We start from the raw sequence: 56509 nt of genomic DNA, 5'->3' as shown, positions 1-56509 counted from the left end.
ATAGCTGCGACTTCATTTTATGGGTGGGCAGAAAACGTCTTATCAAGCGTAGGGAGTGCCTGGATTATCTAAGCAAGGCATACTCAATATAACGAGAACACTGGAACCCCCTGGCATTGTATGCTATAATTAGTGTACCGTGCTAGGGGCTTTTCAGTAGAGAGGAGGATTTATGGCTGAAAAGCGTAAGGATAGCAAAGGGCGCATTTTAAGAGCTGGAGAGGGGCAACGTCCCAATTTGACTTACTATTATCGTTTCCGCCGCAACAGTAAAGAAAAATGGAGCTACATATATGCGCCTACGTTAAACGAGCTGAGAGAAAAGGAAGTTGAAGTACAACGTGACCTGCTAGATGGGATTGACTATATAGCTGGTGAGACAACGGTTTTAGCTTTGGTGGAGCGATACATTAATCTCCGGCGTGGATTAACGCAAAATTCCCAAAGAGCTTACGGTGCTGCCGTCAACCGCATTCGGCAAGATTCATTCGGACAGCTTAGAATTAAAGATGTGAAACGCTCAGAGGCAAAAACGTGGTTTGTCTCGCTCCATGACCAGGGCATGAAGCAAAATACCATCGGTGTAATACATAGTGTGCTGCGTCCTGCTTTTGAAATGGCTGTTGAGGATGATATGATTCGCAAAAATCCTTTTAAGTTCAAGTTGTCTGACGTGGTTCCCAAAGACGCAAATGTGAGAAACGCCTTGACAAAAGCACAACAGGAACGCTACCTAGAATTTGTTCGTGATGATGGTGGAAACTATTACAATGACATTGTGATTCTGCTGGGAACAGGGTTGCGTGTAAGTGAGCTCTACGGTCTCACCCTATCTGATGTTGATTTTGAGCGTCGGTGTATCCGTGTAACCAAACAACTATGCCGAACTGCTGAGAAACCTTATTTTGTAACGTCACCGAAAACCAAAAGCGGTATCCGAGTAATCCCTATGACAGATTCCGTGTATATGGCTTTCCGTAATGTGGTAGAGCATAGAGGGAAACCAAAGATAGAGATGATTGTTGACGGTTACAGTGGTTTCCTTTTTTTGGACAAGGACAAGCGGCCTAAGGTAGCAATGCACCTGGAAAACTATATGAGAGGGCTTCAAAAACGCTACTTGAAATCTCACGGCAACACGTTACCTACGATTACGCCCCATGTATTACGGCATACTTTTTGCACCAATGCTCAGCAGGCTATGCTGGATGTTAAAAGCCTCCAGTATATCATGGGACACTCTACCGCCAGCGTCACCCTGGACGTTTACACACACAGCAACTATGAATCCGCTGAACGGGCATTTCGACAAATTGCGGCCTCGCTTTAACATCAGCGAGCTTACACACTATTTACACACTTTTCCCTCTCGGCAATGTGGATTTGCGTAGATTTGCGTGAATTTAGAGAAATACGCAAAATTAGAAAACGACGGAAAAGTTATGAAATCGAATATAATCCATCATTTTTCGATCATTTTACGCTATATTGTGATGATGGTGAAATAAATTTTCTCAAGGGCGGTATGTACTAATCCAACGCCAAACGTTTGGGCCCCCGGAACATTGTTCCGGGGGCCCTTTTATGTTTGGGATCGGTCCGGCTGGAGCGGTCCGCCGCTGGTGATGGCCGCCCAGGTTCTGCCGCCGTCGCCGGTGAAAAAGACACAGGACAGCGTGTCCTCCTGACCGCCATCATAATACATACTGACTGTAAGTAGAGTCCCTACGTCCAGAGCAGCACCACTGGGTATGGCAGCCTGTTGTGCAAGGTCTGCCGCAGCAGGTGGGAGAGTGGTCTGTGCCTGGGACAGCTGGGGTACTTGGGCTGATCCCTGCCCAAGTACGGTTGCCATCCCTTGCTCCGCCGAGGCAGGAACGAAGTTTTGCAGGGAAAAGGCGCTCTCCACGCTGCCTGGAATCAGCAGCCGGGCGGCAGGCAGCAGCCACAGGGCGTAGAGGATCACAGGGGAGATGCGCCTGCGAAAGAGTGTGCGCAGGAGCAGCAGCACGGCGATGAGTAAAGTCCCCTGTACGGTCATTTGCAGCAGCTGTGTCATGAGCCTTCCCTGCCTTTCCGCAAAAGCGTGATCAGCTCTTCTACCTCTGCGCTGTCCAGCGCCTCCGAGCTCACCAGGGACTGGGCCAGCAGGGCCACGTCCCCACCGTATACCCGGTCCAAAATCTGCCGGGTCTCCTCCTGTACCGCTGCTTCCTTCTGAATCAGTGGCCGATAGAGCTTTACCGGCTTGGCCTCTTCGCAGAAGATGGCCCCTTTTTTCTCCATACGCTTCAGGAAGGCGGCCACCGCCGGCTTGCTCCAGTTCTGGGCCGCAACACCGTCACAGATCTCCCGAAAGGTAGCGGTCCCTCGTTTCCAGATTTCCTGCATGATGAGCCACTCGCTGTGGGAAAGAGATACACTGTGTTCCATACCACACCTCCATTAACTATTTGTCTAATAAGACTATAGCGCATCTCGAACGGGAAGTCAAGAAGATATTAACTAAATAGTTAATAAGGCCGGCGGCTGGGGAAAGCAGGAGGAGGTGCCCTTTCCTTCACGAGCTGAAAATTCTTTCAGGTGCCCCCTTGCATTTTAGACCAGAATATGATAGGTTGATAGTAATAGAAAATACTTTTATAAAAGAAGGGGTGGCGTATGCAAAAAGCGTTGACGTCTGCGGCCCTGAAACAAACCAATCGGCGAAGAATCTATCAATATATTTATCAAAACGGGGAGCCGGTGACCAAGCAGGAGATTGCCGGGGCCCTGGGGCTAAGTTTGCCTACGGTATCCGGTAATCTGAACGATTTTCTGGAGGAGGGCCTGTTGTCCTATTCCGGTACCCAGGCCTCCACAGGCGGGCGGAAGCCCAGGACCATCTCCCTGGTGGCGGACGCGCGGTTTTCTGTGGGCATCTCCATTATGGATGACGCGGTGCGGCTGGTGGCCATCAACATCCGGGCTCAGGAACTGGGATACCAAAAAGTGTGTAAGAAGTTCAGCCACAGCCCCCATTATTATCAGGAAGTGGCCCAGCTGCTGGAGCACTTCCTGGACGCGCTGGGGCTGGATCGAAAAAGGCTGCTGGGCGTGGGGATCACCGTTCCAGGCATTGTGGATGCGGAGCGGGAGCGGCTGGTGTTTGCCCCCACGCTGGAACTGCGGGATATCCCTCTGGCTGAAATCACAGGGGCCTTTTCCTACGCAGTTCGCGTAGAAAACGACGCCAATGCCAGCGGATATGCGGAGAGCTGGGCAAGAAGCGAGAGCAGAAATTTGATTTATCTCTCTCTGGAGCGCGGCGTGGGCGGCGCCATCCTGATGGGGAACAAGCCCTATGTCGGGGACAACGGCCGCAGCGGCGAATTCGGCCATATCTGCATTGTGCCTGACGGCAGACCCTGCCGGTGCGGCAAGCGGGGCTGCCTGGAAGCCTACTGCTCCACATCCCGGCTCAGCGATGATCTGGGCATTACCCTGGAGGAGTTTTTCTCCATGCTGAAGTGCGGCAACTACCAGATTGCCCTGACCTGGGAGCAATATCGCCATCACCTGACTGACGGTCTGGCCATCATTCGGATGGGCATGGACTGTGATATTGTGTTGGGCGGAATGCTGGCGGCCTATCTGGAGGACCAGCTGGATCTGATCCGGCAGGAGGTATGCCAAAAGACCCTCTTTGACGAGGATGGCGCATTTCTGACTTTGGACCGGTTCAAATCTCACAGCGCCTGTGTGGGCACGGCCCTGCACGATGTGAACCGCTTCTTGGATTCCTTTTAATGAAATAAGAAAAAGGGGACGCCCGGCAGCAGTGCTGCCGGGCGTCCCTTTTTGGCAAATGGCACATAGCACTTTATACAATCTTTTCGGCAATTGGGAGAAATGTCAAAAAGGGGATTGACTTTTCATATTTGAGAGTGTAATCTAATGGCAAGAACTTTAGTAAATCTATTTTATAAAATGGATTTATGATAGCGCAACGGTGATAAGGAAAAGGAGGAACCAGCTATGGGCAAGCGACCTGTTACTCTGTGTACCTGTCAGTGGGCGGACCTGCCTCTGGACGAATTGTGTGCGCTGGCGGAGAAGATGGGCTATGATGGCCTGGAGATCGCCTGCTGGGGCAGCAATCTGGATCTGGACCGGGCCCTGGAAGACGAGAGCTACATCCCCTGGGTGCAGGAGACCCTGAAGAAGCACAACCTGATCTGCAAGGCCCTGGCTACCCACATCATCGGCCAGTGCGTGGGCGATGCGCCCGATCCCCGGCTGAATAACTTTGCGCCCGCCGCTCTGGCCGATCAGCCCGACGCCATCCGCCAGTGGGGCATCGATACCATGAAGAAGGCCGCCGTGGTGGCCAACAAGATGGGCGTCAAGATCATCACCGGCTTTACCGGCTCCCCCATCTGGCGCTACCTCTACTCCTTCCCCCAGACCACCGAGGAGATGATCGAGGACGGCTACAACAAGATCGTGGAGCTGTGGACCCCCATCCTCAACGAGTTCAAGAAGAACGATGTGAAGTTTGCGCTGGAGGTCCATCCCGGCGAGATCGCTTTTGACTACTACTCCACCAAGCGCCTGCTGGAGAAGTTCTCCGACCGGCTGGAGTTCGGCATCAACTTCGATCCCAGCCACCTGATCTGGCAGGGCATCAAGCCCCACCTGTTCCTGTCCGACTTCCGGGACCGCATCTACCACGTCCACATGAAGGACGCCGCCGTCACTCTGGACGGCCGCAGCGGTCTGCTGGGCTCCCATATCGACTTCGGTGATCTGCGCCGGGGCTGGAACTTCCGCTCCCTGGGCCACGGCGACGTGAACTTCGAGGAGATTATCCGGGTGCTCAACGACATGGGCTACGACGGTCCCCTGTCGGTGGAGTGGGAGGACAGCGGTATGGACCGCATCGACGGCGCCACCGAGGCCGCCGCCTTTGTCCGCAAGGTGGACTTCAAGAAGTCTGATATCAAGTTTGACGACGCCATCTCCAATGGCTGAGGAAAGGCAGGTCTGAAAGCATGGCAAAAGAACTGAGATACGGTATGGTGGGCGGCAGCGTGTACGCCTTCATCGGCGAGGTGCATCGCAAGGCCATCGCCTTTGATCCCCGGGCGGAGCTGGTGTGCGGCTGCTTCTCCAACATCCCGTCGGAGAACGAGGATACTGCCAAGGCCTACGGCATCGATCCCGACCGGATGTATGCCGACTACAAGGAGATGGCCAAGGCGGAGGCCGCCCGGGAGGACGGCATCGACTTCGTCTCCATCTGCACCCCCAACTTCCTCCACTATGAGATCGCCAAGGAGTTCCTGCTGGCGGGCATCAACGTGGTGTGTGAGAAGCCCCTGTGCTTCGAGGTGGCTCAGGCGGAGGAGCTGGAGGCCCTGGCCAAGGAGAAGGATCTGCTCTTTGCCGTGACCTATACCTATCCCGGCTACACCATGAGCCGGGTTATGAAGGACATGATCGCCGCCGGCAAGATCGGCAAGATCGCCGCCGTCAACGCCGAGTATGTGCAGGACTGGCTCATCAACGAGCTGGAGCCCCAGGAGGGAGCCAAGGAGAACCTGTCCGTCTGGCGGAAGGACCCCAAATTCTCCGGCATTTCCAACTGCGTGGGGGACATCGGCACCCACATCGAGGCCTATGTGAACTACGTCACCGGTCTGAAGATCAAGCGCCTGGCCGCCACCACCAATAAGTACGGCCACGCTTTGGACCTGAACGCCAACATCCTGGTGGAGTACGACAACGGCGTCAACGGCGCCTACTGGTGCTCCCAGATCGCCGCCGGCCATTACAACGGCCTGGTGGTCCGGGTGTTCGGCGACCGGGGCGCTCTGGAGTGGCGTCAGGAGCAGCCCGACTATCTGTATTACACTCCCAAGGGTCAGGCCATGCAGGTACTTACCCGGGGCGGCAACGGCATTGACCAGCCCGCTGGCGGCTACAGCCGTCTGCCCGTGGGTCATCCTGAAGGCCTGTATGTGGCCTTCGCCAACATCTATCGGGACTATGTCACCGCGCTCATTGAGAAGAAGGCGGGTCGGCCCTACAACACCGACTCCATCACCATGGTGGACGCCGGTGTGGACGGCGTGAAGTTTGTCCACGCGGTGGTGGAGAGCGCCGAGAAGGACTCCGCCTGGGTGGAGCTGTAACCAACACATGGCATTTTTTGCAGTAGAAGCTGCGGAAAATAAATTGACAAGGAGGACAATGAACATGAAAAAGTATCTTGCGCTCATTCTTGCCATCGTCATGTCCCTGAGCCTGGTCGCCTGCGGCGGCGGAGGCGGCGGCACCGAGAGCCCCAGCGGCGGCGGTGAGACCCAGAGCGGCGGCCAGACCGCTTCCGGCGGCGACATCTACGTCCTGGTTCCCAACGCCGACCACGGCTGGACCGGCGCTGTGCTGACCTACGCGCAGCAGAAGGCTGAGGAAGTCAACGCCGAGGGCAACTACAATGTGATCGTACAGGCCGCTACCGACGCCAAGAACCAGCAGGAGCAGATCGACGACCTTCTGGCCGCTGCAACTCCTCCCGCCGGCATCGTGATCCTGCCCTATGACAACACCATGGAATCCTCCATGAACAACATCGCCGCCACCGACATCCCCTTCATCATGGTGGACCGCATCATTGACGACCCCGTGGTGCAGGAGAAGGTTACCGCCAACGTGAAGGGCGATAACGAGGGTATTGGTAAGGCTACTGCCGAGCGCTTCATCGCTGACGGCCTGCAGCCCGGCGACAAGCTGTACGTCATGATCGGCGACACCTCCTCCGTGCCCGAGATGCGCAACAAGGGCTTCACCGAGACCCTGGCCGCCAACGGCTGGACCGAGGAGCAGCTGGCCACCATCGAGTACTCCGCCGCCACCGGCTGGAGCCGTTCCACCGGCAAGCAGCTGTTTATCGACTGGATCAACAGCAAGACCGTTGAGGAGCTGGGCGAGTATCACTACATCTTCACCCACGACGACGAGATCGGCATGGGCATCCTGGAAGCTCTGAGCGGCACCGAGATCGAGCAGGCCAAGAAGGACGCTTTCCTGGAGTCCATCAACTCCATCGGCTCCTCCTCCGGCCTGGGCGAGATGTATGAGGTTCTGTCCGGCACCCACGCCAACACCGCCTATCCCGACATCGTGTCCAACTTCGACCTGTTCTCCGTCACCTATCCTCCCAAGATGATCCAGAACGCCGTGGATGACATGATCAGCCATCTCAACGGCGAGACCGTGGAAAAGGATCATACCATCACCGTCGACGTAGTCGATTCCACCAACGTGGCCGATTACGAGGGCTTCTAAACCAGACCGAGCGGCGGTCCCCGCGGGCGCTGTGCCGCCTGTGGGGACCGCCGTTCCTTAAAGAGGGTGCCTGACCATGAAACTATTACAGATGACCGATATTACCAAACGCTTCTTCGGCGTCACCGTGCTGGACAAGGTCAGCTTCGACGTGGAGGAGGGGGAGGTACACGCACTGCTGGGCGAAAACGGCGCCGGCAAGTCCACCCTGATGAACATCCTGGGCGGCGTCCACCAGCGGGACGGAGGCACCGTGGAGTTCTGCGGGAAGCAGATGGATTCCATCACAGTCAAATCGGCGGACGAGGCCGGGATCGCCTTCGTCCACCAGGAACTGAACGTCATCAACGACCTGACCGTCTACGAGAATCTGTTTTTGAACAAGGAGATCCTAGGCAAGTTCCGTCACCTGAATAAAAGAGAGATGATCCGCCAGTCCCAGGAACTGTTCAACCGGCTGGGCGTGGACATCAACCCCACCGATATGGTGGGCAGCCTGGACACCAGCCGCAAGCAGCTGCTGGAGATCGCCAAGGCCCTCCACGCCGAGGCCAAGCTGTTTATCCTGGATGAGCCTACCACGGCTCTGAACACCGAGGAGATCGAACATCTCTTCGTCATCGTGCGCCGGCTGAAAGGGGAGGGGAAGTCCTTTATCTTTATCTCCCACAAGATGCCGGAAATTTTTGAGATCGCCGACCGCTATACCATCCTGCGCAACGGCTCTTTCATTTCCTCCGGCCGCATCGCCGACATCACGCCGGAGGAAGTGACCCGGCAGATGGTGGGCGAGGGCTATGTGAACCAGGAGGTTTATGAGGCCCGCAAGCTGGGTGAACCCATCCTGGAGCTGGAAGGACTGACCGGCAAGGGCTTCCACGACGTGACCCTGTCCGTCCACAAAGGCGAAGTGCTGGGCTTTACCGGCCTGAAAGGCGCCGGCAGCAGCGAATTGATGCAGGCTGTCTTTGGAGCCATTCCCTTTACTGCCGGCAAGCTGAAGGTATGGGGCAAGCCGGTAGCCTCCGGTACCATCCATAAGGCCATGAAGGACAAGGTGGCTATGCTGGCCGCCAATCGGAAGGAAAACTCCGTCATTCCTGATATGACGCTTCTAGAGAATACATATTGCGCTGAGCACACCCTCAGCGGCCGTCATCCCCATATCCATGTGAAGCGGGAGGTGGCCAAGTACAACAAGCTCAAGCAGATGCTCAACATCAAGGCGGAGAGCCACGAGGACCTGATCGTCAGCCTCTCCGGCGGCAATCAGCAGAAGGTGATCCTGGCCCGGTGGCTCAACACCGAGGCGGAGATCCTGCTGCTGGACAATCCCACCCAGGGCATCGATGTGGGCGCCAAGACCGAGATCTACAAGCTGATCCAGGAACTGGCCAAGGCGGGCAAAACCGTCATCGTCAATACCCTGGAGATCCCGGAGATCCAAAAGGTGGCCGACCGCTGCGTGGTGTTCTACCACGGCGGCGTGCAAGCCGTGCTGGAGCGCAGCGAGATCACTGAGGAGCGGGTCATGCTCCTGGCTACCAACGCATCCGCCATCCGTGCGGAGCAGGGACAAGAGGTGTGAGACCATGAAAGAGAAGAATAAAGCGGCCACTCTGGTCAAAAGTATCTGGCACAAATATAACTTCATCCTGATCTTCCTGGCCATCCTGGTGGTATTCCTCATCATCAACCACGGCGCCACCACCATGACTACCCTGATGAATATTCCCCGTCACTCCACGGTGATTGGCATCATTGCCCTGGGTATGGGCCTGATCATCCTGACCGGCGACATCGATCTGTCGGTGGGCTCCCAGCTGGCGCTGGTGGGCGGTCTCACCGTCATGGTGTTCAATAACACCAACAACATCGCCCTTTCCTTCCTGTTTGCCGTCTTTATGGGCGTGATTCTGGGCCTCATCAACGGTGTGCTCATCGGCCTGGTGAAAATGCCCGCCTTTATCGTCACGCTGGCCACCATGCTGATGTACCGCTCCATTGCTCAGACGGTGATGAACAGCAACAACTGGACCATCTATCAGCTGGACGCCGGCCTGTCCCAGTGGCAGCCTCTGTGGGTCATCGGCAACCAGTCGGTGTTCCAGATCCCCATTCTGGTGCTCATTCTGGTGGTGGTGGTGGCCGTCATGACCTACCTGTCCACCAGCACCAAGTTCGGCAAGCGGGTATACGCTCTGGGCAGTAACGAGCGGGCCGCGCAGCTCTCCGGTATCAATGTAAGCATGACCCGGGTGTTGGTCTTTGTCATCGCCGGCGTGCTGATGGGCATCGCATCCTTCCTCTATGTGGCTAACGTGGGCTCCGTGGACCCGGCCACCAGCGGCAAGAACTATGAGCTGTACTCCATTGCCGGCGTGGTCATCGGTGGCATCAGTATGTCGGGCGGTAAGGGCCGCATCCTGGGTGTGGTGTTCGGTTCTATGTCCTTTACCATTATCGACAAGATCATCACCGCTCTGGGTCTCAACCCGCTGATCAACGACACCATTAAAGGCGCCATCCTGCTGCTGGCCATCGCCGTGCAGATGCTGCCTGCCATCACTCAGAAACTGCGCAAGGCGCGTACAGCATAATTCTGAAATGCAAAAGGGAGGGTATCGCTATGAAAACCTATGAGGAAATTGACAAAATTGTCTATGAGGGGCCGAACAGCAACGAGCCCTTCGCCTTCAAATACTACAACCCCGATGAGGTGTTGGCGGGCAAGCCTATGCGGGAGCACCTGAAGTTCGCCATGAGTTACTGGCATACCATCTGTGCCGAGGGTGTGGATATGTTCGGCAGCGGCACCATGGACAAGAGTTTCGGCCAGAGCGATCCTATGGCCAAGTTCCGGGCCAAGGCGGATTTCGCCTTCGGCCTGATGGATAAGCTGGATCTGGATTATTACTGCTTCCATGACGTGGACATCGCCCCTGAAGGCGCCACGGTAAAGGAGAGCATTGAGAACTTCAAGGTGATGGTGGCCTACCTGAAGGAACTTCAGAAGAAGCACAACAAAAAGTGCCTGTGGGTCACCGCCAATAACTTCGGCGACAAGAAGTTCATGGCGGGCGCCGCCACCTCCTGCTGTGCCGACGTGTACGCTGTAGCCGCCGCCAAAGTAAAAGCCTGCATTGACGCCGCCATTGAGCTGGGGGCCACCGGCTATGTGTTCTGGGGCGGCCGTGAAGGCTATGAGACCCTGTTGAACACCGACATGGGGCTGGAACTGGATAATCTGGCCCGCTTCCTCACCATGGCTCGTGACTATGGCCGCGCCCACGGCTTTACGGGCGACTTCTACATCGAGCCCAAGCCCAAGGAGCCCACCAAGCACCAGTATGACTTCGACGTAGCCACCTGCATGAACTTCCTGCGGAAGTACGGCCTCACCGGCGACTTCAAGATGAACATTGAAGCCAACCACGCCACCCTGGCGGGCCACACCTTCCAGCATGAGCTGCGCACCGCCATTGTCAACGACTCCTTTGGTTCCATCGATGCCAACCAGGGCGACCTGTTCCTGGGCTGGGATACCGATCAGTTCCCCACCGACGTGTACAACACCACCTACTGCATGATGGAGGTGCTGAAGGCAGGCGGATTTACCAACGGCGGCCTGAACTTCGACGCCAAGACCCGCCGTCCCTCCAACACCCTGGAGGACATCCTGCTGGCCTACATCGCCGGTATGGACTCCTTCGCCCTGGGTCTGCGGAAGGCTCTGGCCCTCCAGGCCGACGGCCGCCTGGACCAGTTCGTGGAGGACCGGTATGCCAGCTACCGCAGCGGCGTGGGCAAGACCATCGTGGATGGCACCGCTACCCTGGAGTCCCTGTCCGATTACGCCATGGGTTTGGAGAAGATCGACGTACCCAGCGGCCGGCAGGAGTATCTGGAAACCATCGTCAACAACGTCATGTTCCGCTGAGCGCTTGTGCGCGGAGGGGCGCGCCCAGTATGGCGCGCCCCTTTTACATTGGAAAGGAGAAGGGCTATGGCATATCTGATGGGTGTGGATCTGGGCACCTCCGGTACCAAGACCGCCCTGTTTGACGAGACAGGCCGCACCGTGGCCTCCTGCACCGCCACCTATCCGCTGGACCAGCCACACAACGGCTGGGCGGAACAGGACCCAGAAGCCTGGTGGCAGGCTGCCTGCGAGACCATTCGGGGTGTACTGGACCAGAGCGGTGTCTCACCCAGCGAAGTAAAAGGCGTGGGCCTGTCCGGCCAGATGCACGGTCTGGTCATGCTGGACGGGGAGGGGAGGGTGTTGCGCCCCTCCATCCTGTGGTGTGACGGCCGCACCGGCCGGGAGTGCCAAGAGATCACGGAACTGATAGGGAAGGAGCGGCTCATCCAGCTCACCGCCAACCCGGCCCTCACCGGCTTTACCGCCGGTAAGATCCTGTGGGTGCGCCGCCATGAGCCGGAGCTGTACGCCAAGTGCCGTCACATCTTGCTGCCCAAGGACTACCTGCGCTATAAGCTGACGGGAGAGTTTGCTACCGAGGTATCCGACGCCTCCGGCATGAACCTGCTGGACGTGGCACACCGCTGCTGGAGCCGGGAGGTGCTGGACAAGCTGGAGATCGACCCGGCCCTGCTGGGTAAGCTGTATGAATCTGTTGATCTGACCGGCACGGTGACGGCGGCTGCCTCTGCTGCTACCGGCCTGGCGCCCGGCACACCGGTGGCGGGCGGCGCGGGAGACAACGCCGCGGCCGCGGTGGGCACCGGCGTGGTGCGGTCGGGGCGCGCCTTTGTCACGCTGGGCACCTCCGGCGTGGTATTTGCCCACGCCGATCAGGTGAGCATCGACCCCGGCGGACGGGTCCATACCTTCTGCGCCGCCGTGCCCGGAGCGTGGACAGTCATGAGCTGCACCCTGGCCGCCGGTCTGTCCCTCCAGTGGTTCCGCAACCAGTTCTGTGCCGAAGAGCGGCAGCAGGCGGCGGCAGAGGGGGTGGACCCCTACGACATCATGACCCGGGAGGCCTCCCAGTCCCCCATTGGGGCCAACCGGCTGCTCTACCTGCCCTACCTGATGGGCGAGCGGTCTCCGCTATTGGATGAGAAGGCCAGAGGCGCTTTTATCGGCCTGTCCGCCATGCATGGCCGGGGAGATTTGATCCGGGCGGTGATGGAGGGCGTGTCCTACTCCCAGCGCCAGTGCCTGGACATTTTAAGGGAGATGGGGGTGGCACCCGACCACATCATGGCCTGCGGCGGCGGCGGACGGTCGCCCTTCTGGCGGCAGATGCTGGCCGACGTGCTGGGCTGCACCGTCCAGACCGCTAAAGCGGCCCAGGAGGGGCCGGCCCTGGGTGTGGCTATTCTGGCTGGTGTGTGCGCGGGGGTATATCCCGATGTGCCTACCGCCTGTGACGCCATCGTTCATCCCGATCAGTCCTGCGCCCCCAACGGGGCGGACAGTACCCGGTATGAGCCTTTCTACCGGCTGTATACGGAACTCTATCCCGCCCTTAAGGACAGCTTTTCACAACTGTATGACCTGTGAAAAACGCGGCGCTGCCCACCGGCAGCGCCGCGTTTTTGCGGTGCAGCTTGAGAAACACGGCCAGAAGAATACCGGCCAAGAGGATGGATTTTGCTATGGGAAACACAACTAGATAAAGAAAAATATACCAGCAGAAAAGGCGATGTTACATATATTACACAAAAATTTTTCAGAAATAATACGGTGTAAAGGCTGATATTACTAAAAAAGGCTTGTACCCGAAGGAATGTTTTGTTAAAATAACACTGTATCAAACGGAGCGGTTCAACCGCTGCGGACCGGGGAGAGATGGTGCTGCCCGGAAGAAAGGAAGGAAAGGGCCAGGAAACAGAAGAGAAAGCCGGACGCTCCGTCCGGTTTTTTTGGCCAAATCTGAGGTGTGGAGGTGAGAGCATCCGGTATATTGGAAGAAAGAAATGGCCGCGCAGGCGGCCTATGCGAGGAAGGATGGATGATCGTAGTATGAGACATAAGCTGAAACCCCTGCTATCCACGTTATTAACCATCGCTATGATCCTGTCACTGCTGCCCACCGCGGTTTTTGCGGCTGGTGGCACGAAGGAACTGGGTACATATGTAAAGATGCAGGTCGATTCTGCGGATGACATTACCGCCGGGACTTATTTGATTTATGGTATAAGTTCTCAACAAATAGATGATGGAACGGACGCAGCCTTTATGTCCACGACGGGATCTACTAATACAAGGCTGATGTCTGTGAGTCTTGATATTACCGAAGATAAAGTTACAACTGATGATTCCAGTGCTGCATGGAGATTGATTGCAACCGATGGGGGCTTTTATATCCAGAATGTCGGAAACAATCAGTATCTCTATTATGGAAATAATAGCGGAAATAACATCTATCAGACAGCTGAAATAACACAGGCAGGTGTCTGGAATGTTGTGAATCATGATGGCTGCTGGACATTGCAGGAGACTGCTTCCGGAAGACAGCTGAGCTGTAACCGGTTTGGCAGTGCAGGAAGTTATTATCTTGGCTTTTCATCATATACAAGCAGCAGCAGTACAAAGCGAGATTTGACGTTTTATCTGTTGGATGATACGCAGATCGTCCCTGAGCCTGAGCCTGATCCCGAGCCGGAGACCACCACCATTGCCGAAGCGCTGGATGCTACCGATGGTACGGAAAATCTGACCGTCAAGGGCGTGGTCACCCTGATCGACGGCAAGAACGTCTACCTCCAGGACAGCACCGGCGGTATTTGCGCCCGCATGAGCGGCCAGTTTGATGATATCGCCCTGGGTGATACCGTCATTGCCACCGGCAAGCGGGATACTTATAACGGTCTGCCCCAGCTGGGCAGTGCGACCTATGAAAAATCCTCCGGTCTGACCCTGACCCCCACGGTCAAGACCATCGGGGAACTGACCACCGCCGACATCTGCACCTATGTGACCATCCAGAACGTGGAAGTTACCAAGGTGTTTGATGACAACGGCCAGTACGAGAATCCAAATATCACGGTTGAGGATGCCGACGGCAATACCATCCAGATCTACAAGGCCGTGGTGGACAAGACCGCTATAGCCGTTAACGATGTCATCACCATCACCGCTGCGGTAAGTGTATACAACGACACCTTCCAGCTGCGAAATACGGTGGCAAGCGAGATCAAGGTGAAGCAGGAAGTCACAGACCCCATTACGGACGATATGATTCCTGAGGGGGTTAAGACCATTGACCAGGTTGCCAATGGCGATCAGGGCGTATCTGTCATTGGCCAGGTAGTATACCACTATGGCAACCCGTACCAGGGCAGCGAGAGCATCAACTCCATCATCCTGGAAGATGTGATCAACGGGGAGATCGTTGGTTTCCAGATCTACGACTATACAAATTACGACAGTTATAAAGTCGGCGATATTGTAAAGGTTACCGGCAATGTTTCGCTCTATGGCGGCGTACTTCAGATGTCGGCACCTGCCATGGAGGTCCTTCAGACCGGAGTGGAGCCTATCCCGGCCCAGCAGATTACCATTTCTGAGATGGGGCCAGAGTATCTCTCTGAATATGTCTACATTGAAGGGGTTACGCTGGGTAGCTATAATGCAAGCGGCAATACCACTGTTACGGACAGCACAGGAACCAGCAATTTGTATAAGGGTGCGCCTCTGCCCAGCGGAACTGTTACAGCGCTGTATGCCTGCTGCTCCGCCTATAACGGAACGTATCAGCTGCGGAATGGACGCACTGCGGATTATGTGGCCGAAGGCGGCAGCGACCCCGGCACTGGCACCGTTTTCCCCAATGAGGGCGACACCGTGGTGCTCTACAACATAGGCTCCAAGGGTGTGCTGGCTGGAGAGGGCGACAATCAGGTTATCAATAACGCTGCTGCTACGGTGGCTGACGGTGTGGCCACCCCCACCAACGGCGCCCGGGTCTTTACCGTAGAGAAAAACGGCGAGTATTACCGTTTCAAGACCGCCCATGACGGCTATCTCTGCTCCAACGGCACCGGCAACAACGCATTTTATTCCCAGACGCCTTCCGAGGATGCCGACTGGACGCTGGCAGAGTACAACGGCGGCTTTACCCTGGAGAGCCGCACCGCCAAATTCAACGGAAAGTATTCCCAGTTCCTCGAGTACTATGGCGGTACCTACAAGTCTTACAGTATGTATAACGTCACCGACAAGGACATTTACACCTTCCAGTTCTACCCCGTGGCCGAGGGCGTGAATGTGACTGACGGCGTGGTCAACGTGCCCACCGTCAACTTTACCGACGGCGGCGACGCCTTCGTTGGCCGGAATTACACCGTTTCCTTTACGGTGGACTCTGTCTTCGGTGTAAAGGAACTTTCCGCCAAGTATGGTGAAACCACGGCTAAAGTGACCAACGACAACGGCGCCTATACCTTTACCATTCCTGCCGAAGCTCTGTCCGCGGGTGTCGTGGCGATCTCCGTCACCGGTATCGACAACAAGGATGTGGCCTTCTCCGGTACGCTCTCCGTCACCGTGAAGGACGAGCCTGTCATTGACACCGTGTCCCCCGCCGCCAATGCGCAGACCGGCGAGGACAAGCGCCCCGAAATCAGCGTTACCTTCGCCAATGCGGGCAAGAATCCCACCGTTACCATGACCGTCAATGACAAAGCCGTCACGCCCACCGTCGCCGACGGTAAGGTTTCCTACACCCCCGCCCAGGATCTGGCCGACGGCCGCACCACCGTTTCCGTCACCATCACCCGGGCAGACGGCAAGAGCGTTTCCCGCACCTGGAGTTTCACCATCGGTACGGCTCAGTATCAGCTCTACTTTGGCCAGCTCCACTCCCACACCACCTATTCCGACGGTTCCGGCTCTCTGGAGTCCGCCCTGGAGTACGTGCAGAACCTGCCCGACAATGCCAACGTGGACTTTGTGGCCTTCACCGACCACTCCAACTACTTTGACAAGTCCGGCGAGGCCAATCCTGAGGCCGCACTCTACGACACCACCCAGATGACCGCTTACAGCCAGAATCTGTGGAAGGAGTACAAGGGCACCATTGCTGACTTCAACGCCAGCCAGACCGATGTGGTTGCTCTGGCCGGCTTTGAGATGACCTGGTCCGGCGGTCCCGGCCACATCAATACCTTCAACACCGAGGGCATTGTCTCCCGCAACAACGCTGCCCTGAACAACAAGACTGCGGATGCTGGTCTGAAGGCCTACTACGCCCTGCTCAGCCAGGCAGAAGGTGCAGCGTCCATCAGCCAGTTCAACCACCCCGGCGACACCTTCGGCACCTTCATCGACTTCGCCTACTGGGACCCCGCCATCGACACCCGCATCCAGCTGGTGGAGGTGGGCAACGGCGAGGGCGCCATCGGCGCCGGCGGCTACTACCCCAGCTACGAGTACTATGTCATGGCCCTGGACAAGGGCTGGCACGTGGCCCCCACCAACAACCAGGACAACCACAAGGGCAAGTGGGGCAACGCCAACGACGCCCGGGACGTCATCCTCACCGACGACTTCTCCGAGGAGGGCATCTATCAGGCCATCCGCGACCGGCGGGTCTATGCCACCGAGGACAAGAACCTGGAGATCAACTACACCCTCAACGACGCCATGCTGGGCACCATTCTGGACGACGAGGGCGTGGAGCAGGCGAACATCAGCGTCACCGTCTACGACCCCGACGCGAGCGATTCCATCGCCCGGGTGGAAGTGGTCGTCAACTCCGGCGCGGTGGCCTACACCTGGGACGATCCCGAGGAGCTGGCCTCCGGCGCGCTGAGCTGCACCATTCCGGCCGACTACAGCTACTACTTCATCCGCGTCACCCAGGGCGACGGCGACCTGGCCGTCACCGCCCCCGTGTGGGTGGGCGAGACCCTGAAGCTGGGCATCTCCTCCGTGACGTGCGGCACCGCCAATCCGGTCACCGATGAGGAAGTGACCATCACCACCAACCTCTTCAACAGTGAGGCGGAGGAGGCCACCGTCAACTCCGTCACCTATACCAGCCGGGGTGAGACCCTCTATACCGACACCACCGGGTACACCATCCCCGCCGCCGGAGGCACGCTGGCCATTGAGTGGAAGTACACGCCCACCCAGGCCCGGCTGACCCCCATCACCGTCACCGTGTCCATGACCCAGGGCGGGATGGAGTACACCTATTCCATGGAAGTCACGCTGGACGTGCTGGATGCCGGGCAGCTGGTGTACATCGGCATCGACGCCTCCCATTACAACGAGTACGTCAACGGCAATTACAGGGACTCCATGGGCAACTTCGGCAATCTGGCTGCCGGCTATTCGGTGCGCACGGTTCAGCTGAACACCAGCGCCGACCTGATCGCCGCCTGTGAGAACAAGGACAACAAGTATAAGGCCATCATCCTCACCGCGCCCTCTCGCCGCCTGGCGGAGGCTCAAAGCGACCCCAGGACCTACTCTGAGGCGGAGCTGGAGGCGCTGGCCGACTTCAACGACGCCGGCGGCATGGTCATTCTGGCTGGCTGGTCGGACAACTACGAGAACTATGACGTCATTCAGAGCAACCCGGATATCGTCCACATGGCCGCCACCCAGAACGCGGTGCTGGAGGCACTGGGTTCCTCTCTGCGGATCGGGGATGACGCCACCTATGACGACGTCTACAGCAAGATCGACGGCGTGGACGCCTGGCGGCTGTATTTCAACACTTACAACTGGGACAGCTTCCTGACCCAGGGCGTGGAATATGACGAGGCTCACAGCTACGACAATATGTATACCCAGCTGTACAGCCACTACGGCGGCGCCACAGTCTATGCCGTGGATGAAAACGGCGATGCCGCCGCCACCCTGCCCGCTACCGTGACCCCCGTGGTCTACGGCCACGACTCCACCTACTCCAAGGATGTGGACGGCGACGGCCTGGGCGGCAGCGATATTCCCAAGTACCCCGCCGCGGAGGGCGATAACCGCCTGATGGTGCTGGCCACCGAGGACCTGGGAGACGGAAAGGGCCTCATCATCGTCTCGGGCGCGGCCTTCATGTCCAACTTCGAGGTCCAGGCCGAGGTGGAGGACTCGGGCGCGGAGAAGAACTACTCCAACTACAAGATCTGCGAGAATCTGGTGAACTACCTCAACCCCGTCACCATTACCCCCATCAAGGACGTCCAGGCTCAGAAGGACGAGGGCATCAAGTACACCATCGAGGGTGTGGTTACCTCCAATGCCTCCGGCTACGACAAGGATACCGCCTTCTTTGACTGTATCTACGTTCAGGACGGCACTGCGGGCATCAACGCCTTCCCTGTGGCGGGCAATTATAAGATCGGTGACAAGGTGCGTATCACCGGCACCACCTCTTCCTATCAGGACGAACGTCAGATCGCCGTGACCTCTATTGAGAAGATTGGCGAAGGCACCGCTCCCGCCCCCAAGGACATCACCGCTGCCCAGCTCAACGATGGTTCCGTCCTGGGCAGCCTGGTCACCCTGAAGGGTACGGTGGAGTCCTTCGCCAAGGAAAATGGACTTGTCCAGACTATCATGGTCAGAGACAGCCAAGGCAATGTGGGCCGCGTGTTCATCGACGGCTACATTACCACCGACAAGGATGTGGAAGGCCTGGAAGTGGGCTGTGCCATTACCGTTACCGGTCTTGCCTCCTATGACAATACCTTCAACGCCCCTGAGGGCCCCTTCCCCCGCATCCGAATTCGTGACAGAGCGGATGTTGTGTGTACGGCTGCCTCCACCGGAAGCTCCACCTCCTATGCCATCACTGTGGAGGACAGCGATAACGGAACCGTGACCGCCAGCCGCACCCGTGCCTCCAAGGGCCTGACCATTACCCTGACTGTGAAGGCTGACGAAGGCTACGAGCTGAATGTGCTGACCGTTACCGATAAGAACGGCAACGAGATCAAGCTCACCGACAAGGGGGACGGCAAGTACACCTTTGCCATGCCCGCCTCCGCCGTCACCGTGGAAGCCTCCTTTGCCGCCAAGAGTGTGGAGAACGAACTGCCCTTCACGGATGTGGATGTGGACGACTGGTTCTACGGTGCGGTAAAATACGTCTATGACAACGGCCTGATGAACGGCACCTCTGCCACCCAGTTCTCCCCCTTCATGACCACCAGCCGGGCCATGATCCTTACCATCCTGGCCCGCTACAATGGCGTGGATACCTCCACCGGCGCTACCTGGTATGAGGCCGGTGTGGCCTGGGCGGTGGAGAACGGCGTGTCCGACGGTACCAATCTGGAGGCTGCCGTGTCCCGTGAGCAGCTGGTCACCATGCTGTGGCGTCTTGTGGGCAGCCCCGTTATTGAGTGCGACCTGACCGCCTATCCTGACAGCGGTTCTGTCAGCGACTGGGCCGCCCAGGCTATGGCTTGGGCTGTGGATACCGGTATCATTATCGGTACTGGCGCCGGTACCCTCAATCCTCAGGGGAACGCGACCCGTGCGGAAGTGGCTGCCATGCTGGCCCGCTTTGCAGAAAACGACTGATTCCATACTTGCGTATGCGGGGCGCCGCCTGCCTCGGTGGGCGGCGCCCCGCCTTATATCTTGAGAGGAGAGCGCCATGGGACAAAAGAAACAAAAGCAGCCTGTTCTGCCGGAAAAGCAGCCCCTATGGCCTCCCAGCAAGGGCCGGATTGCAGGGCTGATTGTGGGGCTGTGCCTGCTGCTCATTCTGGTGGTGGGGGGTGTGCTGCTCCAACCGGAGAATGGGGAGCTGACTGCGGCCCAGAAGAGAAACTTTGCTTCTGCCCGCGTTACCGATATCCTGGCCGATGATGCCCAGCCGGATGAATGGACCGAGGGCCTGCGGGTGGGCAGCCAGTATTTGGAGCTTGAGATTCTCAGCGGTCCCTACAAGGGGGCCGTTCTGGAGGCTATCAATTACCTCACCGCCTATGCCAATGTAGACTGCTCCCTGGGTACCCGGGTCATTGTACGACTGGATGTGGATGACAATGGGGACCCATATGTGATCTCCATTCCCAACTACGACCGAGGTATCGTTCTGGTGGGGATGCTGGTGGTTTTTGCTCTGCTGCTGATCCTCATTGGCGGCAAAAAGGGAGTCATGGCTCTGCTGGGATTGGCCTACACCCTGGCCGGTATCTGGTTTTTGCTCATTCCCATGGTACTAAGGGGAGCGCCATCCATTCCGTCGGCTATCTTTATCGCGGCGCTGACGGCGGCGGCGTCCCTGCTGATGCTGACCGGTTTTTCCCGCAAAACCCTGTGCGCCGGACTGGGCTGCGTATGCGGTGTAGCGGCGGCAGGCCTGTTTGCCTGGATCGTGGGGATCATCACCCCGATTGGCGGGTTCAATATGTCGGAGGCGGAGGAACTGGTGCTGCGGGCCTATGACAGCCCCCTGGAGATCCGGGGCCTGCTGGTCAGCGGCATCCTCATCGCCGCCCTGGGGGCGGTGATGGATGTGGCCATGTCCATCTCCTCCGCCTGCCATGAGTTGCGGGTGGTGGACCCGGAGATTACCTCCGGCCGCCTGTTCCGGTCGGGGATGAACATTGGCCGGGACGCCATGGGCACCATGGCCAATACGCTGATCCTGGCCTTTGCGGGCGCCTCCTTCAATATGCTGCTGCTCTTCCAGGTCTATCATTACCCTCTGATTCAGATCATCAACAGCGATACCATGGCCATTGAGCTGATCCAGAGTGTGGCCGGCTCGGTGGGCATTATCTTGACTGTGCCGCTGGTTTCCCTGTTTGCCTCCCTGCTGCTGGGGAAGAAAAAGAAGCGGGCTGGATAAGCGGACAAATCAAAAAAGAAAAAAGCCACTGGAAATTCGCTAGAATTTCCAGTGGCTTTTTTCTATGCAGAAGATGATTGGACCTTAAGGAGTAAGCGGAGCAAAGGACTCTTTTGCCAGTTTGATAAATGCCTTTCCGATGGGGGAGATATTATCCCAGGCGGTGTAAGCGATGCCGATATCCCGGTAGGGGGCCTCTGTAAGATCCCGGACTTCAAATTGAAAGTTCAGGTAGTCCCGATAGGACATCTCCGGCAGGATGGTCACACCAAGTCCCCGGGAAACCATGGAGATGGTGATGTCATCGTCACTGATGCAATATTTAACGTTCAGGTTGAGGTTGTAGTTCTTAATCAGTTCACCTACCTGATGCCGCGGTCCTTCTCCCGGCATGATAAAAGACTCCGGCTCCAGATCCTTTAGAGAGAGGTGTTCCTTTTCTGCCAGCGGGTGACCTGGAGGCAGGATGGCGGCCAGTTTTTCCCGATAGAGGTTCACAAAGGGAAATGGGGTTTGGGAGGAGACGGAGAGAAAACCGAACTCCACGGTGCCACTGGCCAAAAGACGTTCCACGTCGCTGTAGTTGCCATGGAGCAGTTGAATTTGAATATTGGGGTAGCGGTCATTGAAGCGCTTGACCATATCCGGAAAGGTATGGATGGCCAGGCTGGGGATGGAAGCAATGCAGAGCTTACCGGCGCCTACACCCAGATAGAAGGAGGCCCATTGATCCAGCGTGGTCTGACTGTTTACGATCTTGATGATAAACGGCATAGCTTCCTGGCCTGCGCTGGTCAATCTGGTTTTTCGTCCTTCCCGAGTCAGCAGGCGAAAGCCCAGGGCCTGCTCCAGACTATAGATACAGTGGGAGACAGCAGATTGGGTATAGCCCAGTTCTGCAGCGGCACGGGAGAAACTTTCGCACTCAACGACCTTTAAAAATACCTTGTATTTGTCGGTTTCCACAGCTTGCGCCTCCTGACGTGCTCATACGGTAAAGTATGAAAATCTTTGATGGGAACCATCGGAAATATTCGCTAGATTTTGGGTGAACTCTGTGCTAATATTTGTGACAAAGAAACAAAGGTTTTGTAACTTGATTGTTAAGATGATTGTTAATAAACCTGTCTATTTAATAATAAGACAAAAAGAAAAACGTGTCAATATTTATTGAAGATTTGAGAAAAAAGAAATATTTGGCGGTTTCAAATACGGAAAAAATAACAGCGTAAAATGACTTTCTTGAGGCGAGGCAAATAAGAGAGAAAAGGGGGGCTGCGCATGAAAACCGGAAGGATTTTTAACATTCAGAAGTGCTCCATTCGTGATGGACGGGGGCTGCGTACATCGGTCTTTTTCAAGGGCTGCGGCCTGTACTGCCTCTGGTGTTCCAACCCGGAAGGAATTTCCTTTGAACCGGAAATCACGCTGAATCCTCAGAACTGCATCGCCTGCAACGGGTGTATGCGAAATTGCCCCACGGGTGCTTCCCGGCTGGATGAGAATGGGGTGCCGGTGTACCAGCGGGACCAGTGCACCAGCTGCGGACGGTGCGCGGACCTGTGCCCCACCGAGGCCAGAAAGCTGAACGGCCAGGACTATACGGTGGAGCAGCTGTTCAAACGGATCTATCAGGATCGGTTTTACTTTCAGCATTCCGGCGGCGGCGTGACCTTTACCGGCGGAGAGGCGCTGATGCAGCCGGAGTTCCTGTTGGCGATCAGCAAAAAGTGCAGGGAATATGGCGTCAACGTGGCCATTGAGACCTGTGACTGCGGCGACTATGAGAAATTTGCCCCCTGCCTGGATTACATCGATTTTATCTACTTTGATCTGAAGCATATGGACAGTGAGCAGCACCAGAAATGGACGGGGCAGCGCAACGAGCGTATTCTGGAAAATCTCCGCCGGATCAGCCAACACGGCAACGAGATCATCGTCCGAACGCCGGTGATTCCGGGTATCAACGATTCGGAAGAGAACATCCGGGAGACCGCCCGGTTTATTCTGCCCCTGGCGTCGGTCCAGAAGTACGAGTTGCTGGCTTACCACAAACTGGGCATCAACAAATACAAATTGCTGGGTAAGCCCTATCTGCTGGAGGAGATTCAGGAGCCGACGGCAGAGCATATGTTCCATCTGGTGGACGTGGCCAACGAGGTACTGGCTCCGGCAGGGAAGAAATGCTTTTATAACCTGAACAACGACTACGATGAGTAAGTCTGGCAATGGGATAGCTGGATCACTCCGGTGATCCTTCAAGATAAAACTGCTTTTCAAAGGAGGAATCTGTTATGGCATCTGAACGAGTGGAATTTTTAAAGGCGCGTCTGCGCAACACAAATCCGTCCATTTCGGTGGAACGGGCCAGACTGGTGACCCAGTTCTACCGCATTCCCTCCATCGAATCTCCCATTATGCTGGCCGGCTATGCCTTTACTTCGGCCAGCCTGGGTATCTCCCACTGTATGGCTCACCCTCTTGGTGCTATGTATCATGTGCCCCACGGCGTGGGCAACGCCATCTGCCTGCCGGTGGTGATGGAGTTCAATATGGGCGCCTGGCCTGAGCGCTACGCGGATATTGCCACCTTCTTCGGTGAGGATGTGTCTGGCCTGTCCGTGCTGGACGGGGCCCGCAAAGGCGTGGAGTGTGTCTACCGCCTGGTGGAGGACCTGCCCATCCAGCCTCTGGAGCATTGGGGCGTTACCCTCCAGTCGCTGGATCAGCTGGCCGATGAGGCCATGAAGGGCGGCGACCGGCCCAATAACGCCCGTATGACCACCAAAGAGGACTTTATCCGCCTGTATACCAAGGCCCTTACCCTGAAGAAGCAGGGGTGAGAACCATGGCCAACAAGTTTCGCAAACTGGTGGCGGTGGAGCCCATCCGGTTTGACCGGCAGGCGGTGCAGAAGCTTTCTCAGGTGGCAGATGAGGTGATCTGTTACCAGGACAGCCCGGCCAGTCAGGAGGAAATACTTCGCCGGATCGGCGATGCGGATGCGGTGCTGGTCTTTTACACCAGCACCATCGGGGCCTGGGTTATGGAACGCTGCCCCAACCTGCGCTACATCGGAATGTGCTGCAGTTTGTACACGCCAGAGAGCGCCAATTTGGATATTCAGGCGGCCCATGCCAGAGGCATCACGGTTACAGGGATCCGCCGCTATGGGGATCAGGGCGTACCGGAATTTATCATCAGCGAGCTGGTTCGCCTGTTCCACGGATTTGGCGGCGTGCAGTTCCGGCCGGAGCCCATGGAGCTTGCCGGGGCGCGGGTAGGCGTGATCGGCATGGGCGATGTGGGAAGCCTGGTAGCGGATGCCCTGCGCTTCTTCCACGCAGATGTCTGCTACTTCAGCCGTACCCGAAAACCGGAGGCAGAGGCCAGAGGAATCTGCTATCTTCCGCTGCCTGACTTGCTGGAACGCTGTGACGTGGTGACCACCCACCTGCATAAGCACACGGTGCTGATGGATGAGCAGGCGCTGGCCAGACTGGGCAACGGCAAGGTGCTGATCAATACCACCTTTACACCGCCCTATCCGCTGGAGGCATTGGAGCATTGGCTAAAGCAGCCGGGGAACTTCTACATCGGAGATACCGCCGGCGCCATAGGCGGAGTGGACGGCCCCATTTTCTCCCTGCCAAATGTGATCTGCCCCGACCGGATCGCCGGCGAGTCGGTGCAGTCCGGGCAGCTGCTGCGGGAAAAAGTACTTGATAACCTGAGACGCTATCTGGAAGAAACTTGACGGTCCAGATTCAAACCAGCTCGATTGAGATTGAAAGGTGTATCTGACCCATGAAATATAATTTTGATGAGATCATTGACCGGCGGAATACCAACGCCATGAATCTGGAAGGGTTCCGGGAGTATATTTTCCACGCCGATCAAAGCCTGAAGTTCCCCTTCCCGGACGACCAGTTTATCCGGATGTGGATCGCCGACATGGAGTTTGCCACCCCCCAGGTCATTATTGACGCCGTCAAAGATCGCCTGGACAAACGGATCTTCGGCTATACCAAGGTGTTTGACCCGGAATATTATGAGGCCTTTGCGGGTTGGACCCAAAAGATGTACGGCTGGTCCTGCAAAAAGGAGCATCTGTTTACCGCCGCCGGTGTGGTCCCGGCTCTGTATGAGCTGGCGGAGTATGTCTGCAAGCCGGGGGAGAAGATTCTCACCCTTACCCCGGCCTACAGCTATTTCAAGCACGCGGTGGACTATCACGGCATTGAACTGGTGTGCAGCAACCTGATCAATCGGGATAACTACTACACCATAGATTTTGAGGATCTGGAGGCCAAGGCGGCAGACCCTGCGGTGAAGCTCCTCTTCTTCTGTAATCCCCACAATCCCTCCGGCCGCATCTGGACGGAGGAGGAGCTGAGACGGGTGGCGGAGATCTGCTTTGACCACGGCGTGCTCATCGTCTCCGATGAGATCCACTGCGATCTGATCCGCACAGGGCTGAAGCACACGCCGCTGGCCAAGCTGTATCCCGACAGTGATCAGATTATCACCTGTATGGCCCCCAGCAAGACCTTCAATATGGCGGGCTTTATGCTGGCCAACATCGTTATTCCCAATCTGAAGGTGATGAAAGTCTGGAAGGAGCGGCACTACGACTGGCAGAATCCTCTGAGTGTGGAGGCGGTCAAGGCAGCTTATCAGTACGGCGAGGACTGGCTGACCCAGCTGAAGCTCTATCTGGATGAGAACTTCCGGTTTGTGGGCCAATACCTGGCCCAGAATCTGCCGTTGGCCAAGTACCGGATCTCCGAGGCCACCTATCTGGGCTGGGTGGATGTGTCGGCCTATGTGTCGCCCGACGAGGATCTGCCCATGTTGTTTGCCCGGGAGGCAGGTGTGCTGCTGGAAGGCGGCGATATGTTTGTGACCAATTCCGACGGCTTTATTCGCCTGAATCTGGCCTGTCCCAAATCTATACTGGAGGAAGGATTGCGCCGGATCTGTAAACTGCTGGCTGAGCGGGCCGCGGCATAAGAAACCATCCGGGCCGGTGGGGGTATCCCACCGGCCCGGATGGTTTTTCAGGGCAGAAATACATAGCGTGCCAGTCGGTCGAAGGCCTCCTGAACGCGGGAGAAGGGGAGGGCCAGATTCATACGGATATGACAGGGACCATGGAACATCCGGCCATCCTGAAGCGCCACCCCCACATCCCAACAGGCGTGGAGCACATCGTCAATGGTTTTTCCATGGGCCTCACACCACTGGGAGCAGTCGATGAAAAGCATATGGGTGCCCTCCGGCATGGTAATGTCCAGACCGGGGAAGCGATCGTGAATGAAGGACACTGCGTAATGCATATTTTGCGAGAGCACCTGGCACAGCTCATCCACCCAGACGTAGCCCTCGGGCTGATAGGCCCCGATCAATCCGTGCATGGACAGTACGTTCATCTCGTTATAGTGGGAGAGGGAGGACTCTTTCAGAACGCGGTCATGGAGCCAGGGATCGTAGATGATGTGGTAGCCCCCCACCAGACCGGCCAGATTGAAGGTTTTGGAGGGGGCGTAAAAGGCGGCGGTGTGGAGCCGGGCATAGTCGTTGACGGACTGGGTGGGGATATGTCTGTGTCCGTCCAGCAGCAGGTCGGACCAGATCTCGTCGGCAATGACATAGACATGATGCTTTTCAAAGATGGCCATGGCACGTTCCAGCTCCCAGCGCTCCCACACCCGGCCGCAGGGGTTGTGGGGACTGCACAGGATCATGGCGTGAATTTGGTTCTCTATAATTTTGCGCTCCATGTCCTCAAAGTCCATGCGCCATACCCTGTTTTCATCTTTCACCAGGTGAGAGTGGACAATATGGTAGCCGTTGTTCTCCAGGCACATGGTAAAGCCAATGTAGGTGGGGGCGTGGACCAGAACATGATCCCCTTTGGAGCACAGTACGTTCAGAGCACTGATGACCCCGCCCAGTACACCGTTTTCGTAGCCGATGTGCTCTGCCTTCAGCCCGGAAACCCCATTGCGGCGCTGGTGCCACTGGATGATCTCATCAAAGTAGGCCTGTCTGGGTACAAAGTAGCCGAAGGCGGGGTGTTTGACCCGCTCCATCAGGGCATTTACAATGGAGGGACAGGCGGGAAAATTCATGTCCGCGATCCACATGGGAATGGCGTCGAAGCCTTCCTTGGGCAGCGAAGGCTCCATGCCGTAGTAATCATCCCCGATGCAGTCCACCGCGCTTGCGTCCAGGTTATGCCGGTCCATAATGGATGTAAAGTCATATGTCATGGAGAGACACCTTCCCTATATGTTATAAAGCTGCTTAATGTTTAAGTCCATTATAAACCAATGCTGGTAATATTCAATGGGGCATCCATATTTTTATGACATAATAGGACAGGACCGGATCATTATTTGATCCGGTCCCGTCCTATTGCAGCTATAAAGGCCCCGCTGCCATACAGCAGGGAGTATTTGGAACATGGCGATCAAGGAAAGAGGTCAATCCTCCTCTTTCCGGTAGACAAAGAAATTTTCCCGACTGCGCTGAATATCACCCTGGTATGCCTCATTCAGCTTCTTCTGGACGGCAATGTGATGTTCCAGTTCCTCTTCTGTAAAATCAGACAGCAAGTCAAAGGTAATCTTCTGGCTGGTGCGGTTGAACTTCTGATGGGCTTTGCTGAGCTCCTCTCCCTCGGCGGTGAGGAACAGGTTGTAAAGCCGCTTGTTGGCGGAATTGCGCCGCTGTTCCACCAGGCCCTTGTCGCACAGCTTGCGTACGCTCTGGGAGCAGGCGCTGGTGGTCTTTTTCAGAATATTGGAAAGATCTGTGACCGTAATGCCGGGATAGGCGGCAATCAGACTGATGATGTCGCCCTCCGCCTGAAAAAGGATGTAGTTACCGTAGTGGTGGGGAAGGGAATCATATTCCTCCATCAAGGCATAGGCCTTGTCCTGCTCTGCCCAGAGCTGCTTCAGCAATCTTTGCCTTCTTTTTTCCATAAAATACAGCCTCTCTCTCTATCTTGATATGGAGCGGCATCGCGCAAGCAATCTGAAGTAACAATATGGGATAAAATGATTTGATACGAAGGATTTCTTCTATAGTCCCATTTTATATAAAGTTTACCCAATGTGCAATATGCAAGATTGTTAAAAAAGAATAGAACAGGGAAAAGAGACGACAAAAATCCTGTAACCTTATGGGTTACAGGATTTTTGTCAAAGTAAAATAGAGAGGGATATCTCAGCGTCTGGTTTTCAGGCGGGCCATGGCCCGGGCCAGGGCGGCTTTGGAATGGTAATACTCGTGGACGCTCTGCTTCTGGCGCAGGCGCTCCTCGGCACGCAGCTTGGCGGCCTCGGCCCGCTTCCGGTCGATCTCCTCGGGATGTTCGGCGAAACCCACCAGCAGGATCACATAGTCCGGCTTGATCTCGGCAAAGCCGGCTCCCACAGCGGCAGGCTCCCACTTGTTCTCCACCTTGTAGCGCAGCTCCCCCGGCTCCACGGCGGTGACCACCGGTTCGTGGCCGGGGTAGATGCCCATCTGGCCGTCCACAGCGGGAAGAACCAGGGCTTCGGCGGGGCCGATGTAGAACTGGCGCTCGGGGGTAATGATCTCCAGGGTAAAGGTACCGGTTTGGGCCATTTATACCGCCCCCATCTTCTTGGCCTTGGCAATGACCTCGTCCACGTTGCCCACGTTGCTGAAGGCGGCTTCGGGGTATTTGTCCAGCTCGCCGCCCAGGATGGTCTCAAAGGAGCGGAGGGTGTCCTCCAGCTTCACATAACGGCCCTCCAGACCGGTGAACTGCTCGGCCACAGAGAAGGGCTGGGAGAAGAACTGCTGGATGCGGCGGGCCCGCTCCACGGTGCGCCGGTCGTCCTCGCTCAGCTCCTCCATGCCCAGAATGGCGATGATGTCCTGGAGCTCCCGGTAGCGCTGGAGCAGCTCCTGGGTGCCACGGGCGATCTTATAGTGCCGCTGGCCCACCACGTCGGGCTCCAGAATACGGGAGGTGGACTCCAGAGGGTCCACCGCGGGGTAGATGCCCTGCTCCACGATCTTACGGGAGAGAACGGTGGTGGCGTCCAGGTGGGCAAAGGTGGTGGCGGGGGCGGGGTCGGTCAGGTCGTCGGCGGGGACGTAGACGGCCTGTACCGAGGTGATGGAACCGTCCTTGGTGGAGGTGATGCGCTCCTGGAGCGCGCCCATCTCGTTGGCCAGGGTGGGCTGGTAGCCCACGGCCGAGGGCATCCGGCCCATCAGGGCGGACACCTCGGAGCCAGCCTGAACGTAACGGAAAATGTTGTCGATGAAGAGCAGCACGTTCTGCTTCTCCTGATCCCGGAAGTACTCGGCCATGGTCAGGCCGGTAAGGGCCACCCGCATACGGGCTCCGGGGGGCTCGTTCATCTGGCCGAAGACCAGGGCAGTCTTTTCAATGACGCCGGATTCGGTCATTTCCCGCCACAGGTCGTTGCCCTCACGGGTACGCTCGCCCACGCCGGTAAAGATGGAGTAGCCGCCGTGCTCGGTGGCGATGTTGTGGATCAGCTCCTGAATGAGCACGGTCTTGCCCACGCCGGCGCCGCCGAACAGGCCGATCTTGCCGCCCTTGGCGTAGGGGGCCAGCAGATCGATGACTTTGATGCCGGTCTCAAAGATGTCCACCACGGGACGCTGGTTTTCAAAGGCGGGGGGCTGGCGATGGATGGACCATTTTTCCTTGGCCTTCACCGGCCCCTTCTCATCAATGGCGTCACCCAGGACGTTGAACATCCGGCCCAGCACGCCTTCGCCCACGGGGATGGAGATGGGAGCGCCGGTAGCGATGACCTCCATGCCGCGGCCCAGGCCCTCGCTGGGGGAGAGCATAATGCAGCGGACGGTGTCGCCGCCCATATGCTGCGCCACTTCCATGACCTGGCGCTGACCGTTCAGCTGGACCTCCAGGGCCTCCTTGATCTCGGGCAGGCTGCCCTGGTCAAAGGCAACGTCCACAACAGGTCCCATGACCTGTACAATGGTTCCCTTGTTTTCCTTCATATCGTAATCTCCCTTGGACTTTTTACAGTGCGGCCTGGGCGCCGCCCACCACCTCGGTGATCTCCTGGGTGATGGCGGCCTGGCGGGCCCGGTTATAAGACAGATTCAAATTTTGCAGCATAGCCCGGGCATTGTCGCTGGAGGATTTCATGGCGGTCATGCGGGCGTTCTGCTCCGAGCAGTAGGATTCCACCAGAGCGCCGAAGATATCGCCCTTCACATAGCCGGGCACAAGGCGGTCCATAACCGCCTTGACGGAGGGGACGTATACCACGTCCCGATTGTAGGTGTCCCGGTTTTTCTCATAGTCGGGAAAGACGTCTGGGTCCAGAGGCAGCAGCTTGTGGACGGTGGGCTCCATGCGGAAGGTATTCACCATGCGGGTGAAGAGGATATAGACCTCGTCCAGCTGTTCCTCCAGATAGAAGTCGATCATCAGCTCGGCCATATCCCGGGCCCGGCCCATGTTGGGGTCCTGGGCGGTATAGAGAAACTCCACATCGATGGGGATGCCGTGCTCCTGGAAATAGGAGCGGCCCACCTGACCCACCACGAAGAGGCTGGTATGGGGATGCCGGCTCATCTTCTGCTCGGCCAGCTTCAGAATGTTGTGGTTGTAGGCGCCTGCCAGGCCCTTGTCGCCGGTGATGACAATATAGCCGATCTTACGGTCCTCCGGCTGAACGCTGGGACGCTTGTCAAAGAAAACGTGACTGATCTCCGGGGAGTGGTGGAGAATGTCGGAGATGGTGGTCTCGATCTTCTGAAAGTAGGGCTCCACATCGGTGAGCTGTTTCCGGGCCTTCTGAAGATTGGAGGAGGAGATGAGATACATGGCGTTGGTGATCTTCAGGGTCTGCTCCACGCTCTTGATGTGGGTGCGGATCTCTTTTATGCTTGCCATGTGGCGCTCACCCGTTTCTTGGCGTTGTCCAGCACCGAGCGGATGGTCTCAATGGCCGGGCCGCTCAGGTTGCCGGTGGACTGGATCTCGTCCACCACGTCGGTGTGTTCCTGCTCCATCTCCTGGGCAAAGTCCAGCACGAAGGAGCGTACCTTGTCCAGAGGCACGTCGTCCAGAAGTCCGTTGGTGGCAGCATAGAGGATGATGGCCTGGCGGCTTACCGGCATGGGGTTGTACAGAGGCTGCTTCAGCAGCTCCAGCAGGCGGCGGCCGTGGTCCAGAGCCTGCTGGGTGGCGGGGTCCAGATCGGAGGCAAACTGAGTAAAGACCTCCAGCTCACGGAACCGGGCCAGGTCGATACGCAGGGTACCGGCGGTCTTTTTGATGGCCCGGGTCTGGGCGGAGCCGCCTACACGGGATACCGACAGGCCTACGTTGACGGCGGGCCGCTGGCCGGCAAAGAACAGGTCGCTTTCCAGATAGATCTGGCCGTCGGTGATGGAGATGACGTTGGTGGGGATATAGGCCGACACATCACCGGCCTGGGTCTCGATGATAGGCAGGGCGGTCATAGAGCCGCCGCCGTATTCCTTGGTAAGGCGGCAGGCCCGCTCCAGCAGCCGGGAGTGGAGGTAGAACACGTCGCCGGGATAGGCCTCACGGCCGGGAGACCGCTTGAGCAGCAGGGAGAGGGTACGGTAGGCCACCGCGTGCTTGCTCAGATCGTCGTAGACGATGAGCACGTCCTTGCCGCGGCTCATGAAGTACTCGCCCATGGCCGCGCCGGAATAGGGGGCGATGTACTGGAGGGGGGCGGACTCACTGGCGGTGGAGGAGACGATGATGGAGTAGTCCATGGCGCCGTGCTTCTTCAGGGTATCCTGAATACGGGCCACGGTGGAGGCCTTCTGGCCGATGGCCACATAGATGCAGATCACATCCTGACCCTTCTGGTTCAGAATGGTGTCCACGGCGATGGCGGTCTTGCCGGTCTGCCGGTCGCCGATGATGAGCTCACGCTGGCCCCGGCCGATGGGTACCATGGCGTCGATGGCCAGGATACCGGTCTGAAGGGGGACGTTCACCGGCTCACGGCTGACCACGCCGCTGGCCTCATGCTCAATGGGGCGGGTTTCGGTGGCCTCAATGGGGCCCAGACCGTCGATGGGCTGGCCCAGCACGTCCACGACGCGGCCGATCAGGCTGTCGCCCACGGGCACGTCGGCAGGGTGGCCGGTGCGGCGTACCACGGTGCCCTCCCGGACTCCGGCGTCGCTGCCCAGCAGTACCACGCCCACGCTGTCCCGGGCCAGGTTCATGACCATGCCCTTGACGCCGGTGTCCAGCTCTACCAGTTCGCCGTATACCGCCTTGTCCAAGCCGTAGACGGTGGCAATGCCGTCGCCTACTTCCAGCACGGTGCCGGTCTCATCCCGCCGTACGCGGGTATCATACCCTTGAATCTCCTCCCGCAGGATGGAGACGATTTCTTCGGGATTGGTTTTCATGCCATTCGCCTCTCTTCCAGTTGCCGGCTCAGACCGGCCAGCGCGCCCCGGACGCTCTTGTCATAGGTTACGCCCTCCAGCTCCAGCGTGAATCCGCCCAGCAGAGACGGATCGATGCGGATCTCAAAGACCACATCAGCCTTGTGATGGAGCCGGCACAGGGCCTGTTTCAGCTTTTCCTGCTCCGCTTCATCGGGGACACGGACACAGGTCAGGCGGCAGCGGACCGCCCCCCGCTGAGCCAGGGCCTTGTCATGGAAGGCTTCCAGAATGTCGGGCAGCAGAGTCATACGGCCCTTTTCCGCCAGCAGGCGGTAAAAACGCATCAGCAGACCGTGGCCGTCCAGAATGGGCAGCCGGTCCAGAACACGCTCCTTTTCCCAGGCTTGGACGGCGGGGGAGCACAGGGCCTCCCACAGAGGGGCGTCCGCCATCATGGCCTGAGCGGTGGCTTGCAGGGTCTCCTCGTCGGGGGAGACGGCATAGAGTGCCTCTGCATAGCGGCGGGCCAACTCATTCATGCCTGCTCACCCACTTCCGACAGGAATGTATCCACAAAGGCCTTGTCGTCGTCGCCGTCCATAGACCGCTGGGCCACTTTGGCGGCGGCCAGCAGGGCCAGAGAGGCCACCTCGTTCCGGGCGCCCCGCAGCATGGCGTCCCGCTGCTCGGCGATCTGGGCCTCAGCCTCGCTGCGCAGACGCTTGGCGTCGGTCTCTGCTTCGGCCATCTTGCCCTCGTAGACACGCTGGGCCCGGTTCTGGGCGTCGGCCACGATCTTGGCGGCCTCATGCCGGGCGTCGGTCAGCTTGCCCTCGTACTGGGCCTTCAGCGCTTCGGCCTGACGGTTATTTTCCTCCGCGGAGGAGATCTCGCCCTTCACCAGAGCGGCCCGCTGTTCCAGCACAGCGTTGACCCGGCCGAAGAGAAACTTCTTCAGCAGGAAAAAGAGTATCAGCAGGTTGATAATGGTGAAGAGAATGGTGGAAAGATGGAACTCCAGCATTGGGGGCGCCCCCTTTAACCGACGAAGATGATGAGCAGAGCGGTGATGAAGCCGAAGATGGCGGTACCTTCTGCCAGGGCGCAGCCCAGCAGCAGAGCGCTGTTGATCTTGCCGGAGGCCTCGGGCTGACGGGCAATGGCCTCGCTGGCCTTGCCGGTGGCGAAGCCGATGCCGATACCGGCGCCGATGCCGGTGAAGACTGCGATTGCGGCAGCAATGATAGCCATAGACATGATAATTTCCTCCTGTAAATCAAATGTTTCTTGGATGAATGTGCCTTACTCTTCCTCTTTGATGCCCTCGCCGGTGAACAGTGTGGTCAGGAACACAAAGACGACCATTTGGATTAACCCGTCAAACAGGTCGAAGTAGATGCTGAATACCGCCGGCAGAAATACCGGGACCACAAATTTGAGCATCTCCATGATGATGAATGCGCCCAATACGTTGCCGAACAGACGCATACACAGCGCCAGGGGCCGGATGATGACCTCCATCAGATTGATGGGGAGCAGCAGCGGCATGGGCGCGGCGAACTTCTTCAGTCCGCCCAGCAGACCGTTGTACCGGAACTGGGAGCCATAGATGAGCAGCATACTCATCAGGGCCAGGGCGGTGGTCACGCTGATGTCCTTTGTAGGCGGCGTCAGACCAAAGATGCCAATGATATTGGCAAAACCGATATACAGCGCCACCGTGCCCAGGTAGGGGGCAAAAGGCCGCCAGTGACTGCCGATGTTGGTCTTGACGAAGCCGTTGAGGAACTGCACCGCGCTCTCCAGGGCGATCTGGACCTTGCCGGGATTGCGTACGCTCAGGTTCCGGGTCAGCAGCAGCGCCGCAATGACCAGTACAGCCATGACGATCCAGGTCACCACCACCGACTCCGCCACCGGAATGCCTCCAAACAGCGGGATGGTGAAAGCGGTGTGGTTTCCCAACTCCTCCACCAGGGATTCCTTGAATGCATCCAAACACATCACCTCGTTTTCGCAGGCCTTATCTTACTACCTGGTCCAAATTTCTGTAACCCTTTTGAAAGTAAAAAAAGTAATGAAAATACACGGAAAATAAGCTTTTAATGAGAGTTACCAAAAGGAAAGCGCAAAAGAATGGAAAAAGATGCTATGGTTCCACAGCAGGCGCTGTCAGGGCTTATCCGCATCATTTGCGCTTTGGCGCAAAAGTATGCCTGGGACGGCTGCCGGCTTTTGTTTGACAGGCTTCGCGGTTTTTCCTATACTGGTAACAAAGGAGGCGGGTGTCTATGTCCACACAGGCCAGATCCTCCATCCGTGCCCGGTTGATGCGGATGAACCTGGTGATTGTCATCGTATCCATTGCTCTTTCCATAGGCGGGACCCTCTATTTTACCCTGCGCAGTGAACAGACGGCTCTTGACAACAATCTGCTCAATTCCGCGTCCATTCTGTCCCAGGTACCTATGATCCAGGAGGCCCTGCAGGGGGAGCGTACTATAGAGGAGCTGTCCGATTATCTGGACGAAACCACCAGCCGTACTTCCGATATTGACTTGATCCTGGTGGGGGACACCCAGTCCAAATTGCTCTATGTGCCGGACAGCACCCTGATCGGCACCTCCTATGTGGGGACGGCCCAGCAGGCGGCGCTGGCCGGTGCGGCTCCCTACACCTCCAATGAGACGGGGCCCATGGGCTCGGACCACTCCGCCTATGCCCCTGTGCGGGACGAGGCGGGGGAAGTGATCGGCTTCGTCATTGTAGGAGTCTACTTCCGCAGCATGGCTCTGGTGGGTCTGCACACGGTGCTTCGCCTGCTGGCGGTGGGTGTGGTGGCGGCAGTGCTGGGTTCTCTGCTGGCCATGCGCCTGTCCCGCAGCATCAAGCAGTCTCTGATGGGTTATGAGCCGGACGCCTTTGCCCGCCGGTTCCACCAGAGGGAGGATATCCTGGACGCGCTTGAGGAGGGTATCCTGGCCATCGATGCAGAGCAGAAGGTGATTTTTCTCAACAAGGCGGCGGCGGAGATGCTCTCCATTGAACGGCAGACTGCCGTAGGCCGGCCCCTCCATGAGGTCTATCCCCGTTCCACGCTGGACCGCATCCTCCGCACCGGCCAGTCGGAGTACAACGTGAGTATGAACTCTCTGAAACAGATTCGGGTGCTGGCTGACCGGATGCCGCTGTATGAGAATGGAACGCTGGCTGGTGCGGTGAGCATCTTCCGCAACCGCACCGAGCTGACCCGTATGGCGGATGATCTGACGGGCGTGCAGCATATGGTGGAGGCTATGCGGGCCTATACCCATGAATTTATGAATAAGCTCCATGTGATCCTGGGTCTGCTCCAGATCGGAGAGCCGGAAAAGGCCCAGGAGTACATTATGGATACCACCCGGACCCAGCGGGTGGCGGTGAGCCGCATTATGAACCAGATCCGCCAGCCCTCGGTGGGGGCGCTGCTGGTAGGTAAGACCAGCCGGGCCAACGAACTGGGTATCCATCTGCGGTTGGACCGGGAGAGCACCCTCAGTGAGGAGAGCCTCTGGCTGCCGCCGGAGGCCTATGTGACCATTCTGGGCAATCTGATCGAAAACGCCATCGAGGTGCTCAACCAGTCCCGCCGTGCCATCAAAGAGGTGTCGGTGAGCATCCGGGAGAGCGAGGACAGCCTGCTGCTGTGCGTGGAGGATACCGGGCCCGGCATCTCCCCGGCCCTGCGTCAGACTCTGTTTCAGCGGGGCGTATCCACCAAGGGCCGCAGCCGGGGTACCGGCCTGGCATTGGTCCAGGAGGTGGTGGAGGCCTATCACGGGCAGATCCGGGTGGAATCGGGGCCGGGAGTGGGCACATCGTTTTTTGTGAGCTTTTGCCGGGAGGAGGTCCCGGAGGACGGAGAGTGAGTTTGGATGTATCGCGTTGTGATTGTGGAAGACGATCCCATGGTTTCGCTGCTGGACCGGACCTTTACAGAGAAAGACCCACGGTTTTGGGTGATCCAGACCTTTCAGGACGGACGGGCCGCCCTGGAGTGGTTGGCTCAGAATCCGGCGGATCTGGTGGTGCTGGATGTCTATATGCCGCTGTTTACCGGGGTGGAGCTCCTTCACGCCCTCCGGGAGAGGGCCATCCCTGTAGACGCTATCATGGTCACTGCCGCCAACGATGCCGCCACCGTGGACCAGCTGCTTAAAATGGGAGTGGTGGACTATCTGGTCAAGCCCTTTACATACGAGCGATTCCAGCAGGCGCTGGATACCTTTTGCCGCCACCGGGAGGCGGTCATGGGGGAGGAAGTGACCCAGGGAGAGCTGGATAAACTGTTTGCCCCGCCGGAGTCCGGGGAGCACAGCGCCCCCAAGGGCCTCCAGGAGAGCACCCTGCAGCTCATCCGATCCTGTCTCCGGGCCGCGCCGCCCCAGGGCCTGCCCAGCGAGGCCCTCTCCAAACAGACCAATTTGTCGGTGGTGACGGTGCGCCGTTATGCCAACTACCTAGTGGAGCGTGGAGAGGCCTTCAGCACCATCAATTACGATACAGGCGGCCGCCCCTGCCGCCTGTATCGGGCAAAAGAGTGAGGGGCACGGTTACCACGTAACGCGGCGATCCCCCCAGCGCGGCTGTTTGCAGACGCGCTGGGGGGATCGTTTTGGAGAGAAGGGCTGGATATGGATTATGAAGGCTGTTGGGAATGAGATTCCTGCCAGAGCGCATCGGCTACCGGTTTCCACCGTTGGGCATAAGGAATCGTCTTTTCGCACAGATGCTCCGGGCTTTCCGGACTTTGGTAGTCGGTGTTGACAGCCCCAGTTTCGGCTACCATTTTGGGTAAGAACTCCGGGTTTTCCAGCATAGGGCAGGGGCGGAGCATATTATTGTTGAAGGGCTGACTGCGGTGATAGGCCTGGAAGAGAGGAGATTTCAGGGCGTCCAGCAAACTTACATCGTGGATATTTACGTTGGAATAGTGGATAAACACACAGGGCTCCACATCGCCTTTGGCGTTGATGTGGAGATACCGCCGGCCGCCGGCGATGCAGCCGCCCACATATTCGCCGTCGTTCTGGAAGTCCAGGGTGAAGATGGCCTTGGTGGAGCGGAAGGTGCGGATGGCATGGTACATTTTGGACCGCTGCTCCGGGGAGGGCAGCAGCTCCACGGCGGCGTCGTTGCCCACGGGCATATAGTGGAAGAACCAGGCGAACAGGGCACCGCTGTCAATGAGCTGGTCAAAGTACCGTTCGCTGCTTACGTCGTCCACATTGCGGCTGGTATAGCAGGTGGAGATGCCGAAGGGCAGATTGTGGGAGTTCAGCAGAGCCATGACCGCGTGGACCTTCTGATAGACACCCTCTCCCCGCCGGGAGTCGTTTGCGGCCTCAAAGCCCTCCAGGGAGATGGCGGGGACAAAGTTTTTCACCCGCAGCATCTCCTGACAGAAAGCCTCGTCGATCAGAGTGCCGTTGGCAAAGGACAGGAACATACAGTCCGGGTGCATTTCGCAGAGCTTTATGATGTCCCCTTTGCGTACCAGCGGCTCGCCGCCGGTATAAATGTACATATAGGTGCCCAGCTTTTTGCCCTGGGTGATGATAGAGTCCAGATCCTCCAGGCTCAGGTTGAGTTGGTGACCGTATTCCGCCGCCCAGCAGCCGGTGCAGTGCATATTGCAGGCGGAGGTGGGGTCCAGCAGGATGGCCCAGGGGATGTTGCAGTCCTCCCGCTTGCTGATCTCCTCCTGAATGGCGCTGCCCTTCAGACTGGCATTGAGCAGGAAGTTCTCAGCAAAGGCCTTCCGCACCCCCACATCTAGCTGGAAGAACCGCAGGATCAGCTGATACCAGTTGTTCTTTTCCTGAATAGCCTTGCGGAAGGCATCCCGCTGAGGCCGGTACCAGTCGGACGGGGTATATTTGTCAAACAGCTCCATGAGCTTGGGGATGTTTTCCTCCGGATTGCCGTCCAGATAACGAAGGACCTGATTGATGGCAAACCGCTGCATGGCGTCTTTTACGGGATTGCTCATATAGTTCATCCTTTCCGTACTGCATCACAGTTTTCTGCCATTATAACGGGAACCGGCAGAGACTGTCATGAGACAAAATCGGGATATGTCAAAAATTTTGACATATCCCGATTTTGTTGCAGTTTCTCTATAAACATTACAAATCAAAAGATTCGGCGGGAAATGAGGAACGCTGTTCCGCAAAGCGGATCACGGCGCCCAGCTGCTTTACGTTCCGGGTGAATTCTTCGGGTAGCATCCCGTTTCTTGACAGGATCCACCGTGCAATGCAGCAGACAATAGCGTCAGCAAAAAAGTTGGCGGTAAATTCGTCACATTTTCCGTCTGCCGGCAGGAAGGAGAAGTAGTGTTTGAAGATGGAAAAGACGCTTCGTTGAAAATGAACGAGAAAGGAGTCCTGCCCCTTCACTTGCAGCGCGGAGCGATAAAAGACCCGGTTTTCATAGAAATAGTCGCATAGCTGTTGGAACTTATCCCAGGGATCTTCCTGAGCGGCGTCAGGACTGTCCCGTAGTACCGCACCTATCTCAGAATCAAAGATCCAGTTAATAAGGTGGTATTTATCCCGGAAATGGTAATAGAAGCTCTGCCGTTTCATGCCGCACCGCTGGCAGATAAAGGCCACATTGATTTTTTCAATGGGCATTTCCCGCATGAGCTCCTTCAGCGCCTGAGCCAGCGCTTTTTTGGTAATGGTGGAGTCTGGCATGGCGATCCCTCCTGTGAAATGGTATGATACCATAGTTTCTACAGCGGTGCAAGAATGGGGAACGGCACAGGAGGGGCAACCTTTAGGATTGTTAAGACAGCCTTCAGAAAACCTTTCTGTATCCCTGCCTGCCATCTGATATACTGCTTACATCAGAATTGCAGGATGGAGGAGGGCTGTTATGGAGTTTGTATGCAGCACCCGATATTCCCAAAAGACCCTGACCGCCATGGCCAGAGCACTGCGGAAAACAGTCCGGGTCAAGATGAATCTATGGCTTAAAGTCGTCTGTGCCGTTTTGATTGGTATTTGCCTGCTGTCCATCTATGCGTCCTGGGACGATCCCTGGTATGTGGGTACCAACGGAGTGGTGATCGTTTTTCTGCTGGTAGTACAGTGGAAGCAGGATTGGCTGAACGGCTATATTGCCCGGCGGCGGGCGCTGCCCGGCACGGAGTTCAGCAGTACCACGTTTCAGCAGGATTGCTTTGAGACTCAAATTGCCGGAGCTGTGACACAGTGGAAGTATGATAAGGTCACTGTGCTGGCAGAGAGCAGAGCATACATCTTTTTTATTATGGGGAAAAACCATGCCAGTGCCTTTGAAAAAGAGGGGCTGGAGGGTGGAAGTGTGGCGGAGTTCCGCCGGTTTCTGGAGGAACGGACCGGAAAGCAGATTAAATTCGTTGGGGGATAAATACGACGATGAATAAGCTGAAAACAGCGGCAGGGCTTGGTATTTTGGGCGCCTGCGTGGCAGGCGCGGTTTGCCGCCGGCGGAGGAGACGCATTCTGCTGGAAGAATATACCCGATACGCGCTCTATATGGCGGTGATGGACGACGAGATCTGCCGCAATGAGTTGGAGGGCAACTGGATCAATGGTGAAGAGATCCGGTTTCCGCCCAAGATGGAGTCCCTTCAGCAGCGCTACCATATGTTCCTGCGCTGGAATCGCAGAAAAAGCCGGGAGGACATCCAGACGGAAGTAGCCAGGATGGAGGAGCGGCTGGAGGAATCCAGGCAGTACTTAGGGCAGCCCAAAGAGGAACTGACGGTCTCTTTTCAGGAGGCGGACTGAGAATCTTGGGCGGAGATACAAAAACTGTGAGTGAGAACGAGGCCCTGCCCGGCATCTTGCCGGGCAGGGCCTCGTTTCTCTTTTGGTCCGGAGTACCAGTATTTCTTCCGGCTGAGCTTGCCCGTCTCCGGGACGGATAGTGGTCAAAGTGGTCGCCTGTAGTTGTGTCAGGTCGCTTTGAAAACTGATATGCTATGCGTTTTCAGGTTCCGGCAGGTGCAGGGTATCCTCCAGCAGATGAAGAAAGGTGCGAAGGGCCTGATTCCGACCACCGCTGGGCCAGACGGCTCCGTAGGACAGGGGAGAAAACTCCTTCAGAGGGAGGTAGCGCAGCCCGGGGCGCCGCAGTTGGGGAAAGACAGCCATGACCGCAAAAGCATAGCCGGTTTCCACCATGGTAAGAAGGGTCTCCTGGGTATCGCAGAAGATGACCTGGTCCGGATCGTTGGCGGTGACGATCTGTCCCTGGATGGCGAACAGGGAGGAGGGGCAGGCGGGAGGGTGAATGGCGGCGATCCGTCCGGCCTGTTTCAGCTGCTCCAGGGTGAGCTCCTCCTGCTGGGCCAGCGGGTGATCTTCCCGACATACACATACCACCGGACAGCGCACCAGTTCCCGGTAGACGCTGTTTTTGGGGGCGTTTTCCTGAAAGGCAAACAGCAGCTGAATTTCGCCATCTGCCATCAGGTTGTCCAGCGCGCTGAAGGGGTAGAGGCGGAGCAGGGGAAGGATGCCCGGGGCCTCCTGCCGCAGGCGATCCAGGGCAGGGCGTATCAGCTGGAGATCGGCGGCGCTGCGGCAGCCGATCTCCAGCCGTGTGGGCTGGGCAGCCTGGCAACGTTTGACCTGGACCTGAGAGATCCGGGCCAGCTTGAGCATTTGGCCTGCATACTGCAAAAACATATGTCCTGCCTGGGTCAGCCGAACGGATTTGCTGGTGCGGCTGAAGAGCTGGCCCCCAAGTTCGTCCTCCAGTGTTTTGACCTGGTGACTGACTGCGGGCTGGGTGATTCGCAGATGTTCCGCCGCCCGGGAGAAGTTTAAAAAGTCCGCCACCGCCATAAAACATTCTAATTGTGTTGTATTCAACCAAATCACCCCGTACCATATTTCTGCTTTTATACAATGCATAAAAACAATAAAACTCTTTTATTGATGATAGCAGATTTGTATTTCACATACAAGGGTTATCGTGCTATAAATAGTAAGGTATCTAACAATTAGCTTGGATATAAAAGGAGGGATACAGCTATGGCAGTGGATCGGAGCCGTTTGGCCCGGGACAACAGACAAATCTGCATTCAGATGGAGCGAATGGCAAATTATTATTTGGCTGCGTCTGATGTGACCGGCGTACAGGCCCAGATGCTGCTGTATACGGCAATCTGGAGGCAAGTGATGAGGAGTGCGTTGCTGCGGCCCAGCTGGCCAACGCCGACGGCTTCATCCGCCGCCTGCCCAACGGGTATGATACCATGCTCACCGGTGACGGCGCCAACCTGAGCCAGGGACAGCGGCAGCTGCTGGCCATTGCCCGGGCGGCGGTGGCCGATCCCCCTGCCCTGATCCTGGATGAGGCCACCTCCTCCATTGATACCCGGACCGAAAAGCTGGTGCAGGACGGCATGGACGCCCTGATGGCCGGCAGGACTACCTTTGTGATTGCCCACCGGCTGTCCACGGTGCGCAACGCCGACTGCATTATGGTTATGGATCAGGGCCGCATCATCGAGCGGGGAACCCATGATGAGCTCATCGAAAAGAAAGGAAAATACTATCAGCTTTATACCGGAAATCTGGCTGAAGAAGCGAGTTAACCGGATTTGGACAAAAAAAGCGGTGAATGTCGAGCGACATTCACCGCCTCTGTTTATTGAGCCAGGGAGGGTAGCTTTTTCTACAGGCTCCAGGATCGGCCGCGGAATACATCCAATGAAAAAATAAAAAGAACCGCAATCCATTGGATTGCGGTTCTTTTTCTGGTTGCGGGGGGAGGATTTGAACCTCCAACCTCCGGGTTATGAGGCGTAGGCGAGGGGTGTCTCCAGCTTCAATAGAGCTTTTAGTGTCTGGAGTTCCACCTTTTTGGCGTTAACTGATCACTTCGTTTCACCAGGTTTATGTGTTTCAATCCATAAGCATCAAATAAGCATCGGAAATAGAAATAGCGTCCACGTGTGGTGGACAGATTATCTCTGAAAATTAGGAGGTGATTATCATGAAAAACAAGAAAGAGCAGTATGCCGAAGTGGTAGACAGTGCCGCGGAACTGGCAGACTATTTCTTTGACCAGGAAGGTGGAGATTATACACTGGCTATTGTGTGTGAGATCCTTGAGGCCTTGCTGGAAGACGGGGAGCTGCCAGCGGCATACGTTGTAATAGAGACTGCCTGTCGAGCGGGTGACGTTGACTTTCCGCTGGAAGGGGACACAGACTTTGGGTATATCAGTTTTCATTTGGAACGGTTTGCGGAACTGCTGCGTGAGGCGCTGGAAACGCGGTGGGAGACATGACACGCTCTGTTTTTCTCCGTTTTGAGCAGGACCTCTCTCTCGACTTGCGTAGCTCCTTTCGGTATGCTGTGTTTGCAAATATGGCGTAGAAAGGAGTATATGTTATGAAGCAAGTGCCTATTACAAAGTGCCGTTATTGTGGCTCAGAAGACATCGGTGAAGGTTGGCAGCACGGTGAAGGTCTCGTCACCTTTCAGTACTACGGACTTCGCGGAAACAGGCTGAAATACCTGATTTGCCGGAATTGCGGAGCCGTACTCTATCAATGTGTGGCAGAGCCCGGCCACTATCCGAAGGCGGGTAGAATCTAAATTACGGTTGACAATTTCAACGGTTCCGTTATAATGGAATTAAATTAAAATAATTGCATATAATTTATAACGGGAGGAGGGTAGAGAAAGTGGATTATCACAAACTGTGCTTGGACTTGTTTGGAACGGATGACGTAAATGAACTAGAAAGGATCGCCCGAGCATACAGGGAAAAGAATCCGCGCAAGGCAGGCCGAAAGAAAAAATTCACTGCGGAGGATGTGCAGGCCATCCGCAGCCTGCTTGAAAACGGAATGACGATGAAGCAAGTGGCGGAGCGTTACCAAACCTCCAGGCAGATTATTGGGAAGTACCTCAATGAAAAACCGGCGAAAGGCTATACATTACGCATAACCTATATGTATCAGCAGTACCCGTGCACGATCATTGACGTGGATTTTCTCAATCAAAGAGTCATGGCCCGGAATAAAACGAAGGATGTGCTTCACCGTGCCTTCGGGGTAACGGAAGCACCTACCTGGGATGACTTTGAGGCGTTTTTGAGAGATCGCTGCTTTCCTGCCACCCGTGGAAATGTCAAAGACTTATTGAAGCAGCTTCAGCTCACATCCTATGATCCTCTGCAGATTGCGGAAAAAACCAGAGGGCGGACAGCTGAGGATGATATGTGGCTGAAATTCAGCTATTACCCGATGGAAGGGGAGACGTATGGACAGGATCAATCTTGATACGGTTGAGCAGGAACCCATGCAAGGACACACGTCCAAAGGAGATCAGCCCAAGTGGCAGCTGAAAGGCAAGTGGTACAAAGCCGACCATATGGGCTATGAGGCGTTGGCCGAGGTTGTGGTTTCGCAGCTGTTGAAACAGTCCAATGTGCCCGATTTCGTGGAATATGAGCCTGTATGGATTCATCAGTATAAGGAAAAAGATCTTCCCGGCTGTGTCAGCAAAAATTTTCGGGCCAAAGACGAGATGCTGGTGTCCTTTGAGAAATTACACCGCGCCTATAAAGGTCAGAGCCTGGCGGCGGTACTTGGTAGGATCAGCGAGCCGCAGGAGCGGATTCGATATACGGTAGATTTTGTAGAGAGGACTACCTCCCTGACTGAGGTGGGGAAGTATCTGACTTTGCTGTTGGAGTTGGACTCCTTTTTCCTAAATGAGGATCGACATACAAACAATTTGGCTGTGATCCGGAATGAGAAAACAAAGGAGTTTCGCCTCTGCCCGATTTTTGATCATGGGCTGGCGCTGCTGTCGGATCTGAATGACTATCCTGTGGATAAGGATGTCTATGCCTGTATCAGCCGTGTGCGCGCCAAGCCCTTTGACGTGGACTTTGACGTGCAGGTAGAAGCTGCTGAGGCGCTGTATGGCTCACAACTGAAGCTCTCGTTTTCCCGGACTGACGTTTCAAAAACGCTCGATTCTGTCAGGGCGTTATACTCCAACTCGGTCATATCCAGAGTGGAGCAGACTCTGTATGAGCAAATGCGAAGATATCCAGTGTACTTCTGATAAACAGCAAATCTCACCCCTTTTCGGAAGAACTTGAATTCAAGCCTCTCCGAGCGGGGGTGAGATTATAATAATCATGTAGTTGACATCGTATCTGGAATTTTCAAAGTATCAACAGCTGTGTTGTCGTCGCCGGGCTTAAAAATAATTTTGATTTCATCACCATCATCTAAGACTTCGGCTTTCCTTTTGATTTTCTCAAGATCCTGTATAATAGCACATTTGTATGTGCGCATGGATGATATGCCCAAAAGCTACCAATATGATGTTTGACCAGTTTCCCATTTGCTACAAGGCTGCCTAGAACCCGGTTTGCTGTTGCAGCTGATACTCCACACAACTCCCGCACATCAGCATTCATGATATAGTCGTGGGTCTTCAGGAAGTCATGGATTTTGTTCCAACGGAAGGTCGCCTTGTCCATTTTTCCATCGCTCATTTCGTCGCTCGTTCTGATCGCGTCTATGAGCGATGCCTTGATGGATGAAAGCATGAACTCAATAAATACCGTAGATTCTCCCGCATTGTTGGAGGCATTGATGGCCTCATAATACTCCTGCTGGCGGTCGTGGATGATGGACTCCACTGGCAGCCAGGCAAAGGCCGAATTCCATTTGGAGAGTAGCAGTGTATGCCACAGGCGGCCCACACGTCCATTACCATCGGCAAAGGGGTGGATCAGTTCCAGTTCATAGTGGAACACACAACTGCGGATGAGCATATGCACCTCGCTGTTCTTTACCCACTCCAATAATTCCATTACCAGACCAGGTATATATTGGGGCAATGTTCCAAAATGCAGGACGTGCCCTTCACTGTCTACCACGCCAACGGGTCGGGTGCGGAATATGCCAGCCTCTTCTACTAAACCCCGCGTCATAATACCGTGGGCAGTCAACAGGTCGTCCACTGAATAGGGATCCAGATCCTCTAGCCGATCGTAAATCTCAAAGGCGTTCTTGACCTCGGCAATGTCCTTTGGTGGCGCGAGAACGTGTTTGCCATTGAGTACCGCAGTTACTTGTTCCAGAGAAAGCGTATTTTGCTCGATGGCCAGGGAACCATGGATGGTTCGGATGCGATTGGCACGGCGGAGCGTAGGATTTGTGGAAAGGGGAGAGGAGGCAGTCATACGGCCCACCAGCTCGGAAATCTCCGCCACGTAGTCGATGATTTGATTTGTAATTTCAAAAGGTGGTTTTTTATTTTTCATGCAAAGCCTCACAACTGTAGATGTTTAACTCTATTATACCACGCATCACTCATTTTATCAATCAAATGGAGAGGTGATCCACTACTATATGAAATAAGTACTTATAAGATTACGCGCCGTTTTGCTGGCCTTACTGGCCAACAGAACGGCGTTTGTGTTTTAGCTAAAGTTAGAAGAGGCATCAGACCAAGGAGGTTATGGTCATGTCCCTCGACTTTTACACAAAGGCTGTATTCAAAAGGGATCGGCTTATCCACCCCCAATGGTCTGACCTGAGTCGCTGAAAGGCGCTCGGGTTTTGTTTTTAGATGTTCGATCCAAGAACTTGAAACTTTTTTGTAAATACGCAAAAGATGCTGTTGCGTGTTTCGAGTGTTTCCGCTATAATTATAATGTGTTTTTGTAGCCTCGCCGTATCTCGAAAAACAAGGAGCATCGACATGAAAATAAGTTATAAAAAACTGTGGGTACTGCTCATCCAGAGAGACATCTCAAAAGTAACTTTGCGCAAAGAGGTCGGGATTGCAGCTGGTACGATGAGCAAGCTCAACAAGGGCGAAGAAGTCGCTCTCCCTATTTTGCTACGCATCTGCGATTACCTTGATTGCGATATTGGGGACATCTGCGAAGCTGTACGCGAGGAAAAATAGTCCAGCAATCAAGGAGGTCAACAATCGAGATGGAACGAAAAGAATACAGTGCGGGCGCAGTGAAGTTATCCTTCTGGTTTATAGAGTTCCGCAAAGTGGTGGAGCTTCTTCATGAAGGAAAGAATGCCGAACAGATAAAATCCCTTGCCCTGAACGAGAACCTGTTTGCAGCCCCGACTACTCTCCGAGCCAATCAGATTTATCATACTGTCACAGGCCGCATCAGGGCTTTAGATGAAAGCTTCATCCCGCTTTTCACACGCAGCGACCTTGCAACGCAAAAGCTCTTTGTCCTAATTGCTGCTATGGCGTATGACACGCTTTTCTTTGATTTTGTCTATGAAGTGATCCGGGAAAAGATGATCCTTGGCACAACCGAGCTTTCGGACAGCGATGTGCGTGTTTTTTTCAAAGATAAGCAACAGCAAAATGAAAAAGTGGCCGGATGGACGGACGCTACATTGGTACGGCTTGGCCGGTGCTATAAAACAATGCTATACGAGGCTGGGATAATTGATAAAGCAAAAACGGCCAGAAAAATACTGCGCCCTATTTTAGACCCGGACTTGGTACGCTGGCTGGAACAGAACAATATGGGCGCTTATGTCAAGGCGCTTGCGGGGGTATCATGGAAGGGACAAACCGCTCCTTTGACCAGATGGAGCGGGAACAGACTGTTTCTGAGGAAGAGATTGCGGCCTTCTGCGAGAAGATGTACCAGCACGCCCTCAAGCTGGCCGAAACAGATACGGCACGGGAGCAGATTCAGAAAGTAGGCAAGAACCAGTTACTTTCATGGAAATTGCTGGTGGAGCACGACGGAGCTTACCATCCCACCAATGGGTATCTGCTGCTGAACGGCGATATGGGCAGCGATTTCCGCATCAACCTGTATCGGAAAGACGCGGCTACCGATCAGAATGGTGTCATTGATCCCAAAGAGCGTGACACCGATGATACCAATGACACCAAAGTTGAACCCAATGATACCAATGAAGAAGCGATTCTGCGCATCCTCCGAACCAATCCGAAAGCGACGCAGAAGGATGTTGTAGAGATGCTGGGTGTTTCCCTCGCCACTGTGAAGCGGCTCATGAATAGCCTTCAAAAAGCTGGCAAGATCAAACGCAAAGGCTCCAACCGGAGCGGGTCTTGGGTAGTCATAGACCAGAAGGAGTAAAGCGGCATGGCAGAAATGAACATCAAACAAATCATAGACCGGCTGAATGCTGAGTTTACCGGCGATACCCGTAAACTCGTCTTTTGGTACGACGATAACGGCGAGTTTGTGGAGGATATGCAGAATGTAGAGCTGAACAATGCCAAAGTCTACTGTTTGCAGCCGGACAATCAGTTTGCCACCAAGCTCTTTCTGGAACGGCAGGACACTACCACAAACTATCTCATCTACGCCCCCTTCCCCAAGCCGGATGTGCGGGACAACCATCTGGAAGACACGCTGCTCTACTCAAGGCGCTTCTTTGCCGACCGCGCTTCGCTGCTCTCGGTGGATTTGGGCATTGACGAGAAATACAAGCCCATCATCGAAAAGCACATCAAGTTCTTTGCCAACAAAGAACGGACGCAGCGCTTCTATGACCTTGAGATACGCTCGAAAGACTTGATGTTTCCGTCGGTCACTTCGATGTTGCTGATTGCGGCGTTCTGCTCGACAAGGTGCTTGATGGACTGCTTGCCCCGGTAGGTCTTGGGCTGAGAGGCTTGCTTTTCGGCCTTTTCAATTTCCTCAATGAATTTGGCGAGCGCCTTTTTCAGCACTTCCGCAGTGATCCTGCCGCCCTTAATGGCAATCGCAACGACTTTGGTATTTACTTCATCCTGCATGGGGACCTCCTTTCTGAGATTTGCGGGGCAATCCTGTCACTAAGGCGGGACACCGTGTAAAATGTGGATCATGTTTTCATCTCACCCCCTTTAAGTTGATTGAGAATGCTTACGCATCAGCCTTTTCCGTGAAAATCGTAGTTCACGCGGGCTGAATAGTAGTTGTCTATGGTCAGTGAAGCGTTATACAACGCCGTAAGCAGATATGCCCGGATGTTCCGAATGTCGGAAGGGCAATCGTTCATCGCTTGGAGCACATAGTCGATGTGGCCGCTGTCCAGCTTGAGGAAGCGTGACTTAACCACCGGCTGCGGCATATCTTCTCCGTTGATACGGATGGTGGGTCTTGTGGAGCAAACAGCATCCAGCATGATCTCGACAATTTCATTTACCCGGTCAAGGTCATAGTGCCTATCCTGAGAGCGGATGTCGATCTCAAGGTTATCCCGGATCAATTCCCTGTATTGCTCCCGTTCATCCATCCTGTCCATCCCATCAAGATTGATAGATTGATAGTTTCTCAGAGAGTTATTTCTTTCGTTGGTAATTACTTGATTAGTATTTAATTGTGCGGGATTTTCCGTACACGGTTTTCCCGTGAACGGATTATCCGTGTCCGACTTTTCCGTATGCGGTTTTTCCGTGTCCGGCAAACCCGTCTGCGGCTTCTCGTATATCTCGAAAACCATGCTGCTCATCCGGCCTTTTTCATCCCGTGACTGATGACGGACGAGATACCCTGCGTCCTCAAGCTCCCTGAGAGCTGCCAGAACAGCATCGGGGCCTTCCTTGCAGATCGCCGAAAGATCTTTCGTTGAGAACTGCCAGCCATCGTTGAAGGACAGCATTTTGGAGAGTAGCCCCACGGCCTTGAGGGACAGGGTTTTATCCCTGAGATGGTAATTTGCCATGACCGTGTAGCCACGGTTTTTGTTGACGCGATAGACTGCCATGCGGTTATCCCTCCCTTGCCATCACCGGCTGACAGCGCAGCGTTGACAGCTTCACCGGGGAATAGGGACATTCCTCGAAGACACAGGTTTGATATTTCCAGTAGGGACGATGGAAACAGCACGACCGACATTCCGGGCAGATCCCGTCGCATCCGCTGTCATAGTGGTTGTGGCCGGGTACCTCCTTCATGAGGGCTTCAAAGGCTTGCAGCTTACCGGCTGTCATGTAGCTCATTTTGTTTTCTCTCCTTTCCTCGCCGCACCGCCGTCATCTGCAAGAGGCAGATTGTTCCAGCTTTCGGGCAACAAAAAAAGAGGGTTTGCTTCATGCTCCGAATTGGAGAATGAAACAAACCCTCTTAGCTTTTCAGATATTCAGATGATTTCTCGGATGGTATGGATGATGCCGAGCAGCAGCCCGACAATCAGGGCGAGTCCTCCGATAAGACCGCCGATGATGATGTTGAGTGCGAAGATTCCTACTGTGCCGGATATGCCGTAACCGAAGGGGACGAGCCAGAGACACATCCTGCGGATGCCGAATGGGAAGCCGACACAGAGCCACATCAGGAAGTAGTCACATACGCCGTCCGCCATATAGACCGGCTTGAAGAATGCGGCAAGACAAAGGGCAATCAGCAGAGGAAGCAGCACTTCCTTGAGAAAAGTCTTCACATCCTCACCCTCAATCCCTGCAAATCGTCCGTGCGGATGCCGACCAGATACCAGTCCGCAGCCATTTCGATCCGGGTGGGTTTCCACTTGCCCCTGACCATGACATCGAAGCATTCCCCGCAGTGCAGACCGCCGTAGTAGCAGTCAAGGTCAAAGCGAATGTCGTACCGATCCGTTGCGTGGTCATAAACCAAAGTTCCCTGTTTCATGATGGACTCCTTTCGTTGTGGGCAGCGCAACGGGAAGGGCTTACGCAGTGTACCTCCATAGCCACCGCCAGCCGGTTTTGATCCGGTGCGCCGATTGTTGAGCGATTGTTCCTCTTTCAGGTCAAAAAAGAAGGGACTAAGCCAGAATCCCTTGATTTTCAAGGCCTTTCTGATTTAGTCCCATTATCGCACAACAATCCTTGACGATAACGGTTCCCACTTTCCCGGCTTCAATGTCTGCAAGCATAGACTGAAAGCCCGGCCTTTGGAAATTTGCCCCGGAATAACCGTCGTCGGTGTACCAGCGCAGATTGGTAAAGCCGTTCTGTTTTGCGTAGGCTTCGAGTATCCTTTTCTGGTTCGATATGGAATTGCTCTCGCCTTGCAGTTCGTCCTCATGGGACAATCTCGGATAAAGGGCGGTAATCAGGTTTTGGGTGGCTTGTCTTAACATAAAATCCTCCGTTTCCGACAGCCAGCCCCACTATTCCATAATTTTATTGCATCACGGAATAGCGAGGGCTGTATAGCGGTAAAAGTGTAAAATCTGATTCTTTACAGCGTGTTAAATTGCTGGTTTTTGTGTAGCAGTCTTGTGTTGAGTAGAAATCTTTATGTTTTTATGGTAGACTATGAGCGTGATTTCTCGCGAAAAACCAACAATCTGTATCTGCTCTTTTGTGATGTAGTCAAGGAGCTTTTCATAGTGCGCTGGAGCTTCTATATGACTGCCTCGAAAACGCAGCCGTACACAAAGTGTTTTGGGAAGAGTAATGGTTTCACCTGTATAAATGTCCTCTTGATCCAGTATTAGAAAAATGCTGTCATAACGATTTACTTTTGATTGCTGCAAATGTTCCGCGGAAATGCCAAGTCCGACCTTTCCAAGAAATACAACGGCTTCGGCATCAGATTGATCCAGCTTTCTAATCGGCACTTCCATATCAAGAGAGCCATCTACTTTCAGTGGAGCGTCTACCCAAACAATGCGACAGGACGGAAGCTCTATTAAGGAAACGGTATCCAAAGGCACACTTTGTGCGTCTCGCAGCCAATTTAAGCGGTGGTTAATCTTTTGTTCTATACGTTGTAATTCTTGTTGCTTTTTCAGGACTGCATGCTTTTGCTGTAACAACTTTTCCTCAATACGGCTGATATCCTTATTTTTGAGAAAGTCCTCAATCTCGGCCAAAGGCATATCCAATGCCCGCAAATACCTGATTGTGTTGAGTACTTCAAATTGTTCGGTGCCATAGTAACGATAGCCAGAATCTGAGGAAATGTATTCTGGTGTAAGCAAACCGATATGTTCATAGTGCCGCAAACTACTAACACTGATATGAAACAATTTTGACACTTCACCTATTGGGAAGAGATTTTTCCGATCCATATCTTACTCCTCCACCAGAACAAGCGTTGATTTGCGCCGTATGACTCCAAAGGCGATTAGGCAGATCACGACCGATAGCAGTGAGCCTGCCGCGGTAGCCAGTCCCATCGGGAGAAGCGTTGCCGGGAATAATTTTGAGGTCACATAAACGCCAGGCACACGCATCAATACAATGGCGAGAATATTGTGTAAAAACGACAGGCCGGATTTCCTGCATGCGCAAAAAAAGCCGCTAAAACTAAAATGAATGCCAGCAAAAATACAGTCAAAAATGTAACCGCGCAGATACTGGCCGCCGAAACGGACCACCGCCGCTCCGTCCGCAGTGCTGGGATCGGTGAACAGCGAAACGATGCCTTCCGCTGTAAACTGGATCGCGATAGAAGCAAGCACGCCAAAGCCTGCGGCGAGCATCACCGCATAGCGCAGCGTTTGAATGGCCCGCTCCGGTTTGCCCGCACCGATATTTTGCGCTCCCAAGGCAGAAACGGTAGACAGCATAGAGGAGGGGACCAAAAAGAGGAAACTGATCACTTTCTCCACAATCCCGACCGCCGCTGCGTCATTCAGTCCACGCTGATTGGCAATAATCGTGATAATAATAAAAGCAACTTGAATCAGGCCGTCCTGAAACGCAATCGGGATGCCGATCCCCAAAATTTTCCCCATGACCGCACGGCAAGGCTTGAAGTCGCTTTTTTTCAGAACGATGCTCCTGCGTTTCAAAATAACGGTAAGGGAAACAACTACACTGATTGCCTGAGAGAGAGTTGTACCAAGGGCTGCGCCCGCAGGCCCAAGGTGCAGCACACCCATAAAAAGATAGTCTAAAGCGATGTTGGCAGCACAGGCTGTGGCAATAAAGCACATCGGGCTTTTGCTGTCGCCCAACCCTCGAAAAATAGAACTGATGATGTTGTAGGATGTAATAAACGGAATCCCGATAAAGCAGATGGTCAAATAGGTGACCGTACCGCTCACCGCATCCGCTGGCGTAGACATGGCAACGACAATGGGATGAACAAGGGATAACAGGATGGCCGTAAGTGCAATGGAAACCACCAGAAACAATATTACCGTATTCCCGATGTTATGCGCTGCCTGTTTTCGATCTCCTGCCCCAACTGCCTGACCGACGCTGACGGTTGTTCCCATCGATAACCCTACAATCATAACCGTAAGCATGTGCATCACTTGTGAGCCGATAGAAACAGCGGTAGTACTGGCTACACCCTCGAACTGTCCGATGATAAATAGGTCAGCCATGCCATAGAGCGTTTGAAGAAAATACGAGAGCAGATACGGCAATGAGAATAATACAACATTTTTGAACACACTGCCGGTAGTAAGGTTCTTTTCCATATTGCCTAATCCTTCTTTTTTGTTAAACTACCCGTATTATAAAATCTACAACAGATGTAGAGTCAAGCACTTTTTCTTATTTTGTAGTACCGTTCAAATGACTTTGTGTAAGTTTATTTTTTTCACGCAAATTCTTGAGAATATCTCGTGTTTCCATGTCTGTCCCTCCTAAGGAATATGTTCTTATTTATTATAAAACTGCAAACCTTATTTTAACAAGCAACTCGCTGTTGCTATGGAATAGTGGATGCTGTCAATCAAATTCTTGCGTGTTTCTTTATGGCACATGAGCATTTACTGACCGCGGATTTATCTCGTATCTTGGGACAAAAAGTCTGGAGGAGTTGATGGCCGCTGATTTAGAACAGACACGGGGGGTGATGGAAATGCAGTAGATATTTCTCCCGCGGCGTGGTATGTTGTGTACTTACCAAAGGAAGGAGGTGAAACCCGTGAGTCAAAGCACAATGAAAACAAGTGAAAACGGAGTCCAGTTGAGGCCCGCTTCCCTTGAGGAAGCGGGCCTTTTCTATTCGGAACTGGATGTGGAACAGGACAAGGCATTGGGGACGGTAGGACATATCCGTATGGATTTCGGCCACAACGGGAAGGAGTTCTGGCATACCTGGTGGCCCCACAACGAGGATCAACTCAACACCCAGGAGTTCAAGGATGAACTGCAAACCATCGTGGATACCCTTCGGACGGATGGGCCGCTGAAAGATCTGACGGCGATGCGCAGCTTCTGTGCCCAGAACGGCGGGGCCATCACCAAAGATGGGTGCAGCTTCGGCTACGTGGTGGAGACAGACCGCTACCGCTACTGTCTGCGCTGTACCTCCAGTCCCGGCGATTACCAGGGATACCTGTACTGCTATGATAAGCAGCAGCAGGAGCTGGCCCATCAGGTAAAGCTGGTAGGCCGGGTGACCTATGCAGATGGTACCAAGCAGGAGTTTAGGTTTCTTTACAAAGGCATAATCATAAATCACAACAAAAACCGAGCCAACCTACACTAAAACGTCGCTGTTTCTTTGTGAAAAGCGACGTTTTTTTATGGCCCGGTTTTGGAAAGGAGTGGTGCTGACTTCATATCAAAGAGAAAGGGGGAATTTTTTAGCTGGCCGGGCCGGGAGGTCTGGCCTTTTTTCATCTCACAAAAAAGGAGGTTAGCCAATGGCAGATGAAAAAGTGAACGCAAGCCCGGAGGAAAGCAAAATCCCGGAAGCTCCGGCTCCGTCCGGGCCGGGCGATCCGCCCGCGCCGGAACACACCGAGGGGCCCGCTGTTCCTGGTGGGGATCAGGCGGCCCCCGCTCATGCGGAGCCTGCCACGCCGGAGCAGTCTGTTATCCCTGGTATGGGTGAGGACGTTCCCGCGCCGTCCGGCAAGGTAATCAATCTTTCGGACATCCAGGCCGCTGATAAGGGCGGCAAGGAGGCTTCTGCTCCCGCCCCGGACAAGAAAGCGCCGGAGGCGGATAAGCCGCCGAAGCGCCGGGGCCGCCCGCCGAAAGAGCAGGCCGGGCCGACTGCGGAGAAAAAGTCGAAAGCGGCGGAGCCCCGCACAGGCCGCCCGTCTAAGGTTGACAAGGCGGCCCGTGAGGAGGCCCCGCCCGCTGTTCGGGACAAAGTGTCCAGAGGTAAGAAATCTGACAAGGGCAAGGAAACGGGCTCCGGCGGTGCGCCTGTGACTAAAACCGCTCAGGCGGTAAAGCCGGGCAAGGCCGCTCCCGTCAAGGAGGCGGCAGTCCCGCCGCCGGGGATCAATCTGCCGCCCACGCCTGACGTGCCGCCCCGCCCGGTGGAAGAGGGAAAAATCGTCTATCTGAAAATGGCGGAGCTTCATCCGTTCCATACGTTCCGGGAGCACCCCTACAAGGTGCAGGACGATATGAAGCCTCTGTATCCACGAATTCTTTCATCATTGTTGGCAACTTCCCTGCTTCTCTCTCTGGCTGGTTGCGGTACTCCCGCCCCTGACACCCCTGCCACAGGCAGCAGTTCCCCTACCGTCTCGGAAAAAGGCGCAGAATCTGATTATCGCATTGTTACCGATATGGCAGGTCGCCAGGTGGAGGTCCCCTTGGAGGTCGAGAAGGTCATGACCCTTCATCCTGTACCGACCTACTGCGCCTGGCGTCTGGGCGGCGAAAAACTGATCAACGTGGACGCAAATTTTTCTAAACTGTATTCCGCTGAGGATGCTATTTCCGCAGTGGATTACTACACGCAAGACGCACTCAGCTTCCTGCGCACCCTTCCGGTCACCGATACCTGGATGACAGGGATCGACCCGGAGGTTGTGCTGGAGTTGGAGCCTGACCTGATCCTGACACTCACGCAGGACAGCAACGCGGATAAATTGCAGGAGGAAACCGGAATCCCCGTCTTTTGTATTGTGAAAGCTCCGGTTACAGAGCAGGCTGACTCCTATCGACTGGTGGGTGAGCTGCTTGGAAACGAGGCTCTGGGAAATGAAATGGCAGACTTTGTACAGGGTATTTTGGATCGGATGGATGCCGAGGTATCCCAAATGGAGGAATCTGATCAAGTGCGGGTCATGTTCTGTGGTAAGAGCGAAAACCTGTACGGTGTTCCCGGTGCAGACAGCATCTACGCCACAACATTGGAAGCAGCCGGCGGAATCAATGTAAGTAACGATCATGGGTGCCTCATTTTGAAGCATCTTCCCCAATGCAGCGGGGAGTTTGTAACCCCTGTGGGCGGACAGCTGCAAAAGGGCGCCCTGCTGGTACGGGCCGGGGATATTCTGACGCCCCTGCTTCTCTCCCGGCTGGCGTCCGGCGGCTACAATCGGATAAAGGTTCTCAGACGCCCCCGTGGTCGCCTTTATCCCAACAGGGAATGAACTTGTTCCCGCCGGCACACCGGTTCCAGCCGGGAAAAATGTAGACAGCAACTCGGTCATGGCCGGGGCCAAAATTACGGCGTGGGGTGGGAAGCCGCTGCTCTATCCCATCCAGCCGGACAACCTACAGCAACTTATCCATACGCTCCAGGACGCATTGGGGCAGTCGGACATCGTCATTATCAATGCCGGTTCATCAAAAGGCACAGCAGATTTCTCCATTCCGGCACTGGAATCTGTAGGAACGATTCTAAGCCATATGATTACAAGCGGTCCAGGCGCGCACACCTCATGCACCATCACCCCTGATGGCAAGCCCATTGTGGGCATACCAGGCCCATCCGTCGGAGCAGAATGTACCATGGACTGGTTCGTTAAACCGCTGATGGACCGCTATCTCGGGCAGACAACACAGCCTATCAAAGTTTTGGCAATTTATCAGGGTAATGATTATCCGGCAACGGGGCGAATGTTCTCATTGGTCCGCCGGGCATTTTTAATACGCCAGCCGGACGAACGCCTTTTTGCCGTTCCAGTAGATATAGGAGACAGCCGCGGCATGGATCGCTGCAATGGCTTTATTACCCTTCCGCCCGCAGGGCTGAAGCGGGGTACCGAAATCCAGGCCGAGCTCCGCTACCCGTATCAATTTCTATAA

The 56509-nt window shown here is 55.4% G+C and carries 52 protein-coding genes and 4 pseudogenes (1 of these 56 only partly in view); 31 read left to right on the top strand and 25 right to left on the bottom strand.

Annotated features, from left to right (window positions below):
* A protein-coding gene (locus tag B5G42_RS06455; RefSeq protein ID WP_087268107.1) for an excisionase crosses the window boundary here: on the top strand, positions 1-92 show its end. The gene continues 103 nt to the left of window position 1, outside the view; 92 of the gene's 195 nt are visible here — the last part of the coding sequence; the start codon falls outside the window, past its left edge; the stop codon is at positions 90-92.
* 80 nt (positions 93-172) lie between these two features.
* A complete protein-coding gene (locus B5G42_RS06450) occupies positions 173-1330 on the top strand; it encodes a site-specific integrase (protein WP_087268104.1) in 1158 nt (385 codons plus the stop codon).
* A 252-nt stretch (positions 1331-1582) separates the two neighbouring features.
* Here B5G42_RS06450 and B5G42_RS06445 read toward each other — a convergent pair whose 3' ends face one another.
* Positions 1583-2059: a M56 family metallopeptidase gene (locus B5G42_RS06445; protein ID WP_087268101.1), complete on the bottom strand. Its 477-nt coding sequence runs from the start codon at positions 2057-2059 to the stop codon at positions 1583-1585.
* The gene (locus B5G42_RS06440; RefSeq protein ID WP_087268098.1) at positions 2056-2433 is read right to left on the bottom strand and encodes a BlaI/MecI/CopY family transcriptional regulator; all 378 of its coding nucleotides are present in this window, start codon (positions 2431-2433) and stop codon (positions 2056-2058) included. The genes B5G42_RS06445 and B5G42_RS06440 overlap by 4 nt, the downstream gene beginning before the upstream one ends.
* Before the next feature lie 228 nt (positions 2434-2661).
* Between B5G42_RS06440 and B5G42_RS06435 the strand changes: the two genes are divergently transcribed.
* The 10 genes from B5G42_RS06435 to B5G42_RS06390 all read left to right on the top strand — a co-directional run bounded on the left by B5G42_RS06435 (position 2662) and on the right by B5G42_RS06390 (position 21119).
* The gene (locus tag B5G42_RS06435) at positions 2662-3789 is read left to right on the top strand and encodes an ROK family transcriptional regulator (RefSeq protein ID WP_087268095.1); all 1128 of its coding nucleotides are present in this window, start codon (positions 2662-2664) and stop codon (positions 3787-3789) included.
* A gap of 228 nt (positions 3790-4017) precedes the next feature.
* A complete protein-coding gene (locus tag B5G42_RS06430; protein ID WP_087268092.1) occupies positions 4018-5013 on the top strand; it encodes a sugar phosphate isomerase/epimerase family protein in 996 nt (331 codons plus the stop codon).
* Between the two features lie 20 nt (positions 5014-5033).
* Complete coding sequence (locus B5G42_RS06425) at positions 5034-6176, top strand: Gfo/Idh/MocA family protein (protein ID WP_087268090.1); 1143 nt, start codon at positions 5034-5036, stop codon at positions 6174-6176.
* Between the two features lie 64 nt (positions 6177-6240).
* Positions 6241-7332, top strand: coding sequence for a substrate-binding domain-containing protein (locus B5G42_RS06420; protein ID WP_162611058.1), 1092 nt, complete (start codon positions 6241-6243; stop codon positions 7330-7332).
* A 76-nt stretch (positions 7333-7408) separates the two neighbouring features.
* The gene (locus B5G42_RS06415; protein ID WP_087268084.1) at positions 7409-8920 is read left to right on the top strand and encodes a sugar ABC transporter ATP-binding protein; all 1512 of its coding nucleotides are present in this window, start codon (positions 7409-7411) and stop codon (positions 8918-8920) included.
* Positions 8921-8924: 4 nt separating this feature from the next.
* Entirely contained in the window at positions 8925-9932 is a 1008-nt protein-coding gene (locus B5G42_RS06410) for an ABC transporter permease (protein WP_087268081.1), read from the top strand.
* 29 nt (positions 9933-9961) lie between these two features.
* Positions 9962-11272 carry a xylose isomerase gene (xylA, locus tag B5G42_RS06405; protein WP_087268078.1) on the top strand — a complete coding sequence of 437 codons (1311 nt, stop codon included), beginning with the start codon at positions 9962-9964 and terminating at the stop codon, positions 11270-11272.
* A 66-nt stretch (positions 11273-11338) separates the two neighbouring features.
* A complete protein-coding gene (gene xylB, locus B5G42_RS06400; RefSeq protein WP_087268072.1) occupies positions 11339-12865 on the top strand; it encodes a xylulokinase in 1527 nt (508 codons plus the stop codon).
* Positions 12866-13906: 1041 nt separating this feature from the next.
* Positions 13907-19840 carry a CehA/McbA family metallohydrolase gene (locus tag B5G42_RS06395; protein WP_087268069.1) on the top strand — a complete coding sequence of 1978 codons (5934 nt, stop codon included), beginning with the start codon at positions 13907-13909 and terminating at the stop codon, positions 19838-19840.
* Positions 19841-19916: 76 nt separating this feature from the next.
* A complete protein-coding gene (locus tag B5G42_RS06390) occupies positions 19917-21119 on the top strand; it encodes a YibE/F family protein (protein WP_087268066.1) in 1203 nt (400 codons plus the stop codon).
* A gap of 84 nt (positions 21120-21203) precedes the next feature.
* Here the strand turns inward: B5G42_RS06390 and B5G42_RS06385 are convergent, their stop codons facing one another.
* A complete protein-coding gene (locus tag B5G42_RS06385) occupies positions 21204-22085 on the bottom strand; it encodes a LysR family transcriptional regulator (RefSeq protein ID WP_087268063.1) in 882 nt (293 codons plus the stop codon).
* A 315-nt stretch (positions 22086-22400) separates the two neighbouring features.
* Here B5G42_RS06385 and B5G42_RS06380 point away from each other — a divergent pair, with 315 nt between their 5' ends.
* The 4 genes from B5G42_RS06380 to B5G42_RS06365 all read left to right on the top strand — a co-directional run bounded on the left by B5G42_RS06380 (position 22401) and on the right by B5G42_RS06365 (position 26132).
* Positions 22401-23339: a glycyl-radical enzyme activating protein gene (locus B5G42_RS06380; RefSeq protein WP_087268059.1), complete on the top strand. Its 939-nt coding sequence runs from the start codon at positions 22401-22403 to the stop codon at positions 23337-23339.
* Positions 23340-23413: 74 nt separating this feature from the next.
* Positions 23414-23962, top strand: coding sequence for an iron-containing alcohol dehydrogenase (locus B5G42_RS06375; RefSeq protein WP_087268056.1), 549 nt, complete (start codon positions 23414-23416; stop codon positions 23960-23962).
* Positions 23963-23967: 5 nt separating this feature from the next.
* Complete coding sequence (locus B5G42_RS06370) at positions 23968-24876, top strand: NAD(P)-dependent oxidoreductase (RefSeq protein ID WP_087268053.1); 909 nt, start codon at positions 23968-23970, stop codon at positions 24874-24876.
* A gap of 50 nt (positions 24877-24926) precedes the next feature.
* A complete protein-coding gene (locus tag B5G42_RS06365) occupies positions 24927-26132 on the top strand; it encodes a MalY/PatB family protein (RefSeq protein ID WP_087268049.1) in 1206 nt (401 codons plus the stop codon).
* 47 nt (positions 26133-26179) lie between these two features.
* Here B5G42_RS06365 and B5G42_RS06360 read toward each other — a convergent pair whose 3' ends face one another.
* From B5G42_RS06360 to B5G42_RS06315, 10 genes are all read right to left on the bottom strand, one after another.
* Positions 26180-27394: a MalY/PatB family protein gene (locus B5G42_RS06360; RefSeq protein WP_087268047.1), complete on the bottom strand. Its 1215-nt coding sequence runs from the start codon at positions 27392-27394 to the stop codon at positions 26180-26182.
* Positions 27395-27607: 213 nt separating this feature from the next.
* The gene (locus B5G42_RS06355) at positions 27608-28090 is read right to left on the bottom strand and encodes a MarR family winged helix-turn-helix transcriptional regulator (protein ID WP_242955409.1); all 483 of its coding nucleotides are present in this window, start codon (positions 28088-28090) and stop codon (positions 27608-27610) included.
* A gap of 265 nt (positions 28091-28355) precedes the next feature.
* Complete coding sequence (gene atpC, locus B5G42_RS06350; protein WP_087188614.1) at positions 28356-28760, bottom strand: ATP synthase F1 subunit epsilon; 405 nt, start codon at positions 28758-28760, stop codon at positions 28356-28358.
* Positions 28761-30161, bottom strand: coding sequence for a F0F1 ATP synthase subunit beta (gene atpD, locus B5G42_RS06345; protein ID WP_087268044.1), 1401 nt, complete (start codon positions 30159-30161; stop codon positions 28761-28763).
* 22 nt (positions 30162-30183) lie between these two features.
* On the bottom strand, positions 30184-31065 hold the full coding sequence (atpG, locus tag B5G42_RS06340) for an ATP synthase F1 subunit gamma (RefSeq protein WP_087268041.1): 882 nt from the start codon (positions 31063-31065) through the stop codon (positions 30184-30186).
* On the bottom strand, positions 31053-32573 hold the full coding sequence (gene atpA, locus B5G42_RS06335) for a F0F1 ATP synthase subunit alpha (RefSeq protein WP_087268038.1): 1521 nt from the start codon (positions 32571-32573) through the stop codon (positions 31053-31055). The genes atpG and atpA overlap by 13 nt, the downstream gene beginning before the upstream one ends.
* Positions 32570-33094, bottom strand: coding sequence for an ATP synthase F1 subunit delta (gene atpH / locus B5G42_RS06330; RefSeq protein ID WP_087268035.1), 525 nt, complete (start codon positions 33092-33094; stop codon positions 32570-32572). The genes atpA and atpH overlap by 4 nt, the downstream gene beginning before the upstream one ends.
* A complete protein-coding gene (atpF, locus tag B5G42_RS06325; protein WP_087188619.1) occupies positions 33091-33579 on the bottom strand; it encodes a F0F1 ATP synthase subunit B in 489 nt (162 codons plus the stop codon). The genes atpH and atpF overlap by 4 nt, the downstream gene beginning before the upstream one ends.
* 14 nt (positions 33580-33593) lie before the next feature.
* Complete coding sequence (gene atpE / locus B5G42_RS06320) at positions 33594-33812, bottom strand: ATP synthase F0 subunit C (RefSeq protein ID WP_207752835.1); 219 nt, start codon at positions 33810-33812, stop codon at positions 33594-33596.
* A gap of 45 nt (positions 33813-33857) precedes the next feature.
* A complete protein-coding gene (locus tag B5G42_RS06315; protein ID WP_191434088.1) occupies positions 33858-34559 on the bottom strand; it encodes a F0F1 ATP synthase subunit A in 702 nt (233 codons plus the stop codon).
* A gap of 287 nt (positions 34560-34846) precedes the next feature.
* On the opposite strand from B5G42_RS06315, the gene B5G42_RS06310 reads away from it, so the two are divergent.
* The gene (locus B5G42_RS06310) at positions 34847-36463 is read left to right on the top strand and encodes an ATP-binding protein (RefSeq protein ID WP_087268029.1); all 1617 of its coding nucleotides are present in this window, start codon (positions 34847-34849) and stop codon (positions 36461-36463) included.
* 6 nt (positions 36464-36469) lie between these two features.
* Entirely contained in the window at positions 36470-37138 is a 669-nt protein-coding gene (locus B5G42_RS06305) for a response regulator (protein ID WP_087268026.1), read from the top strand.
* 95 nt (positions 37139-37233) lie between these two features.
* Here the strand turns inward: B5G42_RS06305 and B5G42_RS06300 are convergent, their stop codons facing one another.
* Positions 37234-38586, bottom strand: a complete 1353-nt coding sequence (locus B5G42_RS06300; RefSeq protein ID WP_087268022.1) for a radical SAM protein — start codon at positions 38584-38586, stop codon at positions 37234-37236.
* A gap of 136 nt (positions 38587-38722) precedes the next feature.
* On the bottom strand, positions 38723-39295 hold the full coding sequence (locus B5G42_RS06295; protein WP_162611057.1) for a TetR/AcrR family transcriptional regulator C-terminal domain-containing protein: 573 nt from the start codon (positions 39293-39295) through the stop codon (positions 38723-38725).
* A gap of 181 nt (positions 39296-39476) precedes the next feature.
* Here B5G42_RS06295 and B5G42_RS06290 point away from each other — a divergent pair, with 181 nt between their 5' ends.
* Together B5G42_RS06290 and B5G42_RS06285 are read left to right on the top strand one after the other, a co-directional pair.
* Positions 39477-39992, top strand: coding sequence for a YcxB family protein (locus tag B5G42_RS06290; RefSeq protein WP_087268018.1), 516 nt, complete (start codon positions 39477-39479; stop codon positions 39990-39992).
* An 8-nt stretch (positions 39993-40000) separates the two neighbouring features.
* Entirely contained in the window at positions 40001-40375 is a 375-nt protein-coding gene (locus B5G42_RS06285) for a hypothetical protein (protein WP_087268015.1), read from the top strand.
* Positions 40376-40567: 192 nt separating this feature from the next.
* Here the strand turns inward: B5G42_RS06285 and B5G42_RS06280 are convergent, their stop codons facing one another.
* Complete coding sequence (locus tag B5G42_RS06280) at positions 40568-41506, bottom strand: LysR family transcriptional regulator (protein ID WP_275532435.1); 939 nt, start codon at positions 41504-41506, stop codon at positions 40568-40570.
* Positions 41507-41751: 245 nt separating this feature from the next.
* On the opposite strand from B5G42_RS06280, the pseudogene B5G42_RS06275 reads away from it, so the two are divergent.
* The 4 genes and pseudogenes from B5G42_RS06275 to B5G42_RS06255 form a co-directional block, all read left to right on the top strand.
* Positions 41752-42192 (top strand): annotated as a pseudogene (locus B5G42_RS06275) (ATP-binding cassette domain-containing protein); the annotation flags it as partial.
* A gap of 401 nt (positions 42193-42593) precedes the next feature.
* Entirely contained in the window at positions 42594-42890 is a 297-nt protein-coding gene (locus B5G42_RS06270) for a hypothetical protein (protein WP_087268009.1), read from the top strand.
* A 400-nt stretch (positions 42891-43290) separates the two neighbouring features.
* Positions 43291-43890, top strand: a complete 600-nt coding sequence (locus B5G42_RS06260; protein ID WP_087268003.1) for a helix-turn-helix domain-containing protein — start codon at positions 43291-43293, stop codon at positions 43888-43890.
* Entirely contained in the window at positions 43871-44683 is an 813-nt protein-coding gene (locus tag B5G42_RS06255; protein ID WP_087267999.1) for a hypothetical protein, read from the top strand. The genes B5G42_RS06260 and B5G42_RS06255 overlap by 20 nt, the downstream gene beginning before the upstream one ends.
* Before the next feature lie 169 nt (positions 44684-44852).
* Here the strand turns inward: B5G42_RS06255 and B5G42_RS06250 are convergent, their stop codons facing one another.
* Positions 44853-45896: a Fic family protein gene (locus B5G42_RS06250; RefSeq protein WP_087267996.1), complete on the bottom strand. Its 1044-nt coding sequence runs from the start codon at positions 45894-45896 to the stop codon at positions 44853-44855.
* A 440-nt stretch (positions 45897-46336) separates the two neighbouring features.
* Between B5G42_RS06250 and B5G42_RS06245 the strand changes: the two genes are divergently transcribed.
* From B5G42_RS06245 to B5G42_RS06230, 4 genes and pseudogenes are all read left to right on the top strand, one after another.
* Positions 46337-46546 carry a helix-turn-helix domain-containing protein gene (locus B5G42_RS06245; RefSeq protein WP_072849737.1) on the top strand — a complete coding sequence of 70 codons (210 nt, stop codon included), beginning with the start codon at positions 46337-46339 and terminating at the stop codon, positions 46544-46546.
* Between the two features lie 29 nt (positions 46547-46575).
* Positions 46576-47322: a DUF1819 family protein gene (locus tag B5G42_RS06240; protein ID WP_087267993.1), complete on the top strand. Its 747-nt coding sequence runs from the start codon at positions 46576-46578 to the stop codon at positions 47320-47322.
* The gene (locus tag B5G42_RS06235; RefSeq protein WP_162611056.1) at positions 47259-47726 is read left to right on the top strand and encodes a helix-turn-helix transcriptional regulator; all 468 of its coding nucleotides are present in this window, start codon (positions 47259-47261) and stop codon (positions 47724-47726) included. The genes B5G42_RS06240 and B5G42_RS06235 overlap by 64 nt, the downstream gene beginning before the upstream one ends.
* Before the next feature lie 6 nt (positions 47727-47732).
* A pseudogene (locus B5G42_RS06230) lies at positions 47733-48155 on the top strand (BREX-1 system phosphatase PglZ type A); the annotation flags it as partial.
* Here the strand turns inward: B5G42_RS06230 and B5G42_RS06225 are convergent.
* The 8 genes and pseudogenes from B5G42_RS06225 to B5G42_RS06190 all read right to left on the bottom strand — a co-directional run.
* Positions 48155-48391 (bottom strand): annotated as a pseudogene (locus B5G42_RS06225) (DUF3801 domain-containing protein); the annotation flags it as partial. The pseudogenes B5G42_RS06230 and B5G42_RS06225 overlap by 1 nt on opposite strands.
* A 116-nt stretch (positions 48392-48507) precedes the next feature.
* Positions 48508-49344 carry a DUF6017 domain-containing protein gene (locus B5G42_RS06220; protein ID WP_087267987.1) on the bottom strand — a complete coding sequence of 279 codons (837 nt, stop codon included), beginning with the start codon at positions 49342-49344 and terminating at the stop codon, positions 48508-48510.
* Between the two features lie 4 nt (positions 49345-49348).
* Complete coding sequence (locus B5G42_RS06215; RefSeq protein WP_050006550.1) at positions 49349-49579, bottom strand: hypothetical protein; 231 nt, start codon at positions 49577-49579, stop codon at positions 49349-49351.
* A gap of 140 nt (positions 49580-49719) precedes the next feature.
* The gene (locus tag B5G42_RS06210; protein WP_087267984.1) at positions 49720-50019 is read right to left on the bottom strand and encodes a DUF6050 family protein; all 300 of its coding nucleotides are present in this window, start codon (positions 50017-50019) and stop codon (positions 49720-49722) included.
* Positions 50016-50228: a DUF5348 domain-containing protein gene (locus tag B5G42_RS06205; RefSeq protein WP_087267980.1), complete on the bottom strand. Its 213-nt coding sequence runs from the start codon at positions 50226-50228 to the stop codon at positions 50016-50018. Before B5G42_RS06205 ends, B5G42_RS06210 begins: the two co-directional genes overlap by 4 nt.
* A 196-nt stretch (positions 50229-50424) precedes the next feature.
* Positions 50425-50682: pseudogene (locus B5G42_RS06200) on the bottom strand (recombinase family protein); the annotation flags it as partial.
* 111 nt (positions 50683-50793) lie between these two features.
* The gene (locus B5G42_RS06195) at positions 50794-51618 is read right to left on the bottom strand and encodes a MerR family transcriptional regulator (protein WP_087267975.1); all 825 of its coding nucleotides are present in this window, start codon (positions 51616-51618) and stop codon (positions 50794-50796) included.
* A gap of 3 nt (positions 51619-51621) precedes the next feature.
* Positions 51622-52980, bottom strand: coding sequence for an MATE family efflux transporter (locus B5G42_RS06190; RefSeq protein ID WP_087267972.1), 1359 nt, complete (start codon positions 52978-52980; stop codon positions 51622-51624).
* A gap of 545 nt (positions 52981-53525) precedes the next feature.
* Between B5G42_RS06190 and B5G42_RS06185 the strand changes: the two genes are divergently transcribed.
* The 3 genes from B5G42_RS06185 (at position 53526) to B5G42_RS06175 (ending at position 56509) form a co-directional block, all read left to right on the top strand.
* Entirely contained in the window at positions 53526-53999 is a 474-nt protein-coding gene (locus B5G42_RS06185; protein ID WP_162611055.1) for a hypothetical protein, read from the top strand.
* A 157-nt stretch (positions 54000-54156) separates the two neighbouring features.
* Positions 54157-55851 (top strand): ABC transporter substrate-binding protein, encoded by a 1695-nt coding sequence (locus B5G42_RS06180; RefSeq protein ID WP_087267965.1) that lies wholly within the window; start codon positions 54157-54159, stop codon positions 55849-55851.
* A complete protein-coding gene (locus tag B5G42_RS06175; protein ID WP_087267962.1) occupies positions 55823-56509 on the top strand; it encodes a molybdopterin-binding protein in 687 nt (228 codons plus the stop codon). Before B5G42_RS06180 ends, B5G42_RS06175 begins: the two co-directional genes overlap by 29 nt.

It is taken from the genome of Flavonifractor sp. An91 (assembly GCF_002159225.1).
Classification (GTDB): Bacteria; Bacillota; Clostridia; order Oscillospirales; family Oscillospiraceae; genus Flavonifractor; species Flavonifractor avicola.
This window is presented reverse-complemented; position numbering and strand designations above follow the sequence as displayed.

What these genes read in the sequence shown, in the direction of transcription:
- B5G42_RS06450 (WP_087268104.1), top strand. Translation starts at nt 173, where the DNA reads ATGGCTGAAAAGCGTAAGGATAGCAAAGGGCGCATTTTAAGAGCTGGA.
- B5G42_RS06445 (WP_087268101.1), bottom strand. Translation starts at nt 2,059, where the DNA reads ATGACACAGCTGCTGCAAATGACCGTACAGGGGACTTTACTCATCGCC.
- B5G42_RS06440 (WP_087268098.1), bottom strand. Translation starts at nt 2,433, where the DNA reads ATGGAACACAGTGTATCTCTTTCCCACAGCGAGTGGCTCATCATGCAG.
- B5G42_RS06435 (WP_087268095.1), top strand. Translation starts at nt 2,662, where the DNA reads ATGCAAAAAGCGTTGACGTCTGCGGCCCTGAAACAAACCAATCGGCGA.
- B5G42_RS06430 (WP_087268092.1), top strand. Translation starts at nt 4,018, where the DNA reads ATGGGCAAGCGACCTGTTACTCTGTGTACCTGTCAGTGGGCGGACCTG.
- B5G42_RS06425 (WP_087268090.1), top strand. Translation starts at nt 5,034, where the DNA reads ATGGCAAAAGAACTGAGATACGGTATGGTGGGCGGCAGCGTGTACGCC.
- B5G42_RS06420 (WP_162611058.1), top strand. Translation starts at nt 6,241, where the DNA reads ATGAAAAAGTATCTTGCGCTCATTCTTGCCATCGTCATGTCCCTGAGC.
- B5G42_RS06415 (WP_087268084.1), top strand. Translation starts at nt 7,409, where the DNA reads ATGAAACTATTACAGATGACCGATATTACCAAACGCTTCTTCGGCGTC.
- B5G42_RS06410 (WP_087268081.1), top strand. Translation starts at nt 8,925, where the DNA reads ATGAAAGAGAAGAATAAAGCGGCCACTCTGGTCAAAAGTATCTGGCAC.
- xylA (WP_087268078.1), top strand. Translation starts at nt 9,962, where the DNA reads ATGAAAACCTATGAGGAAATTGACAAAATTGTCTATGAGGGGCCGAAC.
- xylB (WP_087268072.1), top strand. Translation starts at nt 11,339, where the DNA reads ATGGCATATCTGATGGGTGTGGATCTGGGCACCTCCGGTACCAAGACC.
- B5G42_RS06390 (WP_087268066.1), top strand. Translation starts at nt 19,917, where the DNA reads ATGGGACAAAAGAAACAAAAGCAGCCTGTTCTGCCGGAAAAGCAGCCC.
- B5G42_RS06380 (WP_087268059.1), top strand. Translation starts at nt 22,401, where the DNA reads ATGAAAACCGGAAGGATTTTTAACATTCAGAAGTGCTCCATTCGTGAT.
- B5G42_RS06375 (WP_087268056.1), top strand. Translation starts at nt 23,414, where the DNA reads ATGGCATCTGAACGAGTGGAATTTTTAAAGGCGCGTCTGCGCAACACA.
- B5G42_RS06370 (WP_087268053.1), top strand. Translation starts at nt 23,968, where the DNA reads ATGGCCAACAAGTTTCGCAAACTGGTGGCGGTGGAGCCCATCCGGTTT.
- B5G42_RS06365 (WP_087268049.1), top strand. Translation starts at nt 24,927, where the DNA reads ATGAAATATAATTTTGATGAGATCATTGACCGGCGGAATACCAACGCC.
- B5G42_RS06360 (WP_087268047.1), bottom strand. Translation starts at nt 27,394, where the DNA reads ATGACATATGACTTTACATCCATTATGGACCGGCATAACCTGGACGCA.
- atpC (WP_087188614.1), bottom strand. Translation starts at nt 28,760, where the DNA reads ATGGCCCAAACCGGTACCTTTACCCTGGAGATCATTACCCCCGAGCGC.
- atpD (WP_087268044.1), bottom strand. Translation starts at nt 30,161, where the DNA reads ATGAAGGAAAACAAGGGAACCATTGTACAGGTCATGGGACCTGTTGTG.
- atpG (WP_087268041.1), bottom strand. Translation starts at nt 31,065, where the DNA reads ATGGCAAGCATAAAAGAGATCCGCACCCACATCAAGAGCGTGGAGCAG.
- atpA (WP_087268038.1), bottom strand. Translation starts at nt 32,573, where the DNA reads ATGAAAACCAATCCCGAAGAAATCGTCTCCATCCTGCGGGAGGAGATT.
- atpH (WP_087268035.1), bottom strand. Translation starts at nt 33,094, where the DNA reads ATGAATGAGTTGGCCCGCCGCTATGCAGAGGCACTCTATGCCGTCTCC.
- atpF (WP_087188619.1), bottom strand. Translation starts at nt 33,579, where the DNA reads ATGCTGGAGTTCCATCTTTCCACCATTCTCTTCACCATTATCAACCTG.
- atpE (WP_207752835.1), bottom strand. Translation starts at nt 33,812, where the DNA reads ATGTCTATGGCTATCATTGCTGCCGCAATCGCAGTCTTCACCGGCATC.
- B5G42_RS06315 (WP_191434088.1), bottom strand. Translation starts at nt 34,559, where the DNA reads ATGTGTTTGGATGCATTCAAGGAATCCCTGGTGGAGGAGTTGGGAAAC.
- B5G42_RS06310 (WP_087268029.1), top strand. Translation starts at nt 34,847, where the DNA reads ATGTCCACACAGGCCAGATCCTCCATCCGTGCCCGGTTGATGCGGATG.
- B5G42_RS06305 (WP_087268026.1), top strand. Translation starts at nt 36,470, where the DNA reads ATGTATCGCGTTGTGATTGTGGAAGACGATCCCATGGTTTCGCTGCTG.
- B5G42_RS06300 (WP_087268022.1), bottom strand. Translation starts at nt 38,586, where the DNA reads ATGAGCAATCCCGTAAAAGACGCCATGCAGCGGTTTGCCATCAATCAG.
- B5G42_RS06295 (WP_162611057.1), bottom strand. Translation starts at nt 39,295, where the DNA reads ATGCCAGACTCCACCATTACCAAAAAAGCGCTGGCTCAGGCGCTGAAG.
- B5G42_RS06290 (WP_087268018.1), top strand. Translation starts at nt 39,477, where the DNA reads ATGGAGTTTGTATGCAGCACCCGATATTCCCAAAAGACCCTGACCGCC.
- B5G42_RS06285 (WP_087268015.1), top strand. Translation starts at nt 40,001, where the DNA reads ATGAATAAGCTGAAAACAGCGGCAGGGCTTGGTATTTTGGGCGCCTGC.
- B5G42_RS06280 (WP_275532435.1), bottom strand. Translation starts at nt 41,506, where the DNA reads ATGCATTGTATAAAAGCAGAAATATGGTACGGGGTGATTTGGTTGAAT.
- B5G42_RS06270 (WP_087268009.1), top strand. Translation starts at nt 42,594, where the DNA reads ATGAAAAACAAGAAAGAGCAGTATGCCGAAGTGGTAGACAGTGCCGCG.
- B5G42_RS06255 (WP_087267999.1), top strand. Translation starts at nt 43,871, where the DNA reads ATGGACAGGATCAATCTTGATACGGTTGAGCAGGAACCCATGCAAGGA.
- B5G42_RS06250 (WP_087267996.1), bottom strand. Translation starts at nt 45,896, where the DNA reads ATGAAAAATAAAAAACCACCTTTTGAAATTACAAATCAAATCATCGAC.
- B5G42_RS06245 (WP_072849737.1), top strand. Translation starts at nt 46,337, where the DNA reads ATGAAAATAAGTTATAAAAAACTGTGGGTACTGCTCATCCAGAGAGAC.
- B5G42_RS06240 (WP_087267993.1), top strand. Translation starts at nt 46,576, where the DNA reads ATGGAACGAAAAGAATACAGTGCGGGCGCAGTGAAGTTATCCTTCTGG.
- B5G42_RS06235 (WP_162611056.1), top strand. Translation starts at nt 47,259, where the DNA reads ATGTACCAGCACGCCCTCAAGCTGGCCGAAACAGATACGGCACGGGAG.
- B5G42_RS06220 (WP_087267987.1), bottom strand. Translation starts at nt 49,344, where the DNA reads ATGGCAGTCTATCGCGTCAACAAAAACCGTGGCTACACGGTCATGGCA.
- B5G42_RS06215 (WP_050006550.1), bottom strand. Translation starts at nt 49,579, where the DNA reads ATGAGCTACATGACAGCCGGTAAGCTGCAAGCCTTTGAAGCCCTCATG.
- B5G42_RS06205 (WP_087267980.1), bottom strand. Translation starts at nt 50,228, where the DNA reads ATGAAACAGGGAACTTTGGTTTATGACCACGCAACGGATCGGTACGAC.
- B5G42_RS06195 (WP_087267975.1), bottom strand. Translation starts at nt 51,618, where the DNA reads ATGGATCGGAAAAATCTCTTCCCAATAGGTGAAGTGTCAAAATTGTTT.
- B5G42_RS06190 (WP_087267972.1), bottom strand. Translation starts at nt 52,980, where the DNA reads ATGGAAAAGAACCTTACTACCGGCAGTGTGTTCAAAAATGTTGTATTA.
- B5G42_RS06180 (WP_087267965.1), top strand. Translation starts at nt 54,157, where the DNA reads ATGGCAGATGAAAAAGTGAACGCAAGCCCGGAGGAAAGCAAAATCCCG.